Below are 56,785 nucleotides of genomic sequence, written 5' to 3' on the forward strand. Positions count from 1 at the left end.
ATAGCCCTTGGCGCGTTCGGTCTCGAAGGCGGCGAGCGTCTCCTCCCGGCTGCCGATGCGGATGACCGAGAGCACCGGCAGGCTCTCGGCGACGCGCCCGCCCCAGAGGTCGACCAGGGGCAGCCCGTGCACCTTGGCGCAGAGATCCCAGAGCGCCATCTCGAGCGCCGTCTTGGCGTTGCCGTGACCACGCAGGGCCGCCGCGATGTCGGCGAGGATCGCCGCCACCCGGCGCGGATCGCGGCCGAGGACGACCGGCGCGACGTGGCGGATAGCATCACCGCCAGGCGGTTGATCTCGGGGCTCGTCTTGAAGTAACGAAATGGGGAACGTTTGCTCATGGCCGAACGCTATCGGCCACCTGTCCGGGCCTCAAGCCAGGTTCTTCTGACAGAGCCAGTGCGTCTAGACCGCGTCCGGAAATCCTATCATCGGCGCGGCGCCTTCGCTCCCCCGAAACGCTACCGCAATTATCTGGTCGGCCGCCAGATCAACGCCGTTTTCAGGGACCATGCGGCGGGCGTTTTCCTTCAGCGTCTCGCGCATCAGCGTATCCTCAAGTGCCGATCGCATCACCGCTACCAGTTCCTTCGTCGTCCAATGCGCACGATGGAGCCACCTGCCTGTCCCGGTTTCAACAGCACGGCGGGCGTTGTCGTGACCGTCCCAGCAATAGGGCATGATGAGCGACGGCACACCGCAATATAGCGCTTCGCAGAAGCTGTTATTGCCGCCGTGGTGGATGAAGAGATCCGCCTTGGCCACGACACTTGGCTGCGGGAACCACTGATCGAGAATGATATTGTCAGGTACCGCGCGATAGGCGTCCCGGAATGCGCCGACATTGACGAGGAAACGGGCAGGAAACTCGGCGAACACGGCGATCAGTCGCTTAATTAGGTCGGTATCCAATGCACCGAGGCTACCGAAAGAGACATAGACCAGCGGCCCCTCGCCCGCCGCGAACTCCGGAACATTATAAGGCGCCTCCTGCCGGACGCATCCTTCGAGGAAAGTGAAGCGCGCAGTGTCCAGCGGGACCTGCCGTTCATGACGCAGGATCGAAGGGGCCAGCAGAAGATTGTGCCAGGGCGACGGCTCGAGGAACCGGCACTCGTCGAGCGGCGGTACGCCATGACGGGTGCGGAAACTGTTGAACCGGGCATGGACCGGCCCGACCGCGGCATTGTAGCGTTCGGCGAAGGCCCGCCATTGCGCTTGGTCATCCCCCGGAAGACCAGACAAATATGGCGGAACATTCGGATCCGGCAGCTCGGTTTCAGCGCAGGAGATCACCCGCACCCAGGGACAGCCCGCACGAAGTATCGCGGGAAACATCACAACGTTGTCGAGAACGACCGTATCGGGTCTGAGCCTTTGCAATAGCGCGAACAGCGGTGCCTCGGCTTGTTCGGCGGTCTCCACGATCGCGTCCCATGTGGGGGCAACATAGGTTTCGATCTGGTCGTCGGGGTCGAGATCGAAATGAGGCTGGTGGCGGCTGATGAAATCCTGCCAGTAGGTTTCCGGCGCAGATGCGTCGGCCAGCGGCAGATGGTATTCCTGAAAGCCGTATTCCGCGAAGACGCCGGAAAACCCCGCGTGGCAGATGAAGACCGGCCTCGCGCCTCGCGCCTTCAAAGCCCGCGCGATGCCGACGCAGTTCAGAGCGGCGCCGAAGCTTGCCTCGGGGAAAAGCGCAATGGTGGGGCCGACGTTCATTCCGTCATCGATCGTGCGAAGTGGTGCGGATGGCAAGCGGCGGCACGCCGCGGTTCGCGGCCCTTGGCCGTTGGCTGCGCGACAGGCGCAGGTGGACGCGCAGCAGGTCGGCCGCGACCATGACTTGACCGCTTTCCAGATGATCGAGGATTTGGAGATGCTCGTGCATAGCCTGCCTGAGCCGCACGACATTGCTGCTCACCGCTGCGCCAGGCAAGCCGCGTAGGCGGTGATGGGCAACGAGCACCCCGCTGACGTAGCGGTTCGATGCTCCGCGCGCAATCAGCATGTGAAACTCGAGGTCCAGCCGACGAAAACGGTTGCCATCGAGGCGGTCGTCGGGTTCCGCCAGAAGCGTCACCATTGCGCGGCGCAGCGCGGCGGCCCGATCCTGATCGAGCGCGAATCCCGGTGTTGTCAAGGCAGCAGGTTCGAGAATCAGCCGGAAATCGAGGCTGTCGGACTGCGACTCAGGACTGTCGGGAAGTTTGGCGAAGACCCAGGACTGGCCTGGCGCGCGCGAAACGAGACCATCCTCAGCCAGGGTGCCGAGCGCCTTGAGGACTGTCCGGCGATCGGAAGCATAGCGGCGCATCACCTCGCCCACCGTCACGGTCTCGTCAAGGCGGCGGGCGGCGCGGTCGCGAATGATGCGGGCTGCAAGCTCGGCCTCCTCGGGGTCGGGCAGCGGCTCGGCAAAGGCGCCGGCGAGGGACACTCCGCTGGCCAGACGGTAGCCCTTATCTGTCTCGTGTTCGACAAGACCCTGTTTCGTCAGGAGTTTCAGCGCCGCGCGGACGGGCGTGCGCGAGACGTTGCACTGCGTGGCGAGGAACTGTTCTGGAAGGTGCGCGCCGGGCCCCATCCCCCGTTCACGCGCGACATCGAGAATACGGCGTGCGAGATCCAGATGGTTCTGGCGCGGTCGTGACGAAGCGGTTCTGCTGCCGGTTCTCTGCATCATCCTTCCATCTCGCAGGGGGGTATCCCCGCCGCCTAGGATATTGACGTATTTTTTCACTGAATAATACTATCTGGTCAAGGCGATCAGCCTAAGGTCGTCCAGTATCGGTTCTAAATGCAAAAATAATACAGTCGACTTCGGTCAGCACCCAACAGAAGAGGACCTGAAATGACACAGCAGAACTCTCATTTTCGGCAATTGCTGGCCGGCGTGGCCGCCGCTGGTCTTGCCGCCGCCGGCCCGGCTTCGGCCGAACTGGTGATCTCGAACTGGGACGGCTACATGGCGCCGGACGCGGTCACGGCCTTCACAAGTGAAACCGGTGAGGCCGCCGAGATGGTCGTCCATGCCACCAACGAGGAAATCATGGGTAAGCTGATCGCGTCGGGCGGCGCGGGTTACGACGTCGTGTTCGTCTCTTCGCCCTTCGCAGAGGTTCTGCACAACCTTGACCTCTTGGAGCCGATCGATGCGGGCAAGGTGCCGAATATCGTCAATCTCTATCCCGAGGCGGCCGCCTTGCCGCACGATCCGGGCAACACGTTCTCGGTGCCCTATGCCTGGGGCACGACGGGCCTTTGCTACCGCTCCGACCTCGTATCGCCCGAGCCGACGTCGTGGAACGACCTCCTCCATCCGGCCGAAGCTCAGGTGGGCAAGGTCACGCTTCTCGGCACAGACCGCTGGCTTCTGGCCGCCGGGTTCCTTTCACACGGCTTTTCCGTCAATGAAACTGACCAGGCCAAGCTCGACGAGGTCGAGGCCGACCTGATCGAGGCCAAGAAGACGATGCTCGCCTTTGACGACACGACGTTCTATTCGAAGCTGGTTTCCGGCGAGGCGACGCTGGTCCACGCGTGGGACGGCTGGTGCAACTACGGCATCGCCGAGAACCCGGACATCAAGTTCATGATCCCGTCAGAAGGATCGGACCTCTGGGTCGACACGATGGTGGTGATGAAGGCTTCCGAGAACAAGGACGGCGCGTTCAAGTTCATCAACTACATCCTCGACGCCAAGAACCATGCCTGGGCGGCCGAGAACATCCTTTACAAGGTGCCGAACAAGCCGGCGATGGAGAGCCTTTCAGCGGACATGGCCGCGACCTATCCCAATATGGGCATGGCACCCGCTGACCTCGTCGCACTCGAGCAGCTCCGCGACGTGGGCGATGCCAGCCGCGCCTATGCCAAGGCCGTCAGCGCGATCAAGGCCGCGCAGTGACCTGAGATGCGGGGCCATTTAGCCCCGCACCGTTTCCCGGAAAAGACCCCTCGCGTGCAGAGCCCGAATACCCGCTCGACCCTCCTGATGGCGCCGGCCCTTCTGTGGCTGACGGCATTGATGGTCGTTCCCTGCGGGCTGATCTTCGCGCTCGGCTTCTTCCGGCGCGGACTTTACGGCGGGATCGAGTATACCTTCACGCTGGAAAACTTCGCGCTGATCGTCGATCCGCTCTATGCCGGGATCTTCCTGACCTCGGCGCGGATCGCGGGCCTTGCGACCCTGATCGCCGTCATCATCGGCTATGCCGCCGCCTATGCCATCGCCGCCGCGCCGCGCCACCGCCAGCCGCTTCTTCTCTTCCTCGCCGTCCTGCCCTTCTGGTCGAACTACCTGATCCGCACCTATGCCTGGATCGTTCTGCTGAACCGCGAGGGGCTGATCACGCAAGGCCTGCGCATGCTGGGATACGAGGGCGAGCCGCCGTCGATGCTCTATACCGAAGGCGCGGTGATTACCGGGCTCGTCTACAACTACCTGCCCTTCGTGATCCTCGCCTGCTACGCGCCGCTTGCCCGGCTGAACCCGGAGCTTGCCGAGGCGTCGCGCGACCTCGGCGCCTCGGCCTTCACCACGTTCCGCCGGGTGATCCTGCCGATGACGGTGCCGGGGATCGCCGCCGGCGCGGTCTTCGTCTTCGTCCTCTCCATCGGCAATTTCATCACCCCCGCCCTGCTCGGCGGCGGCCGCTTCCAGATGATGGGCAACCTGATCTACGCGCAGTTCCTGACTGCGAACGACTGGCCCTTCGGCGCGGCGATCTCCATGGTGCTGATCGCGATCATGATGGGGCTTCTGACGCTTCAGGCCATTGCCGCCGAGAAGGGCGCGGGCGAGAAGCGGGAGGGCGCCGATGGCTGACCGTTCGCCCGCCACCCGCCGCAGCCTTGCCGCCGTTCTCGTTGCGGTCTTCGCTTTCCTCTACATCCCCATCGCGACACTTGTCGCGCTCAGTTTCAACGAGGGTGGCCTGCCCACCGCCTGGACCGGCTTTTCGGTCAAATGGTACGGCGCGCTGATGGCGAACCGCGACATCCTTTCGGCCGCTCTCAACACGCTGATCGTCGCTGTGATCTCGACCGCCATCGCCGCGGTTCTGGGAACCCTCCTCGCGCTCGGGATCGAAACGCGCAGACGGAAAGGGCGGGCGCTGGAGGCCCTGGTGTTTGCCCCGATGATCATTCCCGACATCGTACTGGCCATTGCACTCCTGAGCTTCTTCTCGCTCCTGAAGGTGCCGATGGGGCTGCACACGATCATCCTCTCTCATGTCGTCTTCAACCTTGCCTTCGTCTCCGCCGTCGTCCGGGCCCGGCTGAAAAGTTTCGACTGGTCGGTGACCGAGGCTTCGGCCGATCTTGGCGCTTCCGCCCTCACCACCTTCCGCCGGGTGACGCTGCCCCTGATCCTGCCCGCCGTCATCGCGGGCGCGCTTCTCGCCTTCACCCTGTCGGTCGATGAGTTCATCATCGCCTTCTTCACCGCCGGGGCCGGTCGTGCCTCCACGACGCTTCCGATGCAGATCTTCGCGATGATCCGCTTCGGCGTGACGCCCGAGATCAATGCGCTGGCGACATTGGTGATGATCGTCTCGGTCACGGCGCTGACCCTGTCGCAACGGCTCAACAAGGGGGTAATCGCGCCGTGACAGCACTTCTGTCCATCGACGGCGTGAGCAAACGCTTCGGAGCCGTGACGGCGGTCGACGGGCTGTCGCTCGACATCATGGAAAACGAGTTCTTCGCGCTTCTTGGCGCGTCCGGGTCGGGAAAGACCACGCTTCTCAGGATGCTCGCGGGGTTTGAGACGCCGGATGCGGGCGCGATCCACCTCGACGGCGCCGATATCTCGCGTGTTCCGCCGAACCGGCGGCCGGTGAACCTGATGTTCCAGAGCTATGCGCTCTTCCCGCATATGACTGTCGAGGGGAACATCGCCTACGGGCTGGAGATGGAGCGCCTGCCCCGGTCGGAAATCGCTTCGCGCGTGGCTGAGATCATGGAGACCACCGAGCTTGCGCCGATGGCAAAGCGAAAACCCGACCAGCTGTCGGGCGGCCAAAGGCAACGCGTGGCGCTCGCGCGGGCACTGGTCAAACGGCCGCGTTTGCTGCTCCTCGACGAGCCCCTGGGCGCGCTCGACAAGAAGCTCCGCGCGGCGATGCAACTCGAACTCAAGCGGCTCCAGCACGACGTCGGCATCACCTTCATCGTCGTGACCCACGACCAGGAGGAGGCGTTGGTCATGGCGGACCGCGTGGCGATCCTGAAGGACGGGCGGCTTCTGCAATGCGGCACACCGCACGAGGTCTACGAGCACCCAGCGAACCGCTTCGCCGCCGATTTCATCGGCGTGATGAACTTCATAGAGGAAGGTGGCCGAACGCTCGCCGTCCGGCCTGAGCGCTTACATCTCTTCCCCGACCGGGCTGATCGCACGGTCGAGGGCCGGGTAACGGCGCGCGCTTATCACGGGCTCGACTTGCAGCTTCACGTCGCAACCCCGTTGTCGCCAAAGCCGCTTCTCGTCCGCCTGACCGCCAACGCTGCTGACAGGCGTCCGGTGTCCGAGGGCGATACCGTCACGCTCGGCTGGAACGACGCCGATACACGCCAATTCAACGATTAGAACAGGGAGACACTCATGGCCCAGAAAATCTTCGCCTTCTTCCCCGAAGCCGCCTTTGGCCCGGCACTGAACTCCGTCGGCATCGCGCAAGCGGTCGAGGCGCTTGGCCACAAGGCGGTGTTCCTGTCCGACCCCGGTTTCGTCGAGGTCTATCAGGGCTACGGGTTCGAGGCGCATCCCGTCGCCTTGTCGGAACCGATGCCGCCCGAGCAGATGGCGAAGTTCTGGGAGGACTTCATCAACGGCCACATCCCGAATTTCCGCAAGGCACCGATCGACCAGATCGACAACTATGTGAAGGATTGCTGGGAGGCCATCGTCGACAGCGCGAAATGGGCGCAGAAGGACCTGCCGGGCGTGCTGGACAAGGTGAAGCCCGACGTGATCGCCGTCGACAATGTCATCCTCTTCCCCGCGATCAAGCAATACGGCGTGCCTTGGGTCCGTGTCATCTCCTGCTCGGAAAACGAGATCGAGGACGAAGGGATCCCGCCGCACCTCTCGGGTTGCGGCGAGAACGACGCGGCCTGCCACAAGGCGTTCCGCGACCGGTTCAACACCGTGATCAAGCCTATCCATGACGACTTCAACGCGTTCCTCGCCGAATGCGGCGAGGATGCCTATCCGATCGGCCAGTTCTTCGAAGCCTCGCCCTACATGAACCTCCTCCTCTACCCCGAGCCGGTGAAGTTCCAACGCGACGTGCCGCTGGACCCCGGGCAGTTCCAGTATCTCGAAGGCTGTGTGCGGAAGGAGGAACCCTATGAGGTGCCGACCTTTGCAAAGAACAATGATGGCCCGCTGCTCTACGTCTCGTTCGGCTCGCTCGGCGCGGGTGACACCGACCTTCTGAAGCGGATCATCGCGGCCCTGGCGAATTCGCCCTACCGTGCGCTCGTGAATATCGGCGACTATGCGGCCGAATATTCCGACCTGCCGGGCAACGTGCAGGTGGCAGGCTGGTTCCCGCAGCCCTCGGTCATTCCGCAAGTCGACGCGGTGATCCATCACGGGGGCAACAATTCTTTCACCGAATGCCTCTACTTCGGCAAGCCCGCGATCATCATGCCCTATGTCTGGGACGGCCATGACAACGCCACGCGGGTCCAGGAAACCGGCCACGGCTTCAAGATGCCGCGCTACGACTGGACCGATGCCGAGCTACTGGCGAAGATCGAGACCTGCCTGACCGACAAGGCGATGGCGGCGAAGCTCGCCGCGACATCAAAGCATATGCAATCCCAGAGCGGTCCGGCCAAGGCCGCGAAGCTTCTAGAAGGGCTCGCGAAGTGAGCTCGGCACCGCATTTTCATGACGCCTCTACCCGGGCAGACCTCGTCGACTGGGGCGCCCAGCCCGACGCGATTTCGGGCGCCTCGCGATCCTCGGGCAAACTCGTCCACAAGGGGCCGGGGAACCGGCCCGAAATCGGCATCTGGGTCTGCACGCCGGGGCGCTGGCGGCTCTCCATCCCGCGCGACGAGTTCTGCCATTTCGTCGCCGGCCGGGCCACCTATCGCTCCGATACGGGCGAGGTGATCGAGGTCACGCCGGGCACCGCCGTGATGTTTCCCGCGGGCTGGACGGGGGAATGCGAGGTGCACGCGACCATGCGCAACACCTACTACCTTTCCGATCGCGAGGCCGACAAATGACAACCCCCAACTGGCCCGACGCTACCGAAGTCACGCTCGACGACTGGGGCCCGAGCAATAACGTGATCGAAGGCGCGCCGCATCTCTCGGGCAAGGTGATGCATGCCAACCCTGACGGGTCGAGCGAATGCGGCCTCTGGTCCTGCACGCCCGGCAAGCGGCGCGTCACCATCCCCTCGGACGAGTTCTGCTACTTCGTCGCGGGCAAGGGCCGTTATGTCGCCGATGACGGGCAGGAGATCCCCATCGCCCCCGGCGCGATGGTCTTCTTCCCCGCCGGCTGGACCGGCCTCTGCATCGTCACCGAAACCGCCACCAAGGCTTTCATGAGCCGCTAGGAGTCCCATGACCACCACACCTTTGATGCGCAAACCGCTGGGCCAGACAGACCTCGTCGACTGGGGCGTCGTCCCGACGATGATCGAGGGAGAATCGCGGGTCTCGGGTCGGCTCATCTCGCGCAACCCCGACGGATCGAGCGAATGCGGCCTCTGGATCTGCACGCCCGGCACGTGGTTCTGCCATGTCACCCGCGACGAGTTCTGCCACTTCCTCGAAGGCCGCAGCACCTATGTCCACGAAAGCGGGGAAGTGATCGAGATCACGCCCGATACCGCCGCCTTCTTCCCGCAGGACTGGAAGGGCACATGCACCGTCCACGAGACCATCAAGAAGGTCTACATGATCCGCTGAGGCCAGAATGGACTTCGATCCCGCCCACCCCGCCTGCTTCGTCACCCCCGGTTTTCGGCCGATGGCAGGCGCACCACGCGATGTCATCGACCCCGCAACGCTGGACGTCGTGGGCCAGATAACCGAGGCCGACGAGAGCGAGACAGCGGCGGCGCTCGACGCGGTTTCCGTGGCACAGTCCAAGTGGAAGCGGATGGATGCAAAGTCGCGCGCAAAGGTCCTGCACGATCTGGCCAATGTGATCGAAACAACAGACCACAAGCGCGCCGCGATCCTGATGAGCCGCGAGATGGGCAAGCCCTTTCCTGAAGCGATCGGCGAGATCGCGAACTGCGCGCCGATCTTCCGCTATTATGCCGAGATGGCGCGGGACGAGGCTGGCAAAGTCGCGGGCACCACTCAGGCGGGATCGTTCCAGTATGCGCGATATGAACCGCTCGGCGTGTCGGTCCATATCATGCCCTTCAACTTCCCGGTCCTTCTCATGTGCTGGACCGTCGCCGCCTCCCTCGCCGCCGGGAACGGCTGCATCGTCAAGCCGGCCCCCGCCACCACGCTCTCGACCCTCGAATTCATGAAATGCTTCCGGGGATTGCCGGAGGGCCTTGTCGCCTGCCTGCCGGGCGGCGCGGCGCTGGCCGAAAAGCTCATCGCCTCGCCCCGTACCCATGCGGTCGCCTTCACCGGCTCCGTCGCGGCGGGCAAAGCGGTTGGCATGGCCGCCGCCGCCGCGATGAAGCCCGCGGTGATCGAGGCGGGCGGTAGCGATCCGATGATCATCTGCGAAAGCGCGCCGATCGACGTCGCCACCGCCGGCGCGGTCACGGCGGCGTTCCACCTCTCGGGGCAGGTCTGCACCTCGGCGGAGCGGTTCTATGTGGTCGATGCCGTACATGACGCCTTCGTCGAAGCTTTCGCGGAAAAGACGCGCGCGCTAAGGATTGGCAATGGCCTCTCGAAGTCCGAAATCGGCCCGCTTGTCTCCGAGGCCGCGCGCGACCGGGTCGCGGGGTTGGTTGCGGATGCGGTCGCGAAGGGCGCGGAGGTCGTCACCGGCGGACGCGTTCCGCCCGAACTGAGCCGGGGCTGGTTCTACGAGCCGACGATCCTGACGGGCTGCAACGAGGGCATGGCACTTCTGCAGTCGGAATGCTTTGGTCCGGTTGCCGCCGTCGTCCGCGTGCGTGACTTTGACGAGGCCGTCTCGCGCGCGAACGCCTCCCCCTTCGGGCTTGGCGCATCAGTCTTTACCACCAGCCTTGAAGAGGCGATGGAAGCAACCGAACGGCTGGAGGCCGGTATGGTCTGGGTCAACAATCCACTCATCGACAACGACGCACTGCCCTTCGGCGGCTGGAAGGCTTCGGGACTCGGGCGCGAACTCGGGAGGCAGGGGATTGACGCATTTCGGCGTACGAAGATGGTCATCATCGACCACAAGCCGGCACTCCAGGACTGGTGGTATCCTTACTCCGACGACTGGTTTCTGGAGGGAGGCGGCCGCTCGTTAGGTTGACGCCCTGCCGGCGACTACTTGTGCGGGCGCTGTCAGAAGGAATCTGGTTGAGACGGGCAGGACGGCCTCGTAGCCTCCGGCCATGACGAAACGCGACCCGTTCAAGTATTTCCACAGCAGTCCGGAGATCATCCTCCTTGCAGTGATGCTCTATGTCCGGTTCCCGCTGTCGCTTCGGAACGTCGAGGACCTGCTTCACGAGCGCGGGATCGAGATCAGCCACGAGTCGGTGCGGTTCTGGTGGCAACGCTTCGATCCGAAGTTCGCCGCCGAGATACGCAAGAAACGGGCTGAGCGGCTGCGTTCCGGGCCGCAGTGGCAATGGCACCTCGACGAGATGTTCGTGAAGATCAAACGGTGAGCGACACTACTTGTGGTGGGCCGCTGTCGCTCAAGGCGTGGCGACCACTCTGAATGATTGGAATGCGGGACTGAGCGGACAATCAGGCTGTGCTGGTCAACAGCTCCTTCTGCCCACACCGTCGGTGATGGAGAATCCATTTGATAGCCCGGCGGTGGGCGTTGTCAGAAGAACTTGGGTTGAGGCGGGGCAGGCGGGCGGCTAGCCTCCGACCATGGCACAGCGATCCCCTTTCCGCCACTTCAAGACGTCGCCGGAGATCATCCGCCTTGTGGTGATGATGCACATCCGTTTTTACGCTCGCTGCGAAACGTGGAAGATCTGCTCCACGACCGGGGGATCGACATTAGCCACGAAATGGTGCGGTTCTGGTGGCATCGGTTCGGCCCGATGTTCGCGGCAGAGATCCGCAAGCGGCGCGTCGAGGGCATGCGCTCGAGCCGCTGGCGCTGGTATCTGGATGAGGTGTTCGTGAGGATCAACGGCGAACTTCATGATCCTCCCCCAGTGAAGTGGTCCGCCGTTATGTTTAGGAGAACGGAGGATCGACATGGCTACGAAGCGGCACAAACCTGAAGAGATTGTCATGAAGTTGCGGCAGGTTGAGGTGCTTGTCGGGCAAGGCATTGCACGGGTCGATGCGATCCGCGAGGTGCGCATTACCGAGCAGACCTACTATCGCTGGCGCATGCAGTATGGCGGGATGGGAACCGCCCAACTGAGGGAGCTCAAGCGGACACACAGCGCCCTCGGCTATAGAGCACCAGCACCCGAGACCATCATCCCAGTGGCGCAGAGGCCGCTCATGCACTAACAATCAAACTGGACCAGTCAGGTAAGGCTGCTCATTCGGCCTGATGCAGCACGCCCATGATCTGGGCTTCGGTGAAACGGCTCTTCTTCATCGGCATCTCCTCGTTCATCCTGCCGAGAGAATTCTAAGTTCGCATCCCATTAACCATGGGGAGGATTACCGTATTGCTTCGCCAAAAGGGCGAATTTGGGGCGTTGGGGTTACATCTGCTACTCTGGAAATGCGGCTCGCGCATCGGAAAGGCCCGCGAGGACGGCTTCGACGAGGACTTGAGGCATATTGTGCCCCTCAAGCCACGCCCTCGGATCTTCAGCGAGCGGCGGATCGAGTTCTGCCATTCGTTCAAATGCCTCAAGAGCGGCTTGTCCGTTCGACAGTTTAGTGTAAGCAATTGCAAGCATCGCCTGGCCGAACGACCAACCGTCTCTGGACGCTCGTTCCGCGGCCGAGAGCATCGCCGGCCACTCTTTCTTCATAAGGTGATCTGCGGCCAGCAGATGAAAGTAGAATGGCGGCGGCGCGATCGATCGGTCTATCGCGCGATGCATTATCGGTACGCCCTCGGAAAAACGTCCAGCAATACCATAACGGATCGCAAGATTGGCAAGGGCGGCCGGATCGTTGGGGTTAACTTCCACTGCCCGGCGCGCAAATTCAATAGATCGCTCAATATCTCCCGCGTACTGCTCGACATGCGACATTGCTTGCAACGCATCAGTATCCAGAGGGTCAAGGTCGATCGCACGGGTAGCGGCTTGCCGCGCAAGTTCGAATGCATCTTCCCTCGAGAGGACGTTCTCGTGGCCGAAACGTGCCGCATCGTTGCGCAGGTAGGCAAGCATCGCCCACGCCCGCACATAATCGGGGGTCTCGACAACGGTGGCTTCAAGACACTCCCGTACCGCCTGATACTCATCGCGGTGATACGTCCGGCGGTAAATCTGCGCGCTCGCAACGCAGGCAAAGCCCCGCAGGCTCGGATCGTTGCTACGGGGCAGTCTTTGGGCGCGGACATCGCGCATCGCATATCCGTATTGCTGGCCGATTGCCGAGGCGATCTCCGATGAAATCGAGTCCAGGATGTCGGTGATGCCCTGGCCCTCTGCACCCCCAGCGTAGCGTTCGCTCCATAAGATCTCCAGATCTTTGCTCCTGATGAGTTCGGCGCGAACGAAAAGATCGCTGTCCTCCCGCCAGACGTCGCCGGTCACCATAAAATCCGTCGTCGGAGATTTGCTTGGGGGTGTTGAGGTCTCGGAGACACTTATGAACTGGTCGGGTGCCATATGCACGGCAAGATCCGGAAACCTGATCAGGGCCGAGGCGATCTCATGGGTCAGCCCTGCCGCGACGAGTGATACAACCTCCTCATCCGTGCGGGCGTCGAAATCTTCAATGAGTATGGCGACAGTTTCTGCGTCCCTTGCGGCGGGTAACGGCGAGTTGCGGTCCGGTCGCGCGTTCCATGCAAGAACTGCGGCAACGATCGCCGTGCAAGCGACCGCAATCAGGCCATTGCGCGCGTTGAACCACGTTTGCGACCTCGACGTCCGATAGCCGGCGTCTGCCGGTTCCGACGCCGGAGGGCTTTCATCGGGCTGTATGACACCTTGCGCGGTAAATCTCGGAATGTAGCGCCCCTTTGGGATGCTGATGCGGATCGGATCGTCCCTGCCGCTTTCCGCATAGTAGTTGTCGAGATCTCGGCGGAGCTTGCGCGCTTCCAGACGTACGACCGGGTCCGCCTGCTGGTCGAAATCGGACCCACGCCCGAAGACCGCCATCGCGATGGTCGTCGCCTTGATCTCATCGTCGCGGCCGGCCAAAGACTCTTCGACAACATACGTCAGCATCTCGCGGCGGCGGACGCTCGCCTGAAGCTCTTTGTAACTAAGTATCCGATCGAGTTGACGCCTGATGCTCTCTTCCGTCAGTTCCGGAACCTTCGATGTTTGGCGGCGCGGCACGGCAAGCGTCTCCGATCCTGTGCAAGGCTTTCAATCGGTGACATAGCACACGAGAGAGGCTGTGCCACCCAACCTGTGCGGCACAGATGCATAACGTAAGTTACATGTAGCAACGTTTGAAACGTTGGCTTTTCGGTGTTGGACTAACGCCATGAAGCGGATGCCGAAGAACGATTTTCTATGCAAGCTGGTTGAACAGCATCCCGAACAGGGCTCGGAGATCGCCAGCCTCGCGCGGGAAGACCCGGACTTCATGTCGATCTGCGAAGATATCGGCTTGGCCGAGGAAGCACTCGCGCGTTGGCAGGATCTACCTTGTCGCGCCGTTGAATATGAAGAAATACTGGACGGATTGAAGAAAGAGTTCTGGTCAAAGCTCTCAACTCGAACAGGGTGCGCGTCGAGTGACGACGTCGACGACACCAGCGATAACACCAGCACAGAAAGCGAAGGCAGATAAAATGGGAATGTTTCACAGGAGCATCAAGATGGCCGAACCGCCGGCGGCGCGGTCGCAAGAGCAGGGCCGCTCTCGCTTTGTCGTCGCGCTTTTTCTGGCTGTTGTCTGCGTTGCTCCGCCGTCACTCGCGCAGGATGGGTCGAACCTCCCTGAGTTGCAGCGAGATCTCGAAGAGATCAACAACGGCACCAATCCCACGCTGCTGACGACGCAGGCCGGCATCCAGTACCAGTTCAACCAGATCAACCCGGATCTGGACACCGGGTTGCTCGAACTCTTCTACTTGCAGCCATTCGGCGATGGAAGCAAGGCATTCAGACTCACAATTCCCTTCTCCGACAGTGAGTTCAATTCACATCCTAGGCTTGGCGATGCGGCCCTGGCGTATGCCCAGAACCCCGACATCGGGTCCGAATTCGCACTAGGCGACATCAGCCTGACCTACATAGACGTCTTCCACCTCACCAAGAGCAACGGAGCGGCGTACACACTCGAATTCTTCCTCGATACGGCCGAAACCGATTTCGCCGGCTACGGCCAGTTCGCCCTGGAAACGTCCGTCTTTTACGCCTGGTTTCTCGACAACGGATCGATCTTCGCCCCCGCATGGGTCCAGACCTTCGGCCTGGAAGGTGGAAACGCCAACGGCGAGAACCTCAACGTCACGACGGTCGATTTCTACTACGTTCCGAAGCTGGCGAACCCGAAATACTACCTTACCTTCGACCCCGCCGTGATCCACGATTGGGAGACCGATGACACCTTCGGTAGTCTTCAGGTGACCGCAGGCATGCTGACGGGGCCGCTCTTTGGCGGCGACAGCCAGATCTTCATCAAGCCCGGTGTGCTTTTCGGCGGCGACGCTCCAGCTGACTGGTCTATTCAGGTCGGCTTCAAGGTGCTCAACTTTTGACGCTGCCATCGCCCATTGATACGGCCCCAACATAAGCCCGACAGGCATACTGTCGACATCACAACTCCTACCTTTACAGGAAATTGAACATGAAGAACCGTCCCCTAACATTCCTTCTCTGCACCACGATCGCTGCTTCGCCGGTTGGCGCAATCGCCCACGACTCGAACCATGCCGTCGTTCCTGCGGGCGTCGTCGGAGAGATCGAGACGACCAATGTCAAAATGAAGTTCGACAACGTGGTTATCCGCGGCGCGCAGGTCTTCAACGGCTGCGATGAAGGGCTTGCGGATGTCGATGTTCTGGTCAGCGGACAGTTGATTTCGACCATCGACGCCAATGTCGAGGCGCCCGAGGGAGCCTTCGAGATAAACGCAGAAGGTTATACGCTGATCCCCGGTCTAATCGACGCGCATTGGCACGGCATCTTCGCCGAAGCGACGATCGCGCAACTGGCCCTGACCGGCGAGGGCTACTGGAACCTGCTGGCCGCCAAGGCCCAGAACAACGCGCTGTCACGCGGCTTCACCACCGTGCGCGATACCGCCGGGCCGATGTTCGACATTGCCAAGGCGACTGATCAGGGTCTGATTGACGGGCCGCGAGTGTTTCCCTCGGGTCCGGCGCTGTCGATCACCGCAGGTCATCAGGATTTCCGCCTGACGCGGGAAGTGCCGCAGGGCGCCGGCGAGTTGCACTCCTTCGAGCGCGGCAACATGTTCTACATTACCGACGGTGTGGCGGATGTGCTCAAACGCACGCGCGAAAACCTCATGCAGGGGGCCACGCAGATCAAGCTGATGGCCGGCGGCGGTGTCACCTCGGCTTATGATCCGATCCACACCATCCAGTTCACCGACGAGGAGTTCAAGGCCGCTGTCGAGGCGACGGAAGCCTGGGGCACCTATGTGACTACCCACGCGATCAACGATGAAGCCGTTGTCCACTCCATTGAAAACGGGGCAAAAAGCGTCGAGCACGCGCATATGGCCACGCGCGAAACATTGCAGATGTTCAAGGACAACGACGTGTGGCTCAGCATGCAGCCCTTCCTTGATGACGAAGACGCACCGGCCCTCAACGAGTTCCAGAAGTCGAAATACAAATTCGTCACCGACGGAACCGATTTTGTCTATCGCACTGCCAAGGAACTGGGCCTCAAGATCGCCTTCGGCACCGATACGCTGTTCAGTGCGGACCTCGCAAAACGGCAGGGCGCCGTGCTTGCCAAGATGCAGCGCTGGTTCACTCCCTACGAAACGCTGAAGATGGCCACCTGCGACAACGCCGAATTGCTGAAGATGTCGGGACTGCTAACGCCGTATCCGCTCGGCCCGCTGGGTGTCATCGAGGAAGGTGCCTATGCAGACATGATCCTCGTGAACGGCAACCCGCTGGAAAACCTCGACCTGATCAGCGATGCGAAGGCGAACTTCGGCATGATCATGAAGGATGGCATCATCTACAAGTACGATATGGAGTAGCGCCTGCTTCTTGGGAAAGGCTCAAACATCGTCGGAACGTTTCGGCGACTTCGGTCGCCGGAGCGAAAATGCGCTGATGTGTGGATCGGCATGCAACATTGACCCCCATCTTGGGATGATCGGCATGGCTGTGTTGCGCAAATCAACGGATGGCCGAGCTTCCCCTATCCCTGAACGGACTTATCCTGCGACCTTTGTGACGGGTATGCCGAGAGCGGTGTAGTCATTCAGGACGGCGATGCGGACCTGTAGCCCAGCGACCTGGCGGTCGAAATCCCGCGCCATGAGCCGTTGGCCCAGAAGCTTCAGACAGTGCATCTTCGTTTCGACGCGGCTCCGGCGAGGATTGCCGCTCCATCGTAACCGGCCGGACTGGGCCGCAGTGGCCGCGATGATCTGTGATAGGCTCGCGGCATGGAGATTGACCGAGACCGGATCGACGACGCCGGTTCGCTCGAACCGGTGGCGCTCACCGGCTCGATGTCGATCAGCAGATGGAGCGGGCCCTTGGAGCCGCGGTAGGGGATGTTCACCGGCAAGGTTTTCTGACGCCGGGATAGCGTGCTGAAGTCTGGCACAGCCCAGTCCAGGCCGACCAGGCGCAGCAGGCTCTCGACGAAGCCGGTCGTCGGTCTGAGCGCCATGCCGAACAGCACCTTCATCGTCAGGCAGGTTTGGATGGCGGCGTCGCTGCAGGTCTGCTGTCGGCAGCGCTTGCCGTTCGGCACGGCATCCCAGTTCATCGCGGGGTCGAACCAGATCGTCAGCGACCCACGGCGCTTGAGCGCTTCGTTATAGGCTGGCCAGTTCGAAGTCTTGTAGATCGCGGGTGTCGGTCTGCTCATGCCACCCATCTACCACGCTGGATTCACGAGATGAATCCCTCTCGGGATTTATGCAACACAGCCCAGTTACACCCTCGTCGGCAAGACCCGCTATGGCTGCGCGGTGGCCCGCAACAAGGGCATCGCTTCCTCCTCCTCGCTGAGAACGCTGGAGCGCGGTTCCTTTGGTCCGGTCTTACGATCCTCGACGGTCTCGCGCTTGCGCCATTTCGCGACGATCTTCGGATTGATCCCGAGTTCTCTGCTCAACGCCGCGGTCGGAGCTTGCGATCGCTGTATTGCTGCTCGGATAGCGTGTGTGGTCGTGGCGCAGCCGTGACGATCTTGTCCCATAGTGCTTCCTTCCATTCCAGCGAATGGATCGCACCATCAAACCGTGGGATCAAACACCTGGGAGACCCCACCCGCTTCACTCTGCCGTGGGAAGGGCGCCGGACAACCGACCGGAAAGCGCTGGAGGTAGTCCTGGTCCTTGGGTGGGTTCACTAGGAAACGGCCGGCTTGGGTCACGCGGGTCACCACCTTGCCGGGCCAGTGGCCGGATGCGTCGACGTCGCAGATGGTTTCCTCGGCGATCACCCGCTGCGCCTCGCTCGTATGGAAGATCTCCGAACGGTAGATGGTCTCTACGACGTCTGAGCCGAGGTCGGGCCGGTGGACGATGAAGAAATATTCGAGCAACTCCCGGTAGGACAGGCGATCCGGATCGTAGATGACCTCGACCACCTCCGCGTGACCGCCGTTGGTCATCTCGGTGGGGTTGTCGCCTTCTCCGCCCATCCAGCCCACGCGCGTGGAGATGACCCCGTCACGGTGGCGAAGCAACTGCTGCATGATCCAGGAGCAGCCCCCCGCGAGAACGGCGCGTTCATTGTCTTTGCTCATATCGTGCTCCTCCCTTCGAAATCATCAAAAAGACCAGAGACTTGCGCGGGGGGCGCGTAACCGGGGCTCGCGCTGCATCGGGAACATCGGCGGTGAATCGCCCGATCGGATCTCGCCCAGCACCCGGAAGCCATGACGCTCATAGAACTGCCGGTTGTTGAGGCTGGTTGCCTCCAGATAGACCAGCTGCCGATCGCGATCGCAGGCCGCGAGCCCGTGCCGCGTCAATCTAGATCCGTACCCTCGCCCTTGCAACGCCGGGTCGACCCCGATCAGCGGGATGTACCAGTGCGGCTCCCGCGGATAAAATCCGGCCATCTGTTCGAAAAGAAACAGCAACTCGCCGAGCTTCGGCCCGGACATGTGCTGCTCGAAGAGTGCGCCGATCGACCCGTCGTCGGGAAGAACCCCGGGCGGCAACCATTGTGCAACGCCGAGGTAGTCCCCGATGACGAAGGCGGAGCCATGGTCAAAGGACTTGCCGCCGAACAGCGTGACCAGCGGCAGGAATACCGTCAGGAACTAAAGCGGGTCGGGCCAGGCCCAGCGCGCCGCGGGATCGGCGCTGAAGGCCATTGCCATCGCCGCTTCGAACCGGGCCCGCTCCGCACTCGGAACGGCGCGAATCCGGAGCGCCTGGTCTCGATGCACGGCAGGGGATTTAGACAGATGGTTCATGGCGTCCTCCGGTGCATGTTGACATGGCGTCGAGCGGCGGCACGGCGCGTGGCAAGCCTGCCGGAAGGTCCTGTCACCAGGACGGGTCGCGGCCTTCGAGATCCTCGTCGCTGACGACCGGCGGCCGGAGCCGGTGACCGCTGAACGGCGCCGCATAGACCGAGCTGTAAGCGTCGCTCAGGCCTGCGAAGAGGGTTTCCAGGGCCGCGGCGAAGCCGAGATGCGGGATCCGCAGGTGCGGGATGCTGATGCGGCGGGTGGTGATCGGGGCGGTGGTGATGATGTCGGTCATGGCGTCCTCCTATGAGATTAGAATGACAGGGCGCGGTGCACAGGTCCTTGGCGGCGGGCTGAAGAAACCTGATCGTTCCTGAAGTTCGCATTCGCCAGAGATTCGGCTATCTTCCGATCCGTGGAGGGTACGCGCGATGGACCTGCATTTCGGGCAATACCGACTGAAGCTCGCGGAACGGCAGCTCACTGGTCCGGAAGGACCCGTTGAGCTTTCGGCGCGAGGTTTCGACATCCTCGCCCTGCTGCTTCGCAGACCGGATGATGTGATCCGCAAGGCCGAGATTCTCGAAGCGGTCTGGCCGGGCATTGTGGTCGAGGACAACACGCTCCAGGTGCACATGTCGGCGCTGCGAAAGGCGCTTGGAGCTGGAATGATCATGACTGTGCATGGGCATGGCTACAAGTTCACCGGTCCAAGGCCGGTCGCAATCCCCCCGGAACAGGACGCCTTAGAACCGGCCGACCACGAAAAGCCGCACCCGATGTTCAATTTTGCCGGGAGGACGAAGCCTCCGGTCACCGGCGGCTGTTTTTGTGGAGAAATCCGCTGCCGGATAACGGCGCCCGCGCTCGATACCGTAATCTGCCATTGCCGCATGTGTCAGAGGTTCAGCGGTTCGGCGTTCTCGATAGGGTCCGTATACCCATCCGCGTCCGTCACATTCACCAAGGGGCAGCCCAAGTATTTCAAATCCTCCCCGTTCGCTGAACGCGGTTTCTGCGCCACCTGCGGCTCAAGCTTGGCCTTCAGGCCCTCGTTTCCGCCGGTCACTCCGGAGTGGGATGGATGGATCCTGATTGATACCGGATCTCTCGACAATCCGTTTTCAATCGTCCCGCTCTGGCAACTTGGGATCGAAAGCCAGATGCCCTGGCTCGACCTGCAGGTCGGCAGCAAGCGGGTGCGATGTCAAGACTCGCCGGATGTTGTCGAGGCATGGGCTGCGTTTGGTTTGCCTGTTCCCTAGGTGCCACGTTTTATTGACATGCGCTTTCGATGAGGCTTTGCGTCGGCTCGCGGCCAAGGGCGTGCCCGTCAAAGTTTCCGTTTGCGCCAGACGTTCCCGATGTTCGCTTTCGAACGCGTTTCAGCTATCGTTCGGTCGGGAGGGGACGCGCGCGATGGACCGGCAATTCGGGCCGTACCGATTGAAGCTTGCGGCACGGCAACTCGTCGGGCCGGAAGGACCGGTCGTGCTTTCGGCGCGCGCGTTCGACATCCTCGCCCTGCTGCTCGACACGCCCGACGAGGTCGTTGGCAAGTCCACCCTTCTTGATGCCGTCTGGCCGGGCCTGATGGTCGAGGAAAACACGCTTCAGGTTCATATGTCGGCACTCCGAAAGGCACTCGACGACGGCATGATCGCGACCGTGCACGGAAGGGGTTACAAATACTCGGGGCCAAGACCCGTGGCGGTTGAAGCCACCGACGACCAGTTTCCGAACGGTTCGGCTGAAGGCGGGGCGGCGTCGCAGCCCAAGCCCTCAATCGCGGTCCTGCCCTTCGACAACATGAGCGGCGATCCGGAGCAATCCTATTTCAGCGACGGGATCACCGAAGACATCATCGCGGAGCTTGGCAGGTTCAAGGAATTCCTCGTCATCGCGCGGAACTCCTCCTTCCAGTTCCGTGGGGCGGTGCGCGACGTGACCGACGTGGCGAAAACGCTTGGCGTTCAATATGTCGTTGAGGGCAGCGTGCGAAAGACCGGCAACCGGGTGCGGGTGTCAGTACAGCTGATTGATGCGGCGCGGTCGATCCATGTCTGGGGCGAGCACTACGACCGCGACCTGACCGACATCTTCGCCATCCAGGACGAAATCACCCAGATGATCGCGACTCGCCTAGCCCGGCAGGCCCGAACCGCGATTGCGTCGCGCGCCAGGGCTCGCCCGACCGACAATATGTCTGCCTACGAATGTTACCTGCGGGCGCTGCAACTGTCGGCCAACTATGACTATGACTCGGTCTGCAAGGCCGAACCCGTTCTGCGCCAGGCAATCGAACTCGATCCGAAGTTCGCCGCAGCCTACGCCATGCTCGGCTTTGTCGAAACGCTCAAGTTCTTCTGGAATACGAAGCAGGACGACCTGCAGTCAGGATTGACGATCGCACGAACCGCCCTGCAACTCGACCCGGACGAGGCCTACGGTCACCTCGCCGCGGGCTTTGCTCTCGTGTACCTTCATCGCTTCAGGCAGGCCGAAGCCAGTCTGGACCGCGCCGTGTCATTGAACCCAAACGACCCCTTCATCCTTACCGTCCACGCCGTTCTCCTACATTTCACCTCCAAGGCGGAAATGGCGCTTGAAAGACTAGACGATGCCCAACGTCGCGATCCGTTCGCCGTGGAATGGTACGGGGATTTCCGCGGGATCGCCTTGACGACGGCAGGGAGGTATCGCGAGGCGGTTGCCTGCTACGAGAAATTGGACAACGTAACGCCGTGGTCGCTCGCCTATCTCACTGTCTGCTATGCCGAGCTGGGCGAGACTGCGCTTGCCAAGGGCTCGCTGGCAAAGCTCAGATCGCATTGGCCCGAAGAGAGCATCGATGAAATCATAGATCATGAGATGGATTACTTCGAGGACCCGGCGGTCTGTAGCCTATTCCGCTCGGTTCTAAGGTGCGTCGACAACGGGCAATGAATTTGTCATTGGCCGTAACCTGCGAATGCCGGCAGGTGTCTCTCGCCCCCGATTGTCCCTGGAATCGCAATGGTACGAGCGCATCGCTCCGCTTTCCCTCCCGACGGCCGACGTGTCGAAACGACGGTAAGGCCTGATCTCACAACGATCGATGCTGCCCGGACTGGCCTCTGGCCAGTGCGCCTTACCGAGCGTCAGCTTTGTGGAGAGCACATGCGCCAAGGCGCGTGACACTCCCTACCGGCGGGGACCATTCCGCCGCTACGCCGACCAGCTTTGCGACGGGATTATCAAGTTCGGTTGTCGGCCACGCTTGCCGGTCGGTGGTGGTCGCCATGTCATCTCTGGATCAAACCAGATCGAAAGCGATCCGCGCCGTTTCAACGCGTTCGCGGGTTCACTCGAACCGGTGGCGTGAACCGTTCACTGTAAGACGACCAGTTCGTGGTCTTGTACTTCGTAGGGGCCCAACTTCTTATACCATCCAGCTATTCTACTGGATTCATGCAGTGAATCTCTCAGCCGGTTTTTGCACCAAGGCCTATGCGCGGGATAAAGGGCAGTCATCCTGCCCTTGGCGAGACGCGTTCGATTTGGCCTGACACCTCCTTCCCTGATGTTTGTGGCTGGCTCGCACAGACCGCGCATTACCATCAGTTCGAGACGCAGCACCTACAGGAGACCGAGGCTAGAGGTGGGGCTCAAGCCGAATACCCCATCTAACCCAAACCATGTAAACGCCATGCGCTTCGGTGCATCGCTTCTTGAGATGAGTGGATCACGCGGGATCGTAGACGTACCCGATGCCGCGCACCGTGCGGATGGCCTCGGGTCTCTGCGGGTTGCGCTCGATCTTCTTGCGGATGCGCGAGATACGGATGTCGATCGACCTGTCGAACGGATCCCACGATCTGTCGTGCGCGCCTTCGAGGATCTGATCGCGGTTCAGGACCCGGCCGCGATTCTCGGCGAAGAGCTTGAGCAGCCGATACTCCATCGCCGTCAGCGGCACTTCGTTGCCCTCGGAATCGACCAGCTTCGCGGCCTCGACATTCAGCCAGGTTTTGCCGAAGGGGTAGATCCGCGTATTCGTGGGTGATCTGAGTGGAACGATGTCGGCACCCCCGCTGCCGGTTGTCGGGGCGAGCGCGTCGATCAGCATGTTGACCAGCGACACTTCGGGTACATGCCGGACACCTCCTTGCGAGGCCGTCGCCGGGCGGAAAGGCGACCGGTCACTGGCGGCTTCGCCCGTCAACGCCGTCAGGTGTTCGTTGGCCGAGGCTCGGGCCTTCGAGGTCTGTTCATGCAGCGGCGCCAGCTCGGCGTGCTTGGCAACCAGGCTAATGAGCGCGATGAAGGATTCGACGTCGATCTGAACGGACAGCGCCTGGCCGGCGTTGGGCTGTTCACATGCCACGGAAGCGGCAGCCATGTTGTTTTCCTCTCAATCGTTCGGAAGCGGGGTTATCGCGGCGCTTCCCGCGTTTCCGGTGATCAGACGCGCGGTCCGCGCAGGGTGGTGTCGAACGGAGCGATGTCAGTCCGACCTTGGGCGAGCCCGATATCCCTGAGGATATGGTTGCTCAGATGGGTCATCTCGGTGGCGGCGATCCGCCGGGTCCGGGTTCCGGCGCGAGCCTTCCTCGCGGCCAGGAACCTCGTGACGGCGGCTTGTATCGCGTCGACGCACGTGGCGGCGAATCCGATGCGGCTCTGTCGTGTGGAGGGAAGATCCTCCGTCGCGGAGGCGGCGGCGAGGACGCCGGCTGTTCCGTCCACAGGCCTGACCGATGCCGCGCCCGTCGGCAGGATAGACCGGTTCGCGCGCTCCACCGAAGGCCGGGGCAGGCCAGAATCTAGGTACACGGTATCGCGCCGCGAAAATGCGGTGGTCGCATTTGCGTTAAGCATGACATTTCCTCTTTTCAGGTCACGCATCGAGCGTGACCGCCGGGTGAGAGCGGAGCCGTCCACGGTCAGATCGGGTCCGCATCCAGGATTGGTCGGGGGCGCGGCCGACTAGGATCGGCAGGAGTTCAAATCTCGCGGGCCACCGGAACTATAGGCACCGAAAATCATTCATACTCATGACGTTATAAGCAAAGAAATTACTTAGAGCTGAAAAGCTCTTTCGTGTTATGTATTCGGTCAGATCGTCCTCTGTTGGTTCTGTCGCTTCGCTCCGACCGTAATTTCGGGAGCTCGACTTGTTACACTGTGACTGGCTTCTGATCGGAACGTGGGCAATTTTTTGTTGATCGGCGCGTCAATTTCAAACGAATTGTTCGTATGCATTCGATAAGGAACGCTTATGGACCTGGAGCTCTACCGCACGTTCCTCGCCATCGCCGATTCCGGCGGCTTCACCTCTGCAGCCGAGATTGTCGGTCGAACCCAATCGGCGGTAAGCCAGCAGGTCAAGCGGCTCGAGGACGCATTCGGACAGCCACTTGTCGACCGGACGGCAACGCCGGTCAGCCTCACGGAATATGGAAAGTCGCTGCTGCGTCCGGCGCGAGAGATCGTGGATATGCACGACGAGGCAATGGCCATGTTCCGGCGCACGACCTTCGAGGGGGTCGTCGTCGTTGGGGTGGCGGATGCCTATGTGAACCGGATTCTCAAAGATGTTCTGACGGAGTTCAGGAGCCTCCTGCCGCAGGGCACGATAAGCATCGTGATCGACGGTTCGCTCGATCTTTCCCGGCGGATCGCCAACGGGTCGGTGGATCTGGCCTTCGTGACCGAGGGCAACTGCCCGACGCGCGGACCCGTGGCCTTCACAGACCGGCTTGTGGTGGTCGGGCCTTCCGCGATCAATTTGAGCAAGGTCGATCCGCTGCCGGTCGCTGTCTGGGATGAGCGCAACCAGGACGAACTGCCGCTCGTCGCGGCGCTTGAAGCCATGGGCCGGCACTATCGACCAGTCTGCATGTGCCGCAGCGTCCACGCCCAGCACCAGGCCGTCACCGCCAATCTCTGCGTCGCCGTCCTGGTCGAGGGCAGCATGGTTGAGGGCGAGCGCGCCTATCTGGAGGAGGACGGTTTTCCGGTGATGAAACATCTGAACATCCGGCTAGAGCGGTCCTATGCGAAGCGCTCGCCCGTCATCGACCGGCTGGGGAAACACTATCTCGACTTCTTCGCGCGGCAGAGCGCCGACGCAGCGGGAAAGTAGCAACGCGCTGGCCCGCGGCGACGCGGGCCTGCACCCGTGTGACCTAGGTAGCTTCGGCGCAATCGTCCACACCCGAAACCATTGAAACACGCCACGCAATTCGCCTGAAACATGGCGATCTTAGGTCTTTTGTCCATCGGGCGAAGGGTTCGTCCGCGCAGCCAGTATGCATGACAGGAGACCAGACCATGACAACTGCAACAGTCAACAAGCCCGCCAAGGTCGCGATCAACGGCGTCGACGTACCCACCTTCGTCGCCACGCTCGGAGTCGTCGGCCAATCGCCCGACATCGCGAAGTTCACCTTCCGCGCGAATGGCGAATGGCTCTCGGGGACTCATTCTCGCACCAGCTTCTCGGGCTTCTTCGGCGCGATGTCCGAAATGGAGCACAAGGACACGTACAGCATCGACGGCGATCATCCGCAGGTGCTCTGCGGCGGCGACAATGGCGCGACGCCGGTCGAGATGCTGCTCGCGGGCCTGTCTGCCTGCATCACCGCAGGCATCGGCAATATAGCCTCGATCCGGCAGGTGAAGCTTCACTCGGTCGAGACCTCAATCGAGGGCGACATCAACCTCAACGGCATCCTCGGCCTCGACAAGACCGTGCGGAACGGCTTCTCGGGGGTCCGTGCCACTTTCAAGATCAAGGGGGACGCGTCCGACGAGGTGCTTGAGCAGATCGTGCATCAGTCGGTCGCCCGTTCGGCCGTCTTCGACGTGCTGACGAACGGCGTGCCGGTCACCGTTGCCGCCATCGCGAACTGAAGACGGGTTGGCCAGCACCTGGGGTGCTGGCCTCTCTGATCCGCTCCCCTAATCGGAGAACAGGAACCATGCGTGAGACGCGCCAGATGAGAGGCCACGAGAACGGCTTCGACCACATGGACAGCAAGGAGGCGGTCCGAGCCTTCATCGCCTGGTGGAACGAAAAGAGCGACTTTCCATTCGATGACGGCGTGGACGAAGCCGAGGCCTCGACCCATGGCATGGCCGCCTGAGCTCGGACCAGCCACCTCACGCGGACGCCTGCTGGCTGCCTCCCGCGGGCGTTTCGCCCGCGCTGCAGGAACTTCGCGTCGCCGAAACAAATGAAACCCTTTCCTCCGCGGCGCGCAACTCGCCTGAAACACGCGCGCAGCAAGGAGGGCTGGCAAAACCATGGAAACACGACATGCCACTTCGCGTGGATACGATCATCATGGGTGCAGGGCATGCCGGACTGGCGCTAAGCCATTGCCTGACCGAAAAGCGTATCGACCACGTCGTACTCGAACGCGGCCGCGTTGGTGAACGCTGGTTCTCTGAACGCTGGCCGGGGCTGAGGCTACTGTCGCCGAACTCCATGACCCGACTGCCCGGCCTCGGAAGGCTGTCCGAGCCGGATGGCTTCATGCGGGCGAGCGATTTCGCCGGGTTGCTGGATCGCTACGGGCACGGGTTCGGTGCGCCGGTCCAGACCGGGTGCGAGGTGCTATCGGTCACGCGCGTGGAGGGACACTTTCTCGTCCAAACCACGACAGGCGACTTTTCGACCCGCGCGGTCGTCGTCGCGACCGGCGCCTGCGATCAACCGGCAGTCCCGGCCTGGGCCCACGGGCTGCCAGGCAGCATCCGCCAGATCAGCGCCCGCGACTATACCGGACCTGACACGCTCGATGAGGGCGGCGTTCTGGTCGTCGGTGCGTCCGCCTCGGGCGTCCAGCTTGCGGGGGAGATACACGCGTCCGGCCGGCCGGTCACAATCGCGGTCGGACGTCATGTCCGCGCGCCGCGCCGCTATCGGGGGCGGGACTTCGTAGACTGGCTCGACCGAACCGGTTTCCTCTACGAGCCGCGCGATCCTGCGATCTCGAACAAACGTCTTCAGGGGCTGCCGTCGTTCCAGTTGACCGGCAGCGAGGACGGGAAGGAGGTCGGCCTTGATCGGCTGAGCGCGCAAGGCGTGACCATCGCCGGTCGTGCGCTCGGCGTGTCGTCAGGAAAGGTTCGTTTTGCCGGCTCTCTTCGGGAAACTGTCGACGAAGCAGAGGCGCGGCTGCACCGGCTTTTGTCCATGATCGACCAGTTCATCTCCGAGATGGGCTTCCTCGCCCCGCAAAGTCCGGAGGCCTGGTTGCGGCCAGCGGTCTTGGGCGATGGCCCGTCCCAGACGGACTTGCAGGCCGCCGGTATCAGAACCGTCGTCTGGGCCACCGGTTTCCGCCGGGCCTATCCGTGGTTGCGACTGCCCGTCCTCAGTTCTCAGGGGGAAATCCTGCACGCCGGCGGCGTCACGCCAGAACCGGGCCTCTTCGCGCTCGGTCTGCCGTTCATGCGGCACCGCAGTTCGGCCTTCATCTACGGCGCTGGCCGCGACGCCGAGGCCATAGCAGAGGCCGTCGCGACACATTTGAGCAACTCGAAACGTATTGCAGCATGAGAGGTTACCATGACCCGCGATTTCGGAAACACCGCGTATGATGCCATCATTGTCGGCGCCCGTTGCGCCGGAGCTTCGACAGCCATGCTTCTGGCGCGACGGGGCGCCAAGGTGCTTGTCGTCGATCATGATCAGCCTGGAACCGACACGATGTCGACCCATGCGCTCATGCGCGCGGGCGTGTTCCAGCTGCGCAAATGGGGGCTCCTCCACGCGATCGTCGGCGCGGGAACGCCCGCGGTGCGGCGGACGAGTTTCATCTACGACGGCGAGGCGCTCGACATCGACCTGAAGGACGAGGAAGGGATCGCTGCGCTCTACGCGCCGCGCCGCACGCTGCTGGACGTGACGCTTGCCGAGGCAGCCGCGGTCGCCGGGGCCGAACTGCGATACGGAACCGGATTCACGGGCTTCGTCACCGACGATCAGGGCCGTGTGATCGGTGCGAAGGTCCGGACGCCCTCAGGTATAATCAGGGAGGTGCGCGCGCCTCTCGTGATCGGGGCGGACGGTCGCCGGTCGTCGGTTGCGCGGGCCGCGGGGGCGCAGGTGACGCGGACGGCGCAGAATACCATTTCCTGCCTCTACCAGTATGTGCGCGGCCTGCCCAATCGCGGCTACCGTTGGCATTTCGCGCCCGGCGCCGCAGGCGGGGTGATACCGACGAACGACGGGCTTTCCTGCGTTTTTGTCGGCTTGCCGCCCGAGCTGCAGGCCGAAGTGCGAAAGGCGGGCCCGCGGAACCTGGAAAAGATCGCCAGCCGCTTCGTGCCCGCACTGGCCGACGATCTTGCGGGCGCGGATGCGACAAGCGTTCCCGTCCTCTTCTCCGGCCTTCCCGGTTTCTTCCGCCAATCGGCGGGACCGGGCTGGGCGCTCGTTGGCGATGCCGGCTATTTCCGCGATCCGATCAGCGCGCACGGCATAAGCGACGCTCTCCGCGACGCCGAGATCCTGGCGGATGCGGTCACCGCAGGCACGTTGGTCGACTATCCGGCGCTACGGGATTCGCTGTCGTCAGAGTTCTTCGCACTGACCGACCGGCTGGCGGGACTCGACTGGACGATGGGGGAGGTGCAGAACATCCACCTCGACCTCAACCGATCGATGAAGGCGAACCAGCGCTGGGTTGCAGGGTTCAAACGGGAACTGCCTACGGCGGCGTGACCGGCGCCTCGCAATGGAAACCCGCCTTCGGGCGTGTTTCTTTCTATCCTCCCGCACGGCCTTGTTGCACAGATCGGCTGAGGAATTCACCGCATGGATCCAGTAGGATAGCTGGATGGTATGAGCAGTTGGGCCCCTACGAAGTACAAGACCACGAACTGGTCGGCTTACAGTGAGCGGTTCACGCTACCGGTTCGAGTGAACCCGCGAACGCGTTGAAGCGGCGCGGATCGCCTTCGATCTGGTTTGATCCAGAGATGACATGGCGACCACCACCGACCGGCAAGCGTGGCCGACATCGCCCGCCGACTCCCGAGACGATCGTGACGATGGAAACCAGGCCTATGATGCACTAACAATCAAACTGGATCAGTCAGTGCAGGCTACCCGTGCCCATGCCGTCTTGTTGCCGGCGTTTGACAGCATCCCAAATCTGGTATGATGTCACGAAATCAACTAGCCGTATCCGTCCTTCGAGCCGTCCAAACAGCCCGCCATTTTGATGCCCCGCGCTCAACTCAAATGACGACAGGTCCCGCATGATCGGCAGCGAGGCGGCCTGGCAGATTTTGGTTACGGACCTTATCCCCGGATACTACCGTTGAAATTTCTGGCGGAGAGCTCCGTCGAGTGCTCGGGTGCAGGTTTGCAGCATGAGGTGAGCGCCGCGTATTGGCCAGCGCATCTGCCGACATTTGCCACAGCGCTTGCCGACGACGGTGTTTACGGTGCTTTCGACAAGCCGGTTCAGACGCGTTCCCCATAAACGGCTCAATCGGTTTGGGGACCGACGAAGCCATACGAGTCCAGCGCTTCGAGGATGTCTCGCTCGACGGGTGCGGCGTCGCGGAGAACTCGCTCTACAAGAAAGCGGACCGGAAAATTAGGCCATGTTGCGCTGAGTTCGTCGATCAGGTTAGGCGCCTTTTCGTATTCTCCGAGCCGATGATGTGCGACAGCCTGGAAGAGTAGCGATGGCGGGCTGACCGATGAGCCGGCGGCGACGGCGCCTGAGAAGGCCGTGATCACTGTTCGATCATCGCCGAGCATCAACTGCGAGACACCCCAGATGCTGCGCGCGCCGAATCGGCCGACGCCATGCCGCTCGCGAGTTGGGTCTGACACGTCCGCGGCCAAGTCGGGTGCTCCGGCCAGTATGGCGATCATTCCGGCAAGATCGAGGACATGCCCATCGACTGGTGCCAGGGATACGGCAAGCCGCGCCCGTTCAAGCGCATCCGCGTCGCGACCGGAAATTGCCAGGGCCAGCCCCTTCGCTTGTCCGCCGTCAGCGCCTGTGGGCCATTTTGACGTGATTGCGCAACGGAGGATTTCTGGCTCATCGTAACCGCCAAGGAGTGGAGATGAGACAGAAATCCGGAACACCGAAGCTTCCGGCCGAACAGGTCGTGAAGGACATCCGCCGCGAGACCCGGAAGCACCATTCAGCTGAGGAGAAGATCAGGGTCGTGCTGGAGGGTCTGCGCGGCGAGGAGAGCATCGCCGAGCTCTGCCGGCGCGAGGGGATTGCCCAGAGCCTGTCCTACTCGTGGTCGAAGGAGTTCCTGGAGCCCGGCGCGCAGGATAAAACGCTGCGAGATCAGCACTTGACCAAGGCGATTAGAGAACCCTGGGACACTGCCGCCCGGTTTGTGTGTTGGTGCATGATCGGCCTCTGGTCCATCGGGGCGATGGCTTCGGGGGGGGCGGCGAGCGGTAACCCACTCATGGCCGAGGAACACCGACCACAGGACAGGGGACCGGCAATGCGCGGGTGTTGGCGCCACTCGGCAGCCAGGGTGACCGGGCCTGCCGCGTTCAAAAGTCGCCGAGATGCGGCTCAAGGAACAATCGGCAGGCCGCCTTCGCGTCTTTTGCAGGCATGGACGCGGGTTCGATGCAGTGCTGGATACCGAGCCCATCGACAAGGCAGACGAACGATCGGGCGAGGGCGTTGGCATCCGTGTTGCGCCCCCTGGTCCTGGCGACTTCGCGGATCGCCTCGGCGACGTCTCCGACATAGCGGGCATATTGCACCCGATGCTCGGCGCCGAGATCCGGGTTGAGCGAGATCTGCCCCCAGAGCGTGAGCCAGATGTTGAACGCTTCCCGGTTGAAGACCTCGGGTGCGAAGAAGGCATCAAGCAGGGCCGAAAGCCGCGTCTCGCCCGGTGCTGGGTCCCGGGTGAGCCTGGTGGAGCCGTCGTACATGGTCGCGTAGACCGCCGCCAGCAGCGCGTTCATCGAGCCGAAGTGGTGGCTGATCAGGCCGCGGGACACGCCCGCCTCGGCACAGATCTTGTCAACCGTGAACTCCTGGATGCCGCCACGCGCCATGCAGGCGAGGCCCGCCTCGATCAGCGCGGCGCGGCGCTCCTCGCTGGTCATGCGGACGTATCTCGGTGCTGGCGACTTCTGCTTCATCGGGGATCCTTGGCAGGGGTGGCGCCCATCGCTGGACGCCACCGCACGGGATGTCAGATCTTCGTGAACCTTACCGGATCGGGATGCCCGTCCGAAAGTATGACCGGGCTGAGGTTCGCGTCGTGGATCGCCACCAGGGGTTCGAAGCAGATGAAGACGAAGTCGCCGGATTCCTCCATCAGGTCCTCCATCCGGTTGAACATCGCCCTGCGCTTGTCGGTGTCCTGTTCGATCAGCGACTTCTGGTAGAGCTCCTCGTATTCGGCGCTGTCGAAGAAGGTCCAGTTGTAGACGCCGATCTGGTCCGGGCGGAACCAGACGAGGTTCTCGGTCGGGTCGACGCCGCCTGCAAAGCTCTGCAGCACCAGTTCCAGCGAGAGGTAGTCGTCTCCTGCGGTCTTGTCGCCCAAGGCCCAGTAAGCGGCATCCTCGGTCGGCTGGATGACGATGGTGATCCCTGCCTCGGCAAGGCTTGCCTGAATGATCTGGGCGATCGTCTGAGAGGTCGAGTCGGTCTGCGTCACGAGGTTCAGCGTCAGCCCCTCCGCGCCGGCCTCGGCCAGAAGCGCCTTGGCCTTCTCGACATCGCGCGTGTCGATGATGTTCTTTTCGCGCGCGAAGGCGGTGCCGGGCTGGACCACCCCGGCCGAGCGTCCGACAAGCCCGTCATAGGCGCCCTGAAGCACCGCGTCGCTGTCATAGGCGTACTGGATCGCCTGCCTCACGCGGATGTCCTTCAGGGGTTCGGCGTTCTGGTTGATGGTCAGCCAGACGTACCGCGTCGATTCCGCCTCGATCAGCGCCGCGCCTTCGGGCATCGCCTCCTTCAGCTGCTTGACCGCGGCGGGCGCGAGCCGGGTGTAGTCGAAGGCATCGGCCTCGTAGGCAAGCTGAGCCGCCTGGTCATCGGTGACGATGTAGATTTCGACCGTCGAGAAGTCAGGTTTCTCTCCGGCCCAGGCCGGGTTCGGCACCAATGTTACCTTTTGCTGCTGCTCCCAGCTGTCCAACAGGTACGGTCCGCACTGTGCCGGGATCTCCGTCGTGTACTGGCCGCCCACGGCTTCGACCGCTGCCTTGCAGACGATATGACCGCCGTAATAGGGCATGGCGATGACGATGAAGGGCGCAAACGCCTCGGTCAGGTGGATGACGCCGTTCCGGTCGTCGATGACCTCGACCTCCTTCAGCTTCTCGAACTGATAGGCCCAGGCGCTGTCGGACCCGGCGATTCGCTCATAGGAGAACTTGACGTCATGGGCAGTCACGGGCCCGTGGTCGCCAGTCCAGACCAGCCCCTCCCGCAGCGTGAAGGCGAGCCGCGTGCCGTCGAGCCATTCGAGCTTTTCCGCGGCGTAGAGTTCCCACTGGTTGCCCGCGCGCATGTCGCCCATCCGCACAAGCGATACCTGCGTGCAGCGCGGGATGATCTCGTCCAGTTCACCGATGATGCCCCACGGGTCGAGTACCTGGAAATCGGAGGTCACGCGGATGCGGAGCGTGTCGCCCTCGGCCGCCCAGGCGAAATGCGGCGAGGCGGCGGCGGCGACCAGGCCGGCACCGGCAAGCTTCAGGAATTTCCGTCTATCTGTGTTCCAGTTCATGTCTTCCTCCCTCTGTCATCGTTTCGGCAAAATGGCAGCGCGCAGAGCGGCCCCGGCCGATGTCGCCGAGCGCGGGCGGCTCGACGCGGCAGATCTCCCGGGCGAGCGGGCAGCGGGTGTGGAACTCGCAGCCCGCCGGGCGGCGCAGTATGCTCGGGATCTCGCCCCGGATCGCCAGATCGGCACGGCGCTTGCGGGGATCAGGCTTCGGCTCAGCCGCGATCAGGCTTCGCGTGTAGGGGTGGCGCGGATCGGCGAAGATCGCGCGGGTCGGCCCCGTCTCGACCAGGCGCCCGAGATAGAGGACGGCGATACGGTCGGCGACATGGCGGACGAGCGCGAGGTTGTGGGTGATGATCAGATAACTCAGCCCGTGCCGTTCCTTGAGGTCGGCCATGAGGTTGAGGATATCCGCCTGCACCGAGACATCGAGCCCCGCTGTGGGCTCATCCGCGATCACCAGCGCCGGCTTCAGCGCCAGCGCGCGGGCCACGCCCACCCGCCGCGCCTGACCGCCGGACAGTTCGTGCGGATACCGCGCGGCCATCTCTGGCGGCAGGCCGACTTCGGCCAGAAGCTCCGCGGCCTTGTCGTGGCGGTTCCTCACCGCGATACGGTGGATCGCGAAGGGCTCGGTCACCGCCTCGCCCACGGTCATGCGCGGTGAAAGCGAGGCCGTCGCGTCCTGGAACATCAGCGCCGCCCTTCGCCGTATGGCGCGGAAATCGGCGGGCCGGGTCAGTTCGGCCCCGTCGAACCAGAGCCTCCCGCCGCTCACCGGCTGTAACCCCAGGACCGCGCGGGCAAGCGTCGTCTTGCCCGATCCGCTTTCGCCGACCAGGCCCAGCGTCTCGCCCGGCATGAGGTCGAGCGACACGCCCGAAAGGATGTTGAGCGGCGCCGCGTCTGCGAACCAGCCGCCTCGCCCCAGGTCCACGTCAAGGTCGCGGATCGACAGCAGCACCGTCATGGCGCCACCTCATGGCACAGCGCGTTGCGGTCCGGACCGAGCCCTACGCGTGGCGGCGGTGCCGCCCGGCAGCGGTCCGTCGCGATCCCGCAGCGGTCGGCGAAGCTGCAACCGGTGGGCGGGCTGGACAGATCCGGCAGCCGCCCGCCGATCGCGGGAAGCCGGCCCGTCGCCGCCTCGATCCGTGCCGGGTCGCAGGCGAGGAGCGCGCGGGTATAGGGGTGGCGGGGATCGTGAAAGAGGGCGTCGACCGGTGCTTCCTCGACGACCTCGCCGGCATACATCACCGCCACCCGGTCGCATAGCTCCGCGATCACGCCAAGATGATGGGTGACGATGACGATGGCGCAGCGATAGTCGGCCTGCAACTGGCGCAGCAGATGAACGATCTGCGCTTCCATCGTGACGTCGAGCGCGGTCGTCGGCTCGTCCGCGATCAGCACCGACGGCCGCATCAGAAGCGCCGCCGCGATGGCCGCCCGCTGTCGCATTCCGCCCGAGAGTTCATGGGGAAACCGGCCCATCGCATGGTCGGGGTCGGAAAGCCCCACCCGCGCCAGCATGTCGCGCGCGCGGCGCCATTTCTCGCGGCCCGCCAAGCCGTCGAGGTTGAACTGGAAGTCGACAAGCTGCGCGCCGACGGTCAGGACCGGGCTGAATGCGGTCATCGGGTCCTGGAAGACCATCGCGATCTCGCGGCCGCGAAGCCGTCTCCGGTCCACCGGTGACAGGGCGAGGATGTCGCGCCCGTTCAGGCGAACGACCCCGGATGTCACTTCCGCATTCGTTCCCACAAGGTCGATCATCGCCGCCGCAAGCGTCGACTTGCCGCAGCCGCTTTCGCCGGCAATCCCCAGAACCTCGCCCTGCCGGACAGCGATACTCACGTTCCTCAGGGCCGCAATGGCGCCGCCCGGCACCCGGTAGCGAAGCGACAGGTTCTCGACCGAGAGGACCGGTTCGCTCATCATTGCTCACCCCGCTTGAGCTTGGGGTCGAGCGCGTCGCGCAGACCCTCGCCGAGGAAGGTGAAGCCGAGCGCGGAAAGCACCAGCGGCAGGCCTGCGATCAGGACCATGTAGGGCGCCGAGCGGATCGAGGTGTAGCCGTCGTAGAGGATGTTGCCCCAGGACGGCGTCGGCGGCCGCACGCCGAGGTTGAGGTAGGACAGCCCCGCCTCAAGCATGATGACCACGGGCACGTCCATCGACAGGAGGATGACGAGCGGGCCGATGACATTCGGCAGGAGGTGGCGGAACAGGATGCGCGCCGAAGATGCCCCCATCGCGCGTTCGGCCACGATGAAGTCCGCCCCCACGAGGCTCAGCGTCTGCGCCCGTATGAGCCGCGCATAGGCCGGGATCGAGACGAGGACGACGACGAGGATCAGCGTCCCGGTACCGGGGCCGACGATGGTGATGACGGCGAGCGCGAACATGATCATCGGCAGCGACGACATCGAGTCGAACATCAGGACCAGCACGGCGTCGAGCCAACGCGGCCCGAAGCCCGCGATCATGCCGAGGATCAGCCCGCCGAGCCCGGCGAGCCCGACCGAGGTCAGCGCGATCGACAAGGCCGTTCGCGCCCCGAAGATGATCCGCGACAGGAGGTCCCGGCCGAGTTGATCGGTGCCCGCGAGATGCGCGAGCGACGGCGGCTGGAACTTCTCGACCACGTTCAGCCTGATGGGGTCGGCGGGCGCGACCCAGGGCGCGAACAGCGCCATCGCGACGAAGAGCAGGACAAGGCCAAGACCGAGTGCCCCCATAGGGTCGGCAAGAAGGGCGCGAAGCACCCGGAATCTACTGCCGGAAGACATCGCGCACCCTCGGATCGAGCCGCGCGATCAGGAGATCGGCGGCGGTGACGATGAAGAGGTAGAAGGCGGTCATGAAGAGGACCGTACCCATGACGACGGGATAGTTCCGCTTCTGTACCGCGCCGGTGATGAGCGTCCCGATTCCGGGCCGGCCAAAGACCGTTTCGACGAAGACCGCGCTCGACAGGATCGAGCCGAGACCGACGGCGAGAAGCGCGATCGTCGGGATGATCGCGACACGCAGCGCATAGCGGAAGACGACCTTGCGTTCGGGCAGCCCGAAGGCGCGGGCGGTGCGGATGTAGTTCTCGCCCATCACCTCGAGGAGCGAGGCGCGCACGAGCCGTGCGAGGTAGCCGACCCAGCCGATGCCGAGCGCGAAGGCCGGCAGGACCAGCGCGCGCAGCTGGCTGCCGATATCACCCGGCGTGCCCGCGCCGATCGCGGGCAGCCAGCGCAGCCAGACGGCAAAGATCAGGATCGCGTAGATCGCGACGACGAAAGCGGGGACCGAGATCAGCCCCACCGACAGGATGCCGAGAAGCCGGTCGGTCACAGTGCCGCGCCAGACGACTGCTGCGCAGCCAAGCGCGATGCCGAGCACCACTGCCCAGCCGAGTGCGGTGACACCGAGAACGAGCGTGTTGGGGAAGAATTCGAGGATCTGGTCGAGGACCGGGCGCTTCGACCAGACGTCATAGCCGAGATCGCCGGTCGCGGCGTTGTGGAAGAAGTGCCAGACCTGCATCAGCACCGGCTCATCGAGCCCCATCCGTTCGCGCAGCAGTGCCTTCAGCTCCGGCGTCGCCCGCGGCCCGAGGGCAAGGGCCGCCGGATCGCCCGGCACGAGGAACACCATCGCGTACATCGCCAGCATCACCGTGAACAGGATCACGATAGCGAGGGCGACGCGCTTGACGGCGTATCTCAGCATGTCCCGGCTTGTTGCCCCCTCTTACACATGGTCGCGCGGGATCCTCTCGTCCCATTGGCGCTCGAAAAGTGTCGCGCCGTTTTCGGTGATCCGAAGCGAGGTCTCGACCCGGAAATGGGTGGCATCGCAGGTGAGCCGGCCCGTCGAGTGATGACCAAAGGCGCCATCCTTGCGCTGGATGACAACGTTGGCCCCGGTCTCGCAACTGGCCGAGAGCGGATCGCCGTCGGCGATGCGGTAACGGGCGAAAGCGTCGGAGGTGACGGTCTGGCCGATATCCGGCATCTCGCGCGCGTAGGTCCATCGCGGAAAGTCGACGACCATCTCTCCGCTAAGGAGATCGCGGGTGACGGATCGGCGGGCGGCGGACCCGGCATTTAGGTCGACAGAGGGCGTCGGCGCGGCCATCTCGGGCTGGGCGAAGGATCGCAAGGCGGCATCGGCGGGATCGGTTGGGCGGACGGGCAGATCAAGCCAGGTCTCTCCGGTCCGAACGGTCAGCGTGGCCAGTTCGGGCGACGGCCAGCAGATCGGCCAGTAGGTTGTCGAAAGCGAAACCGCGATCCGGTGACCCTCCGGGAAGGCATGGGCGATGTCGTCAAGGTTGATGACCGCATCGTAGATCCGCCCGGGCTCCAGAGCCGCAGCGTGCTCGTGGCTGTCGCGATGGGTCAGGTTCAGGCAGCCGAGCGTCACACGGGTGGACCGACCGTCAGGCCAGACGTCGTTCAACCGAACCGCGACCAGCGCCATCGGCTTGTCGCAGGAGAACCGCAGGTGAAGCTGTGGCGCGCCGAGGATCTCGGTGCGCTCGGGCAGCGGCTCGGTCGCGAAGACGAGCGAGCCGCCATCGTCCTCGCGCTGGTCGGTCGGCCACTCGGCGTCCTCGCCGTATCGCCCGACCTCTCCGGCAGCGAGCCCGACCCAGAGCGGCGAGCAGACCGGCATTTCGTCCACCCCCTCGGCGGTGGCCGCGAGCCGACCGTCCGGGTTGAGGTGCAGCGTCTGGTGCATGATACGCGGCGAGGGCCATTCCGCCTCGGCAACCCAGCGGCCGGGGCGTTCGAGATAGCAGGTCGAGGGCGGCACGCTCTCCTGCATCCAGACCCGGTACATGGGGTCGTCCACCATCCCGCCCGGCGCGCCCTTCATCCAGTGATCGCACCAGCGCCGGACTTCCTGCAGCCAGCCGATGGCGGGCTCGACCGTGACATCATGCGGGAAGGAATGTGCCCAGGGGCCGATCAACCCGCGCCGGGGTCCGGACAGGCCGGCGAGGAGCCGGGGCACGCTTTCGGAGTAGTTGTCGGCCCAGCCCGAGACGGCAAGAACCGGGATGGTGATCGCCGAGAAATCCTCGCAGACCGAGCCGTGCTGCCAGTAGGCGTCGCGGCGCTGATGCGACAGCCAGTGCAGGATCCACGGCGAGTTGGCCCTCATCCGTGCTTGCCACATGTCGCGCCAGGCGGGGCCCACGATCTCAGGGTCCGGCGGCAGGTCGTTATGGGCCAGCATCGTCGCGGACCAGTCGAAATTGTCCTTGCTGAGGCAGCCGCCGACATAGTGGACGTCCGTCGCGTAACGGTCGTCGGTCGAGCCCACGGTGATGATCGTCTTCAGGGCGGGCGGGCGCCGCGCCGCGATCTGGAGGCCGTTGAAGCCGCCCCAGGAGATGCCGTACATCGCGACCTGGCCGTCGCACCAATCCTGCCCGGCAATCCAGCCGATGGCGTCGCAGCCATCGAGGATCTCGCATTCGGTGTACTCGTCCTCGATCAGCCCCTCGCTATCCCCGGTGCCGCGAATGTCCAGCCTGAGGCAGGCATAGCCGTGACCGGCAAGCCAGGCGTGCATCTTCTGGTCGCGGCCGCGCGTTCCCTCGCGCTTGCGGTAGGGCAGGTATTCGAGGATCGCGGGCACCGGCCCCACGCCCTTCGGCCGCCAGAGCTTCGCAGCAAGGCGCGTGCCGTCGGGCATCGGCACGAAGATGTTCTCGACGATCTCGACCTCGTGGGGAAATGTGTGTCGGATCGTCGTCATGGTTCCCTCAGTTCATCGGTGCGCCGCCGGCTTCCTTGCGCCGGGAGACATAGGCGTCGAGCGCTTCGGCCACGGCGGGGTCGAGCGCGGGTTCCTCGTATTCGGACAGAAGCGCCTTCCAGACCGCATTCGCGCGGGTCCGCGCGTCGATGCCGCCGCGTTCGAGCCAGGTCGGGTAGCTGTCCCAGTTCGACAGAAGGGGCGCATGAAACGCGGTCTCGTAGCGTTCCATCGTGTGTGCGGTGCCGAAGAAATGGCCTCCCGGCCCCGCCTCGCGGATCGCGTCCAGCGCGAGGGCCTCGGGCGAGGTGTCGATGGGCGAGAAATAGGCGTCCATCATCATCAAAAGCTCGGCGTCGAGGATCAGCTTCTCGAAACTGGCCGTCAGCCCGCCATGCAGCCAGCCCGCGCCATGCTCCAGAAGATGCGCCCCGCCCATGAGCGCGCCCCAGAGCGCCATCTGACTCTCATAGGTCGCCTGCGCGTCGACCTCGTTCGCGGCCGTCACATTCGAAGACCGGAACGGCACGCCGACATGGCGGGCCAGCTGGCCCGAGGCCTGTGCGGCCTTGACATACTCGGGCGTTCCGAAGGCCGGGCTGCCGGAGCGCATGTCGACATTCGACGTGAAACCGCCGTAAAGGACCGGCGCGCCGGGGCGGACGATCTGGGTGAGCACGATCCCCGCCAGCGCCTCGGCATGCTGCTGCGCCAGCGCGCCCGCGAGCGTCACGGGCGCCATCGCGCCTGCCAATGTGAAGGGCGTGATCGCCAGCGCCTGCCCGTGCTCGGCCATCGCGATCAGCCCCTCGGCCATCGGCACGTCGAGTTGCAGCGGCGAGTTGGTATTGATGACTCCGACGAGCGCTGGGCGTTCCGCCAGCCCCTCCGGCGTCGTGCCGAGCGCGATCGCCGCCATCTCGATCCCGTCCATCGTGCGCGCGCGGCCGAGCGTCTGGCCCTGCCAGGTCTTGTCGAGCAGCCCGATCTGGGCGCGGTAGATGTCCAGGTGCCGGGTATGCGCGGGCAGGTCCATCGGCTCGAAGGGCCCGCCGCCCTCCTGGTGGATCACGTTCAGGACCTGGACGAGCCGCATGTAATCGCACATCTCGGCGAAAGTCCCGTCGCGCCGCCCCCGGTCGTTGTCCATCACATAGGCCGGCCCGCCGACCGAGGTGTAGACGCAGACATCGCCGCCAACGGTCACATCATGCGCAGGATTGCGGGCATGGAGCGTGAAGCGTTTCGGCACGGTGCACAGGTGTTCGGCGACCAGCCCCGGATCGAGCCGCACCACGTCATCGGCAACCTCGCCGCCTGCGTCGCGATAAAGCGCGCGAGCCGCACCGTCGAGCACGCGCATGCCGAAGCGGGCGAGGATGTCGAGCCCGGCCTGGTGTATCGCCGCGACCTGATCGGCGCTCAGCACCTCGACGGGTACATATGGACGCCGCCGCTGGCCAAATCCCGGCTGCGGCATGCGAGCCGCGCCATTCCGGCTCCTGCGGCGGGTGCGGGCGGTCACTGCGCGGCCTCCCCGCAGGCGTCGAGATCGCGCATTGCGAAAGGCGCATCGCGGCGGATCCGTGGTGCTGCCGCGGCAAGTTCACGCGCCGCGCGGTGGGCCTGATAGACCGCATGCGCGATGGCGCCGGGCGCGTTGGCATCGCCCGTGAGGACCAGCGATTTCGGCTCCCCGGTCCCGGCCAGCGCATCGTAGAGCGCCGAGCCCCCTGCGCGCTGGCCGACCACGACGAGGGCGCGCGCGGCGATCTGCCGCCGTTCACCCGTGAATATCTGGGCGAGCGACAGCGTCTCCCCGTCGAAAGCCTCGACGATCTCAAGGGTCCGGTACGCGATCCCGGCCTTGAGGAATGCCTGATGCACGAGCGGCTGTTCGTTCGTCATGACGCCCCAGGATTGGGCGCTTCCGGCGCTTGTGACATAGGTCGTGTCGAGGCCCCGCGCCGCCAGATGCTCGGCGACGGCCGACCCCATGTAGTAGTTGTCGAAGTCGAAGACCGCGACGGGGCCTTCGATCTCTGCGCCGGCCGCGATGTCGTCCGGGGTGTAGACACGGGGGCCGACGAGGGATCCCGCCGGAATCTCATTCGCGCCGCAGAGGTTCGCAGTCCAGCGCGCGCCGGTGGCTATGACCACGTGATCGGCGCCGAAGTCCCGCACGTCGGCGGCCTCCATACGGCTTTCGACATGAAGCGCCACTCCCGGCAGCTTCCGAAGCTGGCCAAGACGGTAGTCGACGACCCTGAACCATTGCCGCAAACCCGGGAGCCGGCTTTCCCACAAGAGCCTGCCGCCGAAGTCGCGCTGTGCCTCCGCGACCGTCACGCGAAAGCCTCGGCGGCCAAGCGTCAGCGCCGCCTCGAGCCCGGCGGGGCCGCCGCCGACGATCAGGACCGACCCCCCGGCGTCCCTTCGGACAATCTCCGGATGCCAGCCGCGCCGCCATTCCTCTCCCGCCGTCGGGTTCTGGGTGCAGCGGACCCATACCCCGTCATGCCAGGACGAGATGCAGATGTTGCATCCGATACATTCGCGGATGTCGTCCTCGCGCCCCTCCTCGATCTTCCTGGGCAGGAACGGATCGGCGATCGACGGCCGCGCCGCGCCGATGAAGTCGAGGACGCCGCGCCGGACCATCGAGACCATCGTGTCGGGCGAGGTGAAACGCCCGACGCCGACGACGGGCTTGGCGGTCAGGGTCTTGACGAAATCGACCATGGGCTCGTGACTGCCCTCGGGCGTGAACCGCGAGGGCGAGCAATCCGTGGCCGAATAGTCCATCTTGACGTCAAAGAGGTCGGGCGCGTCGCTGAGATGCGTTATCACCTCGTGTGCTTCCGATGGCGCGACTTCGGACGGACGCGAGCGAAGTTCCTGGAGCGAAACCCGCAAGGCAACCGCGCAACGCCCGCCGGTCGCCTCGCGCACCGCGTCGATCAGCTCCTCGGTCAGGCGGACGCGGTTCCGGACCGAGCCGCCGTAGGCGTCGGTGCGATGGTTGTAGTCCGAAAGCAGGAACTGGTAGGGCAGATAGCCCATCCCGGCATAGACGTAGAGGATGTCGAAGCCAGCACGTTCGGCCCGTTTTGCCGCTTCGGCATGCCATCGGATCAGGTTGCGGATATCGCCCGCGTCCATGACCCTGGGGCGGGCGGATGACATGAAACCCACATGCGTGGCCATCCAGGGCACGCCTGAGGGCGAGAGCGGTGCGTGCCGCGTTGTTCGGTTCACCGCGGCCGCGCCACCGTGCCAGAGCTCCACCGCCGCGAGCGCGCCGTGGGCGTGGACCGCATCGGTCATCACACGGTGCGCGCGGATGTCGGCCTCGTCCCAGAGCGAGGCGAAGGGGAACGGGCTGTCGTCGGACGACGGATGGACCGAACAAGCTCCGGTCGAGACGACGGCCCAGCCGCCCTCGGCCTTCATGCCACGGAAAGCGGCGCGGACATGGGGATTCGCGTTGGTCATGCCAGAGGCATGCGGCACCTGGAAAAACCGGTTCCTTGCGGTTTTCGGACCGATCCGTACAGGGCCGAACAGCAAGTCGAAGCGAGGGGGGCGGGCCATTGAAGACACCATTGCTGAACTACTGTATAGTTATCCGGCCGGTTAAGCCTGTCAAGCACGACTGAGCGCCGGCAAGAGGTGCGGACTGCCGAGGGGAAGCCATCCTTCTTCGTCGCCATCGACCGCACCGGCAAGTTGGGCCCCGCCCGACTTTTCGAAGGGGTCGACCGGCGAACGGCGTGGAAGTTCCTGGAGCACCTGCTCGATGCGGGTTCCCTTCCGGATCTACACGCTCCTGACTGATCGAGCCATCTCGGCGCCATCGGTTCGTGCCCGACGGCGAGGGGGATCCAGGTCGCCGACCGGCCCCGGAACCGCTACACCATCCATTAACGGCAGATGCTCTTCGACATGATCTGCGAGGCAAACGGGACCGAGCGCCGGCTGACCAAGCCGAACCATCCGTAGAGTTTCAAGGATCCGGATTTGATCCAGTGGATCAAGTCCCCTGAGAACGGCCAGGTCGAGCGGATGAGCCGCACGATCAACAAAGTGAGGCGGATCAGGAATCGATCCGGGGGGCCGTTTCCCCGCTGAACGTCAAACGCTACCGCGACGAGAGCCACCACCAGTTGCGCGGCCATCGCGCCGACTTCATGGCCGCCTACACCTTCGCCCGCAAGCTCAAGACCCTCAGCGGCCTGGCCGCCTACCAATGCAATTGCAGGGTCTGGATTTCAGACCCAGACGGATTCATCGTCGACCCGATCCACCAGGTACCGGGACTGGATACCTGAACATAACGGCGGACCGCTTCACTGGGGAGGATCATTCCGGCGCCGTATCGGCGGAGGCGACCGGTTCTTGTGCTTGTCGGTCTTTCGAATCTGTTGAACGATGCGGTTGGTGTCCGATGACGTGATAGGTGGGGGGGGTATGGCTATTCTCTGGAGGCTTTGGGCGACCGCTGCCGGCGTGATGCTCGCGGTCCTTCTGGTGTTCCTCGCTCTGTCCACCTTCCAGTTCAGCCGCGTCCATTCCGACCTCGTCGGTGAGCGCCTCATCGTGCTGGCCGACCGAACCGCCGCTCCCTTTCAGGCCGCCGTGCGGCTCGGTTTGCCGATCGCCAGCGTTCGCAACGCTGTCGGAATCCTGGAGCGGGCGCGGCGGTCGGACGACAGGATCTCGGCGATCTACGTCTTCGACCGGGAGGGCGGAATCGTCCACGCGACTCTCGGCGAAGCCGGCGACGGGCCCGAGGTCGCGGCCGTGCGCGCGCGGATGATCGGCGCGCAGGAATGGCATGGCGAGATCGCGTCCGGATTCATCGCCGGCGTGAACATCGCGGGGCCGTCCAGCGACTGGGCCGGCGGGATCGCGGTTCTGTATCCGCGCGGCGGCAGCACGACGAGGGTGTGGGCGATGGCGGCAGAGCTTTCCGTCGCGGTGCTCGGCATCTTCGTGCTCGGCGCTCTGACCGCCGGACTGCTGCTGAGGATCGGCCTGCGGCGGATCATCTCGGCCTTCGATCGCGTCGACGCCGCGATCGCGGATTTCGAACGCGACACCTGGCGCCGGGAGGACGAAGCTGCGCCCGCGAGCGGATTGCGGGCCGATCTCGACGAGTCCTACGATCAATACCGTTCCGCGGTTGCCGAACTCCGGCACCTCGAGGCCGGGCGGCCGACATGAGCGCGAGCACGGCCCTGCCGGAGCCAGGCCTGCTGCGCGCCCGGCTGATCGCGATCCTCACCGCGATCATGGTGGCCGTCGTCGCGATGTTCGGCATGGCGACGCTGGCCGCGTTCGACCGGGCGATCGCGCCGGAACTCGAAAACCGCACCCGTCTCATCGGCTCGATCCTGAGCAGCGAAATCCAGCGTACGCTCGACCTCGGGGTTCCGTTCCGGGCGCTCGGCGGGCTCGAAGCCTACATCGGCGAAACGATAAACGAGTTCGACGAAATCAGCCGGATCACGATCGTTCAGGGTGGCGACAACGTCATCGCGGAAATAACCCGCGACGAGGCCCCGACTCTCCTGCAACGCTCGGGCCTGGCGGACGTCGCCGGGATCCGGTCCGTCCAGTTCGCGTTTCCGGTGTTGATCGGCAACGAACTGGTCGGCCGGATTGAGGTGGTGGGCAGCCCGCAATTCGTCGAAACCCGGTTGCGCGACGTGTTCATGGACGTCTCGGTCCTCGCCGTCGTCGCGCTGCTCCTGGGCGTCGAGCTGGCGCTGGTTGTCGCCGCCGCCTCGGTGTGGAAGCCATACGGGCGGGTTCTGAGGTTGCTGGCCGGACAGATGGCGGGGGATTTCTCACAGACGATCCGCGCGACGGGCGTCTCCGGTGTCCGGCGCGCGGCCGTGCGCCTGAACGAGCAGGCCGAGGATCTGGCGCGCCGCGCGCAAGCGCTGCCGCCGGCTCTCCGGCAGTCCTTGGGCGACGGCGCAGCCGGTGTCGCGTCGGCCATGCGCCTTCAGCGCATGCGGTACTCGGATTTCAATGACGTGCGGCTGGCGCTGTTTCTCTTTGCCACGGCAACTGAAATCACCGCGTCCTTCCTTCCGATCTATGCCCGCGACGCGGCGCGCCCGGCATGGCTGTCAGGCGAGCTGTCGGCAGCAGCTCCGCTTGGCGTCTACCTGATCGCGGTCGCCGCCCTTTCGCCCTTCGGCGGCGCCTTGTCACGGCGCTTCGGAGCCCGCCGGGCCTTCGTCGCCTCGGCGGTTCCGACGGCGGTGGCGCTGGCGTCGATGGCGATCGCCGACTCGCTGGTCGCGGTGACGCTGTGGCGCGGGGTCATCGGGATATTCTATGCGCTGGCGACCATCGCCTGCCAGGAATACACGATCCGCGCCGGCAGCACCCGAGAGGCGTCGCAATCCTCCAGTGCCTTCGTCGGCATGATCTTCGGCGGCGCTTTCTGTGGATCTGTCCTCGGCGGCGTGATCGGCGGGCGGTTTGGTTTCCCTGCCGCGCTTTTTTTGGGGGCGCTCATGGCACTGACCGCCGGCGGTGTCGCCTATTCGGCCATGCGCGGCCGGGCAGGGGAGCCGGCCGCGCCCCAAAGCCCGGTGCCGCAGCCCGATGCCCCTGCGGTACGGGGGAACGGACTCGCCTTCTGGTCGCTGACGCTTTGCGTCTCCATCCCGACGAGCGCGACGACGGCGATCTTCATCTGGTACTTGGCGCCGCTTGGCCTGGCGGCACGCGGCTACCCGCCGGCCGACGTCGCGCGCATCATCATGCTCTATTATCTGGCGTCGACGCTGATCGGCCCTCTGGCGAACGGGCTGGCGAAGGGCCGCGGCGGGACGGCGGTTCCCGTCGTGACCGGGGCGGCCTTCGCCGGGGTGATTCTGCTGTACTTCCGGTCGGCGAGTGATATCTGGGCCGTCCTTGCGCTGGTGTCCGGCTGCGGAATCGGCCACGCGCTGATCCGCGCGCCGATGACCGCGCTCGCGGTCGAACTGGCGGGCAAGTCCAGACGCATGATGAGCGCGCTGCGTTTCAGCGAGCGTGCCGGGGCGCTGGCCGGCCTGTCCGCGAGCGCACTGCTGCTGGGCGGTTCCGACCCTTCCTCGACGCTCGGTCTCCTCGGCGGGGTGTCTTTGGCAGGCGGTCTCGGGTTTGCTATAGTGTTAGGGCTTTCCAGAGATCGGGACCGGGGCGCGCCAGTATGAAAGAGCTATGCCGTCGGATTGTCGTGGGGCTCGGCGCCGCACTCATACTGCCGGTCGCTGCCGCCGCGTCCGATTACACCGTCTTCATCGCGACCTGGCGGGGATGCGAAGAAGCCTGCCAGGGATTCCAGGATTACCTGACCGAAGCCGGGATCGACGTGGCGTTCGTCCTGCGCGACGCCAAGACCGAGGCCGCGGCCCTGCCCGCCATATTCGAAGAGGCACGGTCGCTCGACCCCGACCTGATCGTGTCCTGGGGAACCACGGTCACGCGCGAAATCGCGGGAACCCTCGATGACCTGGATGACCCGGCCTTCAACCATGATATCCCGCAAATCTTCATGATCGTTGCCGATCCGGTCGGGTCCGGGATCGTGGCGTCGCTCGACGCGACCGGCCGTCCGAACCTGACCGGCACCTACAACCGCATGCCTGAAACCGTGGCTCTGGAGACGATACGGGGCTACCTGCCGGATTTCGACCACCTCGGATTGCTCTACAACACCGACGAGAAAAACTCGGTCCTCAAGCGCGACGAACTGGAGGCGCTGACCCGGGAACTGGGGATCGGGTTCACCGCGCTCGAAATCGCGGCGGGGGCCGACAACGCGCCGATGGCCGAAGACCTCGCTCCGAAGATGGCAGAGTTGAAGGCCGCGGGCGTCGATTTCGTCCATGTCGGCAGCTCGTCTTTCCTGCGCGACAATTCAGCCCTACTGCGCAAGGCCGCACTCGAACAGGCGCTTCCCGTGCTCAGCCCCTACGAAGCGATGGTCGTCAGCGGCGACGCGCTGGTGTCCGTGGCATCCCGCTACTACGAAGTGGGCCGTCTGGCGGGGGCGCAGGCCGAACGCATCCTGGTCGAGGGGGTTACGCCCGGAGACCTTCCGGTCGCCCGGATGACCAACTTCGCGGTGACCATCAATCTCGGAATGGCAAAGCAGCTCAAACTATACCCGCCGATCGGCCTGCTTCAGATTGCCGAGACCGTCAATTAGCTCTTGCCAGCGGCTCGGACACGCCCTCCGACGGCGTCATGTGCGGCGCCATGATGCGGAAGAAGCAACATCTTGTGTTTTGACGCTCGCCCCCGGTGGCGGAGGTGCCGGTGACACGCGTTCGCCGAGGGTATTATGGCGGGCTTGTCCGGCCGGGCTTGCTGATGATGCCTAAGGTCGAGCGGTCAACGCGGCGGCCGAATCCTGCGGACAGGCGTTGACGCTTCGGGCGGGACAGATCGGCAAACTGACCTTGGACGGATAGTACGAGCCGCAGCTGACCGGGGATCTGATGCGGCCCATGATCTTCGTGCGCCTTCGTATTTGTCGGCGGGAGGCCTTGCTTCTGTTGTTCAACCATTGCGCTGGATGCTAGGGCCGGGCTGGTTCTTGGTCATAGCCGGAACAAGGTGGTTGCGGCGAAAACGACGGCGGACAGAAAGACCTTCGGGCATCCGTCGTAGCGTGTCGCCGCGCGCGTCCACTCCTTGAGGCGGCCGAACATGATCTCGATCCGGTTGCGACGTCTGTACAGGCGCTTGCTGTTGTTGACGCACTTTCCCCGAGACTTCCTCCGGGGATACAGGGTTTGATACCCTTGTTTGTCAGGGCCTCCCGGAAGCAGTTAGCGTCCTATCCCCTGTCGGCCAGAAGCCATTCCGCATCGGGAAAGCTGCTCGGAAGAGCCGCCGCACTTGTGCAGTCGCTTCTTTGGTTGTCGCCCGTGACGCAAGTACTTTTTGCCTTCATTGGCGTGTGATCAAGTGCGAACCAGGTTCAGATCTCGATTTGCGGCCCTTCAGACGCCGCGGGCCGGCATGGCGATCGGCGGATCATGTCCAAGCCTGACTTTCGAGCTTCATCTGACCAGCTCCGCCTGAGTGGTCCGGTTTGAGTGTTGGTGCATGATCGGCCTCTGGTTCATCGGGACGATGGCTTCGGGGGCCGGCGGGCGGTCATTCAGCGCACTGTGCGTCGCTTCGTAGCCATCTCGATCCTCCGTTTCCTAAACTTAACGGCGGACCATTTCGATTGGGGGAGGCTCAGTTCGGCGCCGAACTCAATATCCATCTGGCCGCCTGACCGGCCGCGGACTGACCGCGGCCGGTGCCGGCTCGCCGCTCAACCCCGGTTGCGCGGCCAGTCCGCGTTCGGGCGCATCCGTTCGCGCGGCAAGCGGACCGGGTATTTCGCGCGGATCTGTTCATCGATCGCACGCGGAACATACTCCGGGTAATGCGCGCCGAGCGTCGAATCGACATAGTCGATGGCGCGGTCGAGCGCGGTTCGGTTGCCCTTCTCGGCCCATTCGCTCGGGCTCATGCGGTCGCCAAGCTTCGGGTAGACGTAGTCGCGCTCCATCAGGCTCATGGTCTGGCCATGCGCGAGGAAGTGGCCGGGGCCGCCCATGCAGACCTCGCGGATGACATCGACCGAGACGGTGTCCTCGTTCACGTCGATGCCGCGCACCGTGCGCAGGGCCGCGCCGACCGAGTCGTTGTCCATCGCGAGGCTTTCGAGCGAGAAGCCCATGAGCGAGGCGACCATGCCGCCCGCCTCGTACATCAGGTTGGCGCCGGAATTGGCAGTGACGACATGGTTGATGGCCTTCTCGTAGCCCGATTGCGCATCCGGCATCTTGCTGTCTGCGATGCCCGAGGGGATCCCGGAGATCAGCCCGTAGTACCGGCTCATCTGGCCGCAGGCCGATGTCAGGAGCGCCTGTTCGCCGCTGCCGCAACACATCGCCCCGGTCCTGAGGTCCGACACGAAGGGCCAGAAGCCGAGGATCACCGGATTGCCCGGCGCGACCGCATCGACATAGATCATGCCGGCAAGCAGTTCGGCGAGGATCATCACGACGTTGCCGGCGAGCGCGGCGGGGCCGGTGGCACCGGCCTGGCCGAGCGAGACGAGCATGATCGGCATTCCCGCCTTCGCGCCGGTCTCGAGGCACAGGCAGCTGTCGGCCGCCCATTTCAGCGGCGAGACGGTGAAGCAGCAGGACATCGAGACGAAGGGGCGCTCGCGCCACTGCTTCTCGCCGCCCGCGAGCAGATGCATCACCTCGAGCGAGGCTTCGAGCTGGCGCACGCCGCCCCAGCTGGTGCCGACATGCTTTTGGGTACCCGCGAGGCTCGCGTAGCAGGTGTTGAAATCCATCTCGAAGAAGTCTTCGATCTCGCGCGGGACCACGGTGCGCTGGAAGAAGTGGATGTTGTCGAGCGTGTCGACGAGGCGCGAGCAGTCGTAAAGATCGTTGAGCGTGGTGCCGCGATAGGCGCCGGTGCGCGGGTTGACCATGTTCACCGTCGCACCGGCGGTACCACAGTAAAAGCGGCTGCCCTGCATGTGCATGTCGTGCCGGGGATCACGCCCGGCGAGCAGAAAGTCGCGATTGATGCGAGGGATGTAATCCTCGACCAGGGCGCGGGGGAAGGTGATGCGGCCGTCGCGGTAGATGCAGCCGAGCCGGGTCAGATAATCGACCGTCGAGGGCAGGCAGTCGCCGATCCCGACGGTTTCGAGCACGTCGAGCGCGGCCTCGTGGATCCGCGCCATGTCGGTCTCGCTCAGCGGGCGGAAATGGCGCGGGTTCTCCATCCCGCCGCGCACCGGCCGATGGTCCGGTCCGCCCGGTGCCGCCCGTAGCGCCTTTCGCGCCTCGCGCCCGCCGCGTCTTGAACTCGTCGCCTGCATCTGGTTCATCGCGGCGCCCTTTCCCGCTGTGGTTTCGTGTCGCATCCGCATTGTGTGGCTGGCGCAGTTCCAGACAATTGATAGTTTTTAGGCGATCGGTAAGCACAGGTTACCGGTCCTGGTGCCCGCATTCGCGGGCCGCTCAAGGGGGGCTCGGGAGTTGACTGGACGGCTGTCTTTCCGGTCGTTGCCACCGCTCAACGCGCTGAAGGGCTTCGAGGCGGCGGCGCGGCTCCTGAGCTTCCGCAAGGCCGCGGATGAGCTCAACGTGACACATGTCGCAATCAGCCATCAGGTCCGCCAGCTCGAGGACGATCTCGGCTGCGCGCTCTTCCTGCGCGAGGGGCGCACGGTGGCGCTGACCGAGGAGGGGCGGGTCTTCTACGACTACGCGCGGCAGGCGCTGGAGACACTGGTGACCGGGGCCGGGATCATAAGGCGGCACGGCCCGGACGCCGATCTCAGGATCGAGACCTACATTACCGTGGCGATCCGCTGGCTGTCGCCGCGCCTGTCGCGGTTCCATGCCGCCCATCCCGAGATCAACTTCTCACTCAACACGCGGCGGACAGAATGGTGGTTCGACGAGACGAACACCGATGTCGCCATCATGTATCTCGACCGCGATTTGCCGGGGAGCTTGCGCGCGCGAACGCTTTTCGAAGGTACGCTCTACCCGGTCTGCAGCCCGTCGATCCTCGGTGACCTGAGCCCGGTCGTCACGCCTGCTGACCTCTTCGGCCTGCCGCTGATCGAGGTTTCCTCGGCGCCCAACGATTGGCGCGACTGGTTCCGCGCGGCGGGCGTCGAGAACGTGCCTGCGCTGCGCTACACGAAGGTCGACACCTATGCGCTGGCGCTCGAGATGGCGATCACCGGGGCCGGGGTCGCGATGCTCAACGGCCCCTTCGCGGAAGAGGAGCTCAGGCGGCGCGAACTCGTGCTGCCGGTCGATCTGGTGGCGCGGTCGCGCGGCGAATGGGCCGTTCTCTACCGGGCGGACCGCGAACGCGACCGCAAGATCCGGGCGTTCACGGACTGGCTGGTCGCCGATGTCGCCAACGAGCACAGCCACGCCGGGCCGGCCGCACGTGGTACCTGAGGCGGCCGCGACGATACCGGACCGGGCTGCGGAAACGCTTGATCCGCGGGAGGAACCGGGCGCCTTGGACGCCCGGCGGGGTGTTCAGAACGACTGCAGGCGCTTCATGCCAACGTTCTTCGACTGGTAATAACTCGCCAGTGCCTCGACGCCCTTCTCGCGGCCGATACCGGATTTCTTGAAGCCGCCGAACGGGGTTTCGACACCGCCGACACCCCATTCGTTGACATGCACCTGCCCGGCATCGAGCCGCTCGGTCGTCCAGATCGCGCGGTCGAGGTCGTTGGTGAAGACAACCGCCGCGAGCCCGTATTCGGTGCCGTTGGCGATCTCGAGCGCCTCGCGCGGGTCGGAGAACTTCAGGACGGAGAGGACCGGGCCGAAGATCTCCTCCTTGTTCACGCGGTCGTCCGGCGACACGTCGGCCAGGATCGTCGGCGCCATGAAGTTGCCCTCGCGATCGAGCTTGCCGCCGCCGGCCACCGCCCGCGCGCCCTGATGCACGCCGATCTGGGCGTAGTTGTCGACCTTGGCGAGTTGCTCGGCCGAAATGAGCGGCGTGATGTCGGGATCCTCGATCCCGGCGCCGATGGTCAGGCCGCTCACCATCGCGGCGAGCCGCTCCACCGTCACGTCGTAGACGCTTTCATGGACGACGAGACGGGACATGGTATCGCAGCACTGGCCAGTGTTGAAGAAGATGCCCGCCTGGGTCTGGGCCACCACATTGTCCATGTCGGCATCGGCATAAACGATGCCCGGCGTCTTGCCGCCAAGCTCCAGCACCGCCGGGATCAGGCTTTCGGCGGCGGCATGAGCGACCTTGCGACCGGTGACGACGGAGCCGGTGAAGACGATCTGGTCGATGCCGGAATGGCTGGCAAGCGCCGCCCCCGCCTCGTGGCCGTAGCCGCAGATCAGGTTGACGGCACCTTCGGGCAGGCCGACCTCCTCGGCTAGTTCGGCGAGCACATAGCCCGCCGTCGGGTCGAGTTCGGGCAGCTTCACGACGCAGGCATTGCCCGCCGCGAGTGCAGCCGACAGAGAGCGCGCGATCATGTTCAGCGGGAAGTTCCACGCAATGATGTGGGCGCTGACGCCGTAAGGGCATGGGACCACATAGTCGACATAGCCGTCTCCGAGCGGGATGTATCTTCCCTCGATCTGTGCCGCGAGCCCGCCGTAATACTCGAAATACTTGGCCGAGCCCTCGACCTCGCCCCGCGCCTCCGAGATGCGCTTGCCCGCGTCGAGCGAGATCAGCGTGGCAATTTCCTCAGACCTTTCGCGCAGCTTGCGGCCGATCTCGGCCACCATGCGGCCACGCGCCATCGGCCGCATGTCGACGAGCGCGCGCGAGGCCACGCAGCGGCGCGCGGCGGCGACGGCGCTGTCGACATCGGCCGCGGTCGCCCGCGCCACTTCCGAGAGCGGCCGCCCCGTCGCGGGGTTCAGGAGCAAGATCCGCCCGCCATCCGATCCGTCGACCCATTTGCCGCCGATATAGTTGCGCCAGTAGTCCTTCATCGCTGCGCTCATGCCAGTGTCCTTTCCATGATCTCATCTTCCGTCCCGGCGGTTCCCTTCGTCGGTGCCGCCGGATGCCAGGCACCCATGACGCGGACTTCGAGCCCGCCCGCCCAGGGATCGAGCAGCGCGAAGGCCAGTGCCTTGTTCCCGAGGTGCCCCCATCCGCCCGAGGTCGTGCGGCCGACGATGCGCCCGGTCTCGTCGCGAACCGGCTCCGTCCCGTGCGGCATCGTGTCCGCGCCCTCGATCTGCAGATGGATGAGCTGTCGTGTCGTGCCGGGGGCGCCCTCGGCCATCGCGGGCGTCACCTCGACATTCAGTTCTTCCGGCCAGGCAGCTTCCGCGGCCTCCAGCCGGAGCGACTCGAGCGCCCGCGCCCCGATCAGCGCCGCGCCCTCTTCGAGAGCAAGGAAGACGTGGCGCAGCATGTCCGCGCGGACGTGGAGCCGGTAACCGGACCGCCCGAATGGATCCGCGTGATGGACGCGGACTGGCGCATGGCCGATGGTGATCGTTCGCACGGCACCGCGCGGAAACGCCTCGTCGTCCAATGCCGCCGACGTTGCCTTCTGCAAATGTTGCCGCGCCGCCGGTCCCAACAGGAGCAGCGCCCCCTCTGCGGCAGTCAGGTTTTCGATCCACAGGTCGTTCCCGGATGGCGCGGACCGGTGAAGAGCGTCGAGAACCCGGCGCTCCGCCACCGCGGTCGCGTTCAGGACGAAGCCTTCATCGCCATCGCGGGCAACCGCGACCTCCGCCTCGATACCGCCATTGGGAGCCAGCAAATAGCCCGATGACGCCTTGCCGGGCGCGGGCGGAGCGACAGACAGAACCCGGCCGAGAAGCGCCGCCGCCCCGGCGCCGGACACTCGGATTGCCGCGCCGTGGCTGACATCGGCCAGCGCCACGCCGGCTGTCGCGGCCCGGCACTCTGCGCCGACCGCGCTGTGCCAGTTCGGACGGTAGAAGGAAGGCTCGTCGACGGCGCCCTCCGGCGCGAACCAGTTCGGCCGCTCCCATCCGGCGACGGCGCCGAACCGCGCCCCGCGCGCGGCAAGGAGGTCGTGGATCGGCGAGGTGCGCAAATCGCGCGCCGCCGGCAGCTCCTCGCCGGGCTTCGGCAGGAGATAGGTGTGCTCATAGGCCTCCTCGACCTTGCGCGCGGACCATTCGCGCGTCGCCCATTCGCCGAAGCGGCGGGTGTCGCAGCAAGCCATGTCGACCGACGGCGCGCCTTCGAGGATCCACTCCGCCATCTGCCAGCCGATGCCCCCGGCGAGCGTGATGCCAAAGGGATTGCCTTCCGCCAGCCAGAGGTTCCTCGTCCCGAAGGCCGGGCCGACCGTCGGCAGGTCGTCGGGCGTGTAGGGCATCGCGTAGTTGACGACACGGCGAACGCCCGCCGTGCCGAGCATCGGGACCCGTTCCACCGCGCGTTCGAGGTAGGGCAGGAGCTTTTCCATCTCGTCCGGGAAGGGCTCGGCCATGCCGGCAGGCGGCTCCGAGACGAACCGGGCCTCGCCGCGTCCGTCATAGGCGCCGACCAGAAGCGCGTCGCCCTCCTGCCGGCAGTAGAAGACATCCTCGGGGTCGCGCATCACCGGCATCTCCGGCAGACCCGCGCGCCGCCGTTCGGCAAGCTCCGTCAAAGGCTCGGTGACGAAGTACTGGTGCCGCACCGGCACGCATTGCGCTGTCAGCCCCAGCATCCCGGCGACGCTCTGGGCATGGTTGCCCGAGGCCGCCACGACATGGCGGGCGATGATCGTGCCCCGCGAGGTCTCCACCCGCCAGAAGCCGCCCGCCATCCGCGACAGCGCCGTCACCTCGCAGCCGCGCTGGATCCGGGCACCGCCCTGACGTGCCCCGGCGGCGAGACTCTGCGTCAGGTCGGCCGGGGCGATGTGGCCGTCCTGCGGATTGTAGAGCCCGCCGAGAACACCGTCGGTCGACATGAACGGCCAGAGCGTGCCGATCTCCTCCGGCGTCAGCAGGCGGGCCTCGGCACCAGTGGCCTCCGCCACACCCAAGTAACGCCTGAACTCGTCGAGCCGGCGGGAATGGGTGGCGATCCGAAGGTTGCCGCAGGCATGGAAGCCCGGTGACATGCCGGTCTCGGCCTCGAGCCGGCCGTAGAGATCGACGCTGTACCGATTGAGCCGGCTGATGGTGGGGTTGAGCGCGTAGAGGATGACATGACCCGCCGCGAAGGCCGTCGCACCTGAGGCGAGTTCGTGCTTCTCGCACAGGACGACGTCGCGGCAGCCCTTCCGCGTCAGGTGAAAGGCGATGGAGCAGCCGACCGCGCCGCCGCCGATGATGAGAACCTCCGCCCTGTCCTGCACGATCCTACTCCGCATTCGCTTCACGGCGGCAGGTTAGGAGCCTTCCCCGGCCGACGGATAACGGATAATGCTCATGTTGGGCATGAACCTGATTCATGGGGGATCTGATTGACCCGTCGCCTTCCTCCGCTTTATCCGCTGCGCGCGTTCGAGGCCGCCGCGCGGCTGGGCAGCATCTCGGCGGCCGGGCGGGAACTGTCGCTCACCCAGAGCGCGGTCAGCCACGAGGTCAAGGCGCTCGAAACCTATTTCGGCACGGCACTGTTCCGGCGAACCCGTTCCGGCCTGGTGCTAACCCGGCACGGACAACGGGTCTTCGCGGTCGCGCAAAGCGCGTTTGCCGATCTCTCCGGCCTCGGCTGGGAAAGCGAGGGCCGGGATGTCGCCGGCACCGTGACAATCGCGGCGCCGCCGCTTTTCTGCGCGCATTGGCTCCTGCCGCGGCTCGATCGGGTCGCCTGGGCGAATCCCGACGTCGCGTTTAGGATCCTGAACGTGACGGTAGACCGGCCGGAACTGCTCCGCGAGGTCGACATCGCAGTCGTTTGGGGCGAGCGCATGCCGACAGGTTGCGATGGCGTGACGCTCATGTCGGCGACCCAGATGCCGGTCGCGAGCCCGGCGTTGATCGCGGGGGCCGGCGACGCGGAGCCGGAGGAGCTTCTCCGGCAGCATCGTATCCTGCACGAAGGCACCACGGACATGTGGCGGGGGTGGTGCGAGCGGGCGGGAGTGGACCTTGCGGGTACTCCGAGCGAATGGGTCTTCGATGATCCGGCATTGATGATCGAGGCTTGCACACGCGGCCACGGGATCGCGCTCGGCACGCTGCCCCTGATCGAGGGCCTGCTTTCCGAGGGACGGCTCGTCGCGCTCTTCCGTCAAGCACTCCCCGCTCCGTTCCAGTATTTCCTGACGCGCCCGGATCCGCCGCCCGCCGGCCGTGCCGCCAGCATCGTGTTCGATTGGCTGAAAACGTACGCACGCAGCGGCAAAGGTGGCCCGGCGCCCAACGGACGCACATAATATGCTGGCTGGCTGCCGAAAATGTCAGGAACGAAGAACGGTTTACCTGCCTACCGGGCTTGACGCCTCGATAGACTGCTGCGCCATTCCGCCCACGGTCGTGGCCTAGACGAAGGTTCCATCGATCTGCTTGCGGAGACATTGTTGCAGAACGCGTCGTCGGGATGAGCCGCACCCCTTCCCCGAGACCTTAGGCTACTCGTTCGACCTCGGCAGTGCCGAGTGCGTTGAAGCGGTTCATGAGGGTAATGCGGATGTGGAGTTCGGCGGTCTGGCGGTCGGGATATCGTGATGCGATCCTCTCGCCGAAGGATTTGAGACCACGCATCTTCGCCTCGATCCGACTTGGCTTGTGGTGACCGGCCCACCGCTTCCAGACCGCTCGCCTAACGCGTCGGGTAGCGCGCAGGATGTCGTTGCGCGCCTTTACGGCAGGTCAGTCCTCCTTCCGGAGGCGACCATTCCTGCGAATGGGGATGATGGAAGCGCGGTCGCGTTTCTAAGGCCATTGCGCTGCTTGCTTGGGACACAGTCCGAGTGGCGACCGGTGTTCGCGACGGCTATCATTGCTGGATATCTCACGGAAGGGGGCGCGTGATGGGAGATGTCGCGGAAAGCTATCGCCAGGCGTTTAGGTTCTTGGCTCCGTTTCTTCTGACCCATATCGCCCTGCGTCTTGTGTCGGCCGCGATTGTCCTGCCGCTGATCGGGGTGCTCTTGGCGCTCACGCTGAAGTTCTCGGATCAAACAGCGCTGACCGATCAAGACATTGCCAGGTTTATCTTCACCCCTGCCGGAGCGGTCGGGGCGCTTCTGATCGGAAGCGCCGTCATCGCCGCGATGACACTCGACGTCGCGGTGATGACGGCCACGATCCGAAGCGGCGATCGGCGGCCGGCGGCGGCGCTGAGCGCCGGTGTCGCGTTCGCGGTCCGCTCCGCACCTGTACTCTTGGCTGTTGCCGCAGGGCTGTTGCTTCGGATCGTCGCGATGGCCATGCCGTTTCTCGCCGTCTGCGGTGTGCTCTACGTTAGATGGCTTTCCACCTACGACATCAACTATTACCTGACCTACCGGCCGCCCGAGTTCCTGACGGCAGTGGGGCTCATTGCGCTGGTCTTGGCGGCATTGACATTGGTGCTGCTCGACCGCCTGACCGGGTGGGCGCTGGTGCTGCAGAGGGTGCTTTTCGAAAGGAGCGGAACGAACGCGGCGTTCCGCGAGAGCCGCGCCTTGATGAAGGGGCGGCGGATCAAGCTGATCAAGATACTCGTGCTTTGGCTTGCCGTGCGCTTGACGGCGGGCGCGGCGATATCGGCTGCGACGGCATTCGCGCTTGCTTACGCACCGGCCCTCGGCCGCCAGAGCCTTGCCTCGGCGGCGATCGCTGTCCTGGTCTTTCTCGCGGCATCGCTTGCCGCTACCACTACGCTGAGCGCGTGGTCGAACGGGGCGCTGGCCAAGCTCCTGTTCGATCTCTACCGTC

General features: G+C 64.4%; 50 protein-coding genes and 11 pseudogenes (1 of these 61 cut by a window edge). 30 read left to right on the forward strand and 31 right to left on the reverse strand.

Translation table 11 applies throughout. The features are described 5' to 3' along the window. The 3 genes and pseudogenes from OM960_RS17795 to OM960_RS17805 all read right to left on the reverse strand — a co-directional run. Positions 1-273, reverse strand: a pseudogene (locus OM960_RS17795) (mandelate racemase/muconate lactonizing enzyme family protein); the annotation flags it as partial. Between the two features lie 132 nt (positions 274-405). Beyond that, positions 406-1,722, reverse strand: coding sequence for a glycosyltransferase (locus tag OM960_RS17800; RefSeq protein ID WP_263340860.1), 1,317 nt, complete (start codon positions 1,720-1,722; stop codon positions 406-408). Between the two features lie 4 nt (positions 1,723-1,726). After that, positions 1,727-2,686 (reverse strand): GntR family transcriptional regulator, encoded by a 960-nt coding sequence (locus tag OM960_RS17805; protein WP_263340857.1) that lies wholly within the window; start codon positions 2,684-2,686, stop codon positions 1,727-1,729. A 168-nt stretch (positions 2,687-2,854) separates the two neighbouring features. Here OM960_RS17805 and OM960_RS17810 point away from each other — a divergent pair, with 168 nt between their 5' ends. From OM960_RS17810 to OM960_RS17865, 12 genes and pseudogenes are all read left to right on the forward strand, one after another. Further along, complete coding sequence (locus OM960_RS17810) at positions 2,855-3,910, forward strand: polyamine ABC transporter substrate-binding protein (protein ID WP_263340854.1); 1,056 nt, start codon at positions 2,855-2,857, stop codon at positions 3,908-3,910. A gap of 54 nt (positions 3,911-3,964) precedes the next feature. Next, positions 3,965-4,831, forward strand: a complete 867-nt coding sequence (locus OM960_RS17815; protein ID WP_264772899.1) for an ABC transporter permease — start codon at positions 3,965-3,967, stop codon at positions 4,829-4,831. Then, complete coding sequence (locus OM960_RS17820) at positions 4,824-5,618, forward strand: ABC transporter permease (RefSeq protein WP_263340849.1); 795 nt, start codon at positions 4,824-4,826, stop codon at positions 5,616-5,618. The genes OM960_RS17815 and OM960_RS17820 overlap by 8 nt, the downstream gene beginning before the upstream one ends. Further along, positions 5,615-6,598, forward strand: a complete 984-nt coding sequence (locus OM960_RS17825) for an ABC transporter ATP-binding protein (protein ID WP_264772900.1) — start codon at positions 5,615-5,617, stop codon at positions 6,596-6,598. Before OM960_RS17820 ends, OM960_RS17825 begins: the two co-directional genes overlap by 4 nt. Positions 6,599-6,613: 15 nt before the next feature. Beyond that, entirely contained in the window at positions 6,614-7,891 is a 1,278-nt protein-coding gene (locus OM960_RS17830; RefSeq protein WP_264772901.1) for a glycosyltransferase, read from the forward strand. Further along, positions 7,888-8,253 carry a cupin domain-containing protein gene (locus OM960_RS17835; RefSeq protein WP_264772902.1) on the forward strand — a complete coding sequence of 122 codons (366 nt, stop codon included), beginning with the start codon at positions 7,888-7,890 and terminating at the stop codon, positions 8,251-8,253. The genes OM960_RS17830 and OM960_RS17835 overlap by 4 nt, the downstream gene beginning before the upstream one ends. After that, complete coding sequence (locus tag OM960_RS17840) at positions 8,250-8,591, forward strand: cupin domain-containing protein (RefSeq protein WP_264772903.1); 342 nt, start codon at positions 8,250-8,252, stop codon at positions 8,589-8,591. Before OM960_RS17835 ends, OM960_RS17840 begins: the two co-directional genes overlap by 4 nt. A gap of 25 nt (positions 8,592-8,616) precedes the next feature. Further along, positions 8,617-8,946 carry a cupin domain-containing protein gene (locus OM960_RS17845; RefSeq protein WP_264772904.1) on the forward strand — a complete coding sequence of 110 codons (330 nt, stop codon included), beginning with the start codon at positions 8,617-8,619 and terminating at the stop codon, positions 8,944-8,946. A gap of 7 nt (positions 8,947-8,953) precedes the next feature. Continuing rightward, on the forward strand, positions 8,954-10,462 hold the full coding sequence (locus OM960_RS17850) for an aldehyde dehydrogenase family protein (RefSeq protein ID WP_264772905.1): 1,509 nt from the start codon (positions 8,954-8,956) through the stop codon (positions 10,460-10,462). Positions 10,463-10,544: 82 nt separating this feature from the next. After that, positions 10,545-10,860, forward strand: a pseudogene (locus OM960_RS17855) (IS6 family transposase); the annotation flags it as partial. A gap of 177 nt (positions 10,861-11,037) precedes the next feature. Beyond that, positions 11,038-11,318, forward strand: a pseudogene (locus tag OM960_RS25655) (IS6 family transposase); the annotation flags it as partial. A gap of 55 nt (positions 11,319-11,373) precedes the next feature. Continuing rightward, a pseudogene (locus tag OM960_RS17865) lies at positions 11,374-11,559 on the forward strand (transposase); the annotation flags it as partial. Positions 11,560-11,846: 287 nt separating this feature from the next. Here OM960_RS17865 and OM960_RS17870 read toward each other — a convergent pair. After that, a complete protein-coding gene (locus tag OM960_RS17870) occupies positions 11,847-13,604 on the reverse strand; it encodes a tetratricopeptide repeat protein (protein ID WP_264772906.1) in 1,758 nt (585 codons plus the stop codon). Positions 13,605-13,755: 151 nt separating this feature from the next. Between OM960_RS17870 and OM960_RS17875 the strand changes: the two genes are divergently transcribed. The 3 genes from OM960_RS17875 (at position 13,756) to OM960_RS17885 (ending at position 16,461) form a co-directional block, all read left to right on the forward strand. Next, positions 13,756-14,064 (forward strand): hypothetical protein, encoded by a 309-nt coding sequence (locus OM960_RS17875; protein WP_264772907.1) that lies wholly within the window; start codon positions 13,756-13,758, stop codon positions 14,062-14,064. A 28-nt stretch (positions 14,065-14,092) separates the two neighbouring features. Continuing rightward, on the forward strand, positions 14,093-14,977 hold the full coding sequence (locus OM960_RS17880) for a hypothetical protein (RefSeq protein WP_263339728.1): 885 nt from the start codon (positions 14,093-14,095) through the stop codon (positions 14,975-14,977). Between the two features lie 89 nt (positions 14,978-15,066). Beyond that, complete coding sequence (locus tag OM960_RS17885) at positions 15,067-16,461, forward strand: metal-dependent hydrolase family protein (protein ID WP_263339725.1); 1,395 nt, start codon at positions 15,067-15,069, stop codon at positions 16,459-16,461. A gap of 180 nt (positions 16,462-16,641) precedes the next feature. Here OM960_RS17885 and OM960_RS17890 read toward each other — a convergent pair. From OM960_RS17890 to OM960_RS17915, 6 genes and pseudogenes are all read right to left on the reverse strand, one after another. Continuing rightward, positions 16,642-17,306: pseudogene (locus OM960_RS17890) on the reverse strand (transposase). 123 nt (positions 17,307-17,429) lie between these two features. Continuing rightward, positions 17,430-17,639 (reverse strand): annotated as a pseudogene (locus tag OM960_RS17895) (IS481 family transposase); the annotation flags it as partial. Positions 17,640-17,675: 36 nt separating this feature from the next. After that, complete coding sequence (locus OM960_RS17900) at positions 17,676-18,191, reverse strand: peptide-methionine (S)-S-oxide reductase MsrA (protein ID WP_264772908.1); 516 nt, start codon at positions 18,189-18,191, stop codon at positions 17,676-17,678. Positions 18,192-18,215: 24 nt separating this feature from the next. Continuing rightward, positions 18,216-18,554: a GNAT family N-acetyltransferase gene (locus OM960_RS17905; RefSeq protein ID WP_264772909.1), complete on the reverse strand. Its 339-nt coding sequence runs from the start codon at positions 18,552-18,554 to the stop codon at positions 18,216-18,218. Positions 18,555-18,713: 159 nt separating this feature from the next. Beyond that, positions 18,714-18,869 carry a hypothetical protein gene (locus OM960_RS17910; protein ID WP_264772910.1) on the reverse strand — a complete coding sequence of 52 codons (156 nt, stop codon included), beginning with the start codon at positions 18,867-18,869 and terminating at the stop codon, positions 18,714-18,716. Positions 18,870-18,942: 73 nt separating this feature from the next. After that, positions 18,943-19,161, reverse strand: coding sequence for a hypothetical protein (locus OM960_RS17915; RefSeq protein WP_263339718.1), 219 nt, complete (start codon positions 19,159-19,161; stop codon positions 18,943-18,945). Positions 19,162-19,297: 136 nt separating this feature from the next. Here OM960_RS17915 and OM960_RS17920 point away from each other — a divergent pair, with 136 nt between their 5' ends. Both OM960_RS17920 and OM960_RS17925 read left to right on the forward strand, forming a co-directional pair. Beyond that, a complete protein-coding gene (locus OM960_RS17920; protein WP_263339717.1) occupies positions 19,298-20,131 on the forward strand; it encodes a GFA family protein in 834 nt (277 codons plus the stop codon). Positions 20,132-20,285: 154 nt separating this feature from the next. Further along, positions 20,286-21,812, forward strand: coding sequence for a winged helix-turn-helix domain-containing tetratricopeptide repeat protein (locus OM960_RS17925; RefSeq protein WP_264772911.1), 1,527 nt, complete (start codon positions 20,286-20,288; stop codon positions 21,810-21,812). A 297-nt stretch (positions 21,813-22,109) separates the two neighbouring features. Here the strand turns inward: OM960_RS17925 and OM960_RS17930 are convergent. The 3 genes and pseudogenes from OM960_RS17930 to OM960_RS17940 all read right to left on the reverse strand — a co-directional run. Continuing rightward, positions 22,110-22,291, reverse strand: a pseudogene (locus OM960_RS17930) (hypothetical protein); the annotation flags it as partial. 299 nt (positions 22,292-22,590) lie between these two features. After that, complete coding sequence (locus OM960_RS17935) at positions 22,591-23,247, reverse strand: winged helix-turn-helix domain-containing protein (RefSeq protein ID WP_263339712.1); 657 nt, start codon at positions 23,245-23,247, stop codon at positions 22,591-22,593. Between the two features lie 62 nt (positions 23,248-23,309). After that, a complete protein-coding gene (locus tag OM960_RS17940) occupies positions 23,310-23,726 on the reverse strand; it encodes a hypothetical protein (protein ID WP_264772912.1) in 417 nt (138 codons plus the stop codon). Between the two features lie 400 nt (positions 23,727-24,126). On the opposite strand from OM960_RS17940, the gene OM960_RS17945 reads away from it, so the two are divergent. The 5 genes from OM960_RS17945 to OM960_RS17965 all read left to right on the forward strand — a co-directional run bounded on the left by OM960_RS17945 (position 24,127) and on the right by OM960_RS17965 (position 28,584). After that, entirely contained in the window at positions 24,127-24,993 is an 867-nt protein-coding gene (locus tag OM960_RS17945; protein ID WP_263339708.1) for a LysR family transcriptional regulator, read from the forward strand. Between the two features lie 188 nt (positions 24,994-25,181). After that, complete coding sequence (locus OM960_RS17950) at positions 25,182-25,763, forward strand: OsmC family protein (RefSeq protein ID WP_263339706.1); 582 nt, start codon at positions 25,182-25,184, stop codon at positions 25,761-25,763. A 68-nt stretch (positions 25,764-25,831) separates the two neighbouring features. Continuing rightward, positions 25,832-25,996 carry a hypothetical protein gene (locus OM960_RS17955; RefSeq protein ID WP_263339705.1) on the forward strand — a complete coding sequence of 55 codons (165 nt, stop codon included), beginning with the start codon at positions 25,832-25,834 and terminating at the stop codon, positions 25,994-25,996. A 185-nt stretch (positions 25,997-26,181) separates the two neighbouring features. Continuing rightward, positions 26,182-27,417, forward strand: coding sequence for a flavin-containing monooxygenase (locus OM960_RS17960; protein WP_264772913.1), 1,236 nt, complete (start codon positions 26,182-26,184; stop codon positions 27,415-27,417). A 9-nt stretch (positions 27,418-27,426) separates the two neighbouring features. After that, positions 27,427-28,584, forward strand: coding sequence for an NAD(P)/FAD-dependent oxidoreductase (locus OM960_RS17965; RefSeq protein ID WP_264772914.1), 1,158 nt, complete (start codon positions 27,427-27,429; stop codon positions 28,582-28,584). 595 nt (positions 28,585-29,179) lie between these two features. On the opposite strand, the pseudogene OM960_RS17970 reads toward OM960_RS17965, so the two are convergent. The 3 genes and pseudogenes from OM960_RS17970 to OM960_RS17980 all read right to left on the reverse strand — a co-directional run. After that, a pseudogene (locus tag OM960_RS17970) lies at positions 29,180-29,353 on the reverse strand (ISKra4 family transposase); the annotation flags it as partial. Positions 29,354-29,355: 2 nt separating this feature from the next. Further along, complete coding sequence (locus OM960_RS17975; protein WP_263339698.1) at positions 29,356-29,751, reverse strand: tetratricopeptide repeat protein; 396 nt, start codon at positions 29,749-29,751, stop codon at positions 29,356-29,358. Beyond that, positions 29,748-29,927 carry a hypothetical protein gene (locus tag OM960_RS17980; protein WP_263339696.1) on the reverse strand — a complete coding sequence of 60 codons (180 nt, stop codon included), beginning with the start codon at positions 29,925-29,927 and terminating at the stop codon, positions 29,748-29,750. The genes OM960_RS17975 and OM960_RS17980 overlap by 4 nt, the downstream gene beginning before the upstream one ends. A 21-nt stretch (positions 29,928-29,948) precedes the next feature. On the opposite strand from OM960_RS17980, the pseudogene OM960_RS17985 reads away from it, so the two are divergent. Continuing rightward, positions 29,949-30,161 (forward strand): annotated as a pseudogene (locus tag OM960_RS17985) (transposase); the annotation flags it as partial. Between the two features lie 241 nt (positions 30,162-30,402). Here the strand turns inward: OM960_RS17985 and OM960_RS17990 are convergent. From OM960_RS17990 to OM960_RS18035, 10 genes are all read right to left on the reverse strand, one after another. Beyond that, complete coding sequence (locus OM960_RS17990; protein WP_264772915.1) at positions 30,403-31,008, reverse strand: TetR/AcrR family transcriptional regulator; 606 nt, start codon at positions 31,006-31,008, stop codon at positions 30,403-30,405. A 53-nt stretch (positions 31,009-31,061) separates the two neighbouring features. Beyond that, on the reverse strand, positions 31,062-32,612 hold the full coding sequence (locus OM960_RS17995) for an ABC transporter substrate-binding protein (protein ID WP_264772916.1): 1,551 nt from the start codon (positions 32,610-32,612) through the stop codon (positions 31,062-31,064). Continuing rightward, the gene (locus OM960_RS18000) at positions 32,593-33,582 is read right to left on the reverse strand and encodes an ABC transporter ATP-binding protein (protein ID WP_264772917.1); all 990 of its coding nucleotides are present in this window, start codon (positions 33,580-33,582) and stop codon (positions 32,593-32,595) included. The genes OM960_RS17995 and OM960_RS18000 overlap by 20 nt, the downstream gene beginning before the upstream one ends. Next, entirely contained in the window at positions 33,579-34,550 is a 972-nt protein-coding gene (locus tag OM960_RS18005; RefSeq protein ID WP_264772918.1) for an ABC transporter ATP-binding protein, read from the reverse strand. The genes OM960_RS18000 and OM960_RS18005 overlap by 4 nt, the downstream gene beginning before the upstream one ends. Next, on the reverse strand, positions 34,550-35,380 hold the full coding sequence (locus OM960_RS18010; protein ID WP_264772919.1) for an ABC transporter permease: 831 nt from the start codon (positions 35,378-35,380) through the stop codon (positions 34,550-34,552). The genes OM960_RS18005 and OM960_RS18010 overlap by 1 nt, the downstream gene beginning before the upstream one ends. A gap of 7 nt (positions 35,381-35,387) precedes the next feature. After that, complete coding sequence (locus tag OM960_RS18015; protein WP_264772920.1) at positions 35,388-36,338, reverse strand: ABC transporter permease; 951 nt, start codon at positions 36,336-36,338, stop codon at positions 35,388-35,390. A gap of 21 nt (positions 36,339-36,359) precedes the next feature. Beyond that, complete coding sequence (locus tag OM960_RS18020; RefSeq protein WP_264772921.1) at positions 36,360-38,378, reverse strand: CocE/NonD family hydrolase; 2,019 nt, start codon at positions 38,376-38,378, stop codon at positions 36,360-36,362. A 7-nt stretch (positions 38,379-38,385) separates the two neighbouring features. Continuing rightward, positions 38,386-39,903: a trimethylamine methyltransferase family protein gene (locus tag OM960_RS18025; protein WP_264772922.1), complete on the reverse strand. Its 1,518-nt coding sequence runs from the start codon at positions 39,901-39,903 to the stop codon at positions 38,386-38,388. Beyond that, positions 39,900-41,984: an oxidoreductase gene (locus OM960_RS18030; RefSeq protein WP_354003564.1), complete on the reverse strand. Its 2,085-nt coding sequence runs from the start codon at positions 41,982-41,984 to the stop codon at positions 39,900-39,902. Before OM960_RS18030 ends, OM960_RS18025 begins: the two co-directional genes overlap by 4 nt. 317 nt (positions 41,985-42,301) lie before the next feature. Further along, positions 42,302-42,556, reverse strand: coding sequence for a hypothetical protein (locus tag OM960_RS18035; protein WP_264772924.1), 255 nt, complete (start codon positions 42,554-42,556; stop codon positions 42,302-42,304). Between the two features lie 12 nt (positions 42,557-42,568). Here OM960_RS18035 and OM960_RS18040 point away from each other — a divergent pair, with 12 nt between their 5' ends. The 4 genes from OM960_RS18040 to OM960_RS18055 all read left to right on the forward strand — a co-directional run bounded on the left by OM960_RS18040 (position 42,569) and on the right by OM960_RS18055 (position 46,596). Beyond that, complete coding sequence (locus OM960_RS18040) at positions 42,569-42,709, forward strand: hypothetical protein (RefSeq protein WP_263339667.1); 141 nt, start codon at positions 42,569-42,571, stop codon at positions 42,707-42,709. Positions 42,710-42,848: 139 nt separating this feature from the next. Then, on the forward strand, positions 42,849-43,604 hold the full coding sequence (locus tag OM960_RS18045) for a hypothetical protein (protein WP_264772925.1): 756 nt from the start codon (positions 42,849-42,851) through the stop codon (positions 43,602-43,604). Then, complete coding sequence (locus OM960_RS18050; RefSeq protein WP_264772926.1) at positions 43,601-45,598, forward strand: MFS transporter; 1,998 nt, start codon at positions 43,601-43,603, stop codon at positions 45,596-45,598. The genes OM960_RS18045 and OM960_RS18050 overlap by 4 nt, the downstream gene beginning before the upstream one ends. Continuing rightward, entirely contained in the window at positions 45,595-46,596 is a 1,002-nt protein-coding gene (locus OM960_RS18055; RefSeq protein WP_264772927.1) for an ABC transporter substrate-binding protein, read from the forward strand. Before OM960_RS18050 ends, OM960_RS18055 begins: the two co-directional genes overlap by 4 nt. A 394-nt stretch (positions 46,597-46,990) precedes the next feature. Here OM960_RS18055 and OM960_RS18065 read toward each other — a convergent pair. Both OM960_RS18065 and OM960_RS18070 read right to left on the reverse strand, forming a co-directional pair. After that, a pseudogene (locus OM960_RS18065) lies at positions 46,991-47,310 on the reverse strand (transposase); the annotation flags it as partial. 408 nt (positions 47,311-47,718) lie between these two features. Continuing rightward, entirely contained in the window at positions 47,719-49,305 is a 1,587-nt protein-coding gene (locus OM960_RS18070) for a trimethylamine methyltransferase family protein (RefSeq protein ID WP_264772928.1), read from the reverse strand. Positions 49,306-49,483: 178 nt separating this feature from the next. Here OM960_RS18070 and OM960_RS18075 point away from each other — a divergent pair, with 178 nt between their 5' ends. Then, the gene (locus OM960_RS18075; RefSeq protein WP_263339658.1) at positions 49,484-50,398 is read left to right on the forward strand and encodes a LysR substrate-binding domain-containing protein; all 915 of its coding nucleotides are present in this window, start codon (positions 49,484-49,486) and stop codon (positions 50,396-50,398) included. A gap of 84 nt (positions 50,399-50,482) precedes the next feature. Here OM960_RS18075 and OM960_RS18080 read toward each other — a convergent pair whose 3' ends face one another. Both OM960_RS18080 and OM960_RS18085 read right to left on the reverse strand, forming a co-directional pair. Next, complete coding sequence (locus tag OM960_RS18080; protein WP_264772929.1) at positions 50,483-51,937, reverse strand: aldehyde dehydrogenase family protein; 1,455 nt, start codon at positions 51,935-51,937, stop codon at positions 50,483-50,485. Continuing rightward, positions 51,934-54,273: an FAD-dependent oxidoreductase gene (locus tag OM960_RS18085; protein WP_264772930.1), complete on the reverse strand. Its 2,340-nt coding sequence runs from the start codon at positions 54,271-54,273 to the stop codon at positions 51,934-51,936. The genes OM960_RS18080 and OM960_RS18085 overlap by 4 nt, the downstream gene beginning before the upstream one ends. 108 nt (positions 54,274-54,381) lie before the next feature. On the opposite strand from OM960_RS18085, the gene OM960_RS18090 reads away from it, so the two are divergent. Continuing rightward, on the forward strand, positions 54,382-55,299 hold the full coding sequence (locus OM960_RS18090; RefSeq protein WP_264772931.1) for a LysR substrate-binding domain-containing protein: 918 nt from the start codon (positions 54,382-54,384) through the stop codon (positions 55,297-55,299). A 190-nt stretch (positions 55,300-55,489) separates the two neighbouring features. Here the strand turns inward: OM960_RS18090 and OM960_RS18095 are convergent. Next, positions 55,490-55,795, reverse strand: a pseudogene (locus OM960_RS18095) (IS5/IS1182 family transposase); the annotation flags it as partial. 101 nt (positions 55,796-55,896) lie between these two features. Between OM960_RS18095 and OM960_RS18100 the strand changes: the two are divergent. Beyond that, positions 55,897-56,785 carry the 5' end (the start) of a glycerophosphodiester phosphodiesterase family protein gene (locus tag OM960_RS18100; protein ID WP_264772932.1) on the forward strand. 965 nt of this gene lie beyond the right edge of the window, so the window shows 889 of its 1,854 coding nt (coding positions 1-889); its start codon is at positions 55,897-55,899; its stop codon lies beyond the right edge, outside the window.

The organism is Defluviimonas salinarum (assembly GCF_026013545.1).
Taxonomy (GTDB): Bacteria; Pseudomonadota; Alphaproteobacteria; order Rhodobacterales; family Rhodobacteraceae; genus Albidovulum; species Albidovulum salinarum.

Excerpts from the sequence above, each read along its gene's own strand:
- OM960_RS18005 (WP_264772918.1), bottom strand. The coding sequence starts at position 34,550 with ATGAGCGAACCGGTCCTCTCGGTCGAGAACCTGTCGCTTCGCTACCGG.
- OM960_RS17940 (WP_264772912.1), bottom strand. The coding sequence starts at position 23,726 with ATGCTTAACGCAAATGCGACCACCGCATTTTCGCGGCGCGATACCGTG.
- OM960_RS17945 (WP_263339708.1), top strand. The coding sequence starts at position 24,127 with ATGGACCTGGAGCTCTACCGCACGTTCCTCGCCATCGCCGATTCCGGC.
- OM960_RS17915 (WP_263339718.1), bottom strand. The coding sequence starts at position 19,161 with ATGACCGACATCATCACCACCGCCCCGATCACCACCCGCCGCATCAGC.
- OM960_RS17850 (WP_264772905.1), top strand. The coding sequence starts at position 8,954 with ATGGACTTCGATCCCGCCCACCCCGCCTGCTTCGTCACCCCCGGTTTT.
- OM960_RS18015 (WP_264772920.1), bottom strand. The coding sequence starts at position 36,338 with ATGCTGAGATACGCCGTCAAGCGCGTCGCCCTCGCTATCGTGATCCTG.
- OM960_RS17995 (WP_264772916.1), bottom strand. The coding sequence starts at position 32,612 with ATGAACTGGAACACAGATAGACGGAAATTCCTGAAGCTTGCCGGTGCC.
- OM960_RS17820 (WP_263340849.1), top strand. The coding sequence starts at position 4,824 with ATGGCTGACCGTTCGCCCGCCACCCGCCGCAGCCTTGCCGCCGTTCTC.
- OM960_RS17830 (WP_264772901.1), top strand. The coding sequence starts at position 6,614 with ATGGCCCAGAAAATCTTCGCCTTCTTCCCCGAAGCCGCCTTTGGCCCG.
- OM960_RS17925 (WP_264772911.1), top strand. The coding sequence starts at position 20,286 with ATGGACCGGCAATTCGGGCCGTACCGATTGAAGCTTGCGGCACGGCAA.
- OM960_RS18070 (WP_264772928.1), bottom strand. The coding sequence starts at position 49,305 with ATGAACCAGATGCAGGCGACGAGTTCAAGACGCGGCGGGCGCGAGGCG.
- OM960_RS17800 (WP_263340860.1), bottom strand. The coding sequence starts at position 1,722 with ATGAACGTCGGCCCCACCATTGCGCTTTTCCCCGAGGCAAGCTTCGGC.
- OM960_RS17935 (WP_263339712.1), bottom strand. The coding sequence starts at position 23,247 with ATGGCTGCCGCTTCCGTGGCATGTGAACAGCCCAACGCCGGCCAGGCG.
- OM960_RS18055 (WP_264772927.1), top strand. The coding sequence starts at position 45,595 with ATGAAAGAGCTATGCCGTCGGATTGTCGTGGGGCTCGGCGCCGCACTC.
- OM960_RS17905 (WP_264772909.1), bottom strand. The coding sequence starts at position 18,554 with ATGTCCGGGCCGAAGCTCGGCGAGTTGCTGTTTCTTTTCGAACAGATG.
- OM960_RS17840 (WP_264772903.1), top strand. The coding sequence starts at position 8,250 with ATGACAACCCCCAACTGGCCCGACGCTACCGAAGTCACGCTCGACGAC.
- OM960_RS17965 (WP_264772914.1), top strand. The coding sequence starts at position 27,427 with ATGACCCGCGATTTCGGAAACACCGCGTATGATGCCATCATTGTCGGC.
- OM960_RS17885 (WP_263339725.1), top strand. The coding sequence starts at position 15,067 with ATGAAGAACCGTCCCCTAACATTCCTTCTCTGCACCACGATCGCTGCT.
- OM960_RS18040 (WP_263339667.1), top strand. The coding sequence starts at position 42,569 with ATGGCCGCCTACACCTTCGCCCGCAAGCTCAAGACCCTCAGCGGCCTG.
- OM960_RS17955 (WP_263339705.1), top strand. The coding sequence starts at position 25,832 with ATGCGTGAGACGCGCCAGATGAGAGGCCACGAGAACGGCTTCGACCAC.
- OM960_RS17845 (WP_264772904.1), top strand. The coding sequence starts at position 8,617 with ATGCGCAAACCGCTGGGCCAGACAGACCTCGTCGACTGGGGCGTCGTC.
- OM960_RS18035 (WP_264772924.1), bottom strand. The coding sequence starts at position 42,556 with ATGGCCGCGCAACTGGTGGTGGCTCTCGTCGCGGTAGCGTTTGACGTT.
- OM960_RS17975 (WP_263339698.1), bottom strand. The coding sequence starts at position 29,751 with ATGATCGCCATACTGGCCGGAGCACCCGACTTGGCCGCGGACGTGTCA.
- OM960_RS18020 (WP_264772921.1), bottom strand. The coding sequence starts at position 38,378 with ATGACGACGATCCGACACACATTTCCCCACGAGGTCGAGATCGTCGAG.
- OM960_RS18030 (WP_354003564.1), bottom strand. The coding sequence starts at position 41,984 with ATGGTGTCTTCAATGGCCCGCCCCCCTCGCTTCGACTTGCTGTTCGGC.
- OM960_RS17910 (WP_264772910.1), bottom strand. The coding sequence starts at position 18,869 with ATGAACCATCTGTCTAAATCCCCTGCCGTGCATCGAGACCAGGCGCTC.
- OM960_RS17920 (WP_263339717.1), top strand. The coding sequence starts at position 19,298 with ATGGACCTGCATTTCGGGCAATACCGACTGAAGCTCGCGGAACGGCAG.
- OM960_RS18050 (WP_264772926.1), top strand. The coding sequence starts at position 43,601 with ATGAGCGCGAGCACGGCCCTGCCGGAGCCAGGCCTGCTGCGCGCCCGG.
- OM960_RS17880 (WP_263339728.1), top strand. The coding sequence starts at position 14,093 with ATGGCCGAACCGCCGGCGGCGCGGTCGCAAGAGCAGGGCCGCTCTCGC.
- OM960_RS17900 (WP_264772908.1), bottom strand. The coding sequence starts at position 18,191 with ATGAGCAAAGACAATGAACGCGCCGTTCTCGCGGGGGGCTGCTCCTGG.
- OM960_RS17875 (WP_264772907.1), top strand. The coding sequence starts at position 13,756 with ATGAAGCGGATGCCGAAGAACGATTTTCTATGCAAGCTGGTTGAACAG.
- OM960_RS17950 (WP_263339706.1), top strand. The coding sequence starts at position 25,182 with ATGACAACTGCAACAGTCAACAAGCCCGCCAAGGTCGCGATCAACGGC.
- OM960_RS18080 (WP_264772929.1), bottom strand. The coding sequence starts at position 51,937 with ATGAGCGCAGCGATGAAGGACTACTGGCGCAACTATATCGGCGGCAAA.
- OM960_RS17805 (WP_263340857.1), bottom strand. The coding sequence starts at position 2,686 with ATGATGCAGAGAACCGGCAGCAGAACCGCTTCGTCACGACCGCGCCAG.
- OM960_RS17990 (WP_264772915.1), bottom strand. The coding sequence starts at position 31,008 with ATGAAGCAGAAGTCGCCAGCACCGAGATACGTCCGCATGACCAGCGAG.
- OM960_RS17980 (WP_263339696.1), bottom strand. The coding sequence starts at position 29,927 with ATGAGCCAGAAATCCTCCGTTGCGCAATCACGTCAAAATGGCCCACAG.
- OM960_RS18000 (WP_264772917.1), bottom strand. The coding sequence starts at position 33,582 with ATGACGGTGCTGCTGTCGATCCGCGACCTTGACGTGGACCTGGGGCGA.
- OM960_RS17810 (WP_263340854.1), top strand. The coding sequence starts at position 2,855 with ATGACACAGCAGAACTCTCATTTTCGGCAATTGCTGGCCGGCGTGGCC.
- OM960_RS18045 (WP_264772925.1), top strand. The coding sequence starts at position 42,849 with ATGGCTATTCTCTGGAGGCTTTGGGCGACCGCTGCCGGCGTGATGCTC.